The sequence below is a fragment of the Pseudomonas sp. FW305-E2 genome (genome assembly GCF_058782925.1).
This window is the reverse complement of sequence record NZ_JBYSYE010000002.1, coordinates 1-56,130: the sequence shown is the minus strand read 5'-3', so window position 1 is coordinate 56,130 and position 56,130 is coordinate 1. Positions and strand designations below refer to the sequence as shown.

Annotated in this window: 54 protein-coding genes and 2 pseudogenes; 30 read left to right on the top strand and 26 right to left on the bottom strand. The window is 62.2% G+C overall.

What is annotated here, in order from left to right; genetic code table 11:
• Window positions 1-25: 25 nt before the first annotated feature.
• Window positions 26-565 carry a type 1 glutamine amidotransferase domain-containing protein gene (locus AC3WLP_RS02870; protein WP_012052730.1) on the top strand — a complete coding sequence of 180 codons (540 nt, stop codon included), beginning with the start codon at window positions 26-28 and terminating at the stop codon, window positions 563-565.
• Between the two features lie 56 nt (window positions 566-621).
• Here the strand turns inward: AC3WLP_RS02870 and AC3WLP_RS02865 are convergent, their stop codons facing one another.
• Window positions 622-1,146, bottom strand: a complete 525-nt coding sequence (locus AC3WLP_RS02865) for a hypothetical protein (protein ID WP_010953640.1) — start codon at window positions 1,144-1,146, stop codon at window positions 622-624.
• Between the two features lie 194 nt (window positions 1,147-1,340).
• On the opposite strand from AC3WLP_RS02865, the gene AC3WLP_RS02860 reads away from it, so the two are divergent.
• Both AC3WLP_RS02860 and AC3WLP_RS02855 read left to right on the top strand, forming a co-directional pair.
• On the top strand, window positions 1,341-2,198 hold the full coding sequence (locus AC3WLP_RS02860; RefSeq protein WP_017147687.1) for a glucose 1-dehydrogenase: 858 nt from the start codon (window positions 1,341-1,343) through the stop codon (window positions 2,196-2,198).
• 169 nt (window positions 2,199-2,367) lie between these two features.
• A complete protein-coding gene (locus tag AC3WLP_RS02855) occupies window positions 2,368-2,832 on the top strand; it encodes a PA2171 family ribosome-binding persister protein (protein WP_014756344.1) in 465 nt (154 codons plus the stop codon).
• Window positions 2,833-2,927: 95 nt separating this feature from the next.
• Here AC3WLP_RS02855 and AC3WLP_RS02850 read toward each other — a convergent pair whose 3' ends face one another.
• Entirely contained in the window at window positions 2,928-3,101 is a 174-nt protein-coding gene (locus AC3WLP_RS02850; RefSeq protein ID WP_017147688.1) for a hypothetical protein, read from the bottom strand.
• A gap of 212 nt (window positions 3,102-3,313) precedes the next feature.
• On the opposite strand from AC3WLP_RS02850, the gene AC3WLP_RS02845 reads away from it, so the two are divergent.
• The 4 genes from AC3WLP_RS02845 to arsH are packed head-to-tail and all read left to right on the top strand — an operon-like array spanning window position 3,314 to window position 6,180.
• Window positions 3,314-3,661, top strand: a complete 348-nt coding sequence (locus AC3WLP_RS02845; RefSeq protein ID WP_014756342.1) for a metalloregulator ArsR/SmtB family transcription factor — start codon at window positions 3,314-3,316, stop codon at window positions 3,659-3,661.
• 21 nt (window positions 3,662-3,682) lie between these two features.
• On the top strand, window positions 3,683-4,966 hold the full coding sequence (locus AC3WLP_RS02840; RefSeq protein ID WP_019751182.1) for an arsenic transporter: 1,284 nt from the start codon (window positions 3,683-3,685) through the stop codon (window positions 4,964-4,966).
• Window positions 4,967-4,994: 28 nt separating this feature from the next.
• The gene (locus tag AC3WLP_RS02835) at window positions 4,995-5,465 is read left to right on the top strand and encodes an arsenate reductase ArsC (RefSeq protein ID WP_088512290.1); all 471 of its coding nucleotides are present in this window, start codon (window positions 4,995-4,997) and stop codon (window positions 5,463-5,465) included.
• Between the two features lie 13 nt (window positions 5,466-5,478).
• Window positions 5,479-6,180, top strand: a complete 702-nt coding sequence (arsH, locus tag AC3WLP_RS02830) for an arsenical resistance protein ArsH (RefSeq protein WP_012052738.1) — start codon at window positions 5,479-5,481, stop codon at window positions 6,178-6,180.
• A 12-nt stretch (window positions 6,181-6,192) separates the two neighbouring features.
• Here the strand turns inward: arsH and AC3WLP_RS02825 are convergent, their stop codons facing one another.
• The 12 genes from AC3WLP_RS02825 to AC3WLP_RS02770 form a co-directional block, all read right to left on the bottom strand.
• Window positions 6,193-7,557: a sensor histidine kinase gene (locus AC3WLP_RS02825; RefSeq protein WP_012052739.1), complete on the bottom strand. Its 1,365-nt coding sequence runs from the start codon at window positions 7,555-7,557 to the stop codon at window positions 6,193-6,195.
• Window positions 7,554-8,216: a response regulator gene (locus tag AC3WLP_RS02820; RefSeq protein WP_012052740.1), complete on the bottom strand. Its 663-nt coding sequence runs from the start codon at window positions 8,214-8,216 to the stop codon at window positions 7,554-7,556. The genes AC3WLP_RS02825 and AC3WLP_RS02820 overlap by 4 nt, the downstream gene beginning before the upstream one ends.
• Before the next feature lie 2 nt (window positions 8,217-8,218).
• Window positions 8,219-8,860: a hypothetical protein gene (locus AC3WLP_RS02815; protein ID WP_088512291.1), complete on the bottom strand. Its 642-nt coding sequence runs from the start codon at window positions 8,858-8,860 to the stop codon at window positions 8,219-8,221.
• Window positions 8,857-9,663: an SDR family oxidoreductase gene (locus AC3WLP_RS02810; protein WP_012052742.1), complete on the bottom strand. Its 807-nt coding sequence runs from the start codon at window positions 9,661-9,663 to the stop codon at window positions 8,857-8,859. Before AC3WLP_RS02810 ends, AC3WLP_RS02815 begins: the two co-directional genes overlap by 4 nt.
• The gene (locus tag AC3WLP_RS02805; RefSeq protein WP_003254035.1) at window positions 9,650-10,330 is read right to left on the bottom strand and encodes an iron-containing redox enzyme family protein; all 681 of its coding nucleotides are present in this window, start codon (window positions 10,328-10,330) and stop codon (window positions 9,650-9,652) included. The genes AC3WLP_RS02810 and AC3WLP_RS02805 overlap by 14 nt, the downstream gene beginning before the upstream one ends.
• A gap of 8 nt (window positions 10,331-10,338) precedes the next feature.
• Complete coding sequence (locus tag AC3WLP_RS02800; protein WP_088512292.1) at window positions 10,339-11,808, bottom strand: AMP-binding protein; 1,470 nt, start codon at window positions 11,806-11,808, stop codon at window positions 10,339-10,341.
• Entirely contained in the window at window positions 11,798-12,478 is a 681-nt protein-coding gene (locus AC3WLP_RS02795) for a thermostable hemolysin (RefSeq protein ID WP_088512293.1), read from the bottom strand. Before AC3WLP_RS02795 ends, AC3WLP_RS02800 begins: the two co-directional genes overlap by 11 nt.
• Window positions 12,479-12,594: 116 nt before the next feature.
• Window positions 12,595-13,392 (bottom strand): exodeoxyribonuclease III, encoded by a 798-nt coding sequence (gene xth / locus AC3WLP_RS02790; RefSeq protein WP_012052745.1) that lies wholly within the window; start codon window positions 13,390-13,392, stop codon window positions 12,595-12,597.
• Complete coding sequence (locus AC3WLP_RS02785) at window positions 13,389-13,631, bottom strand: hypothetical protein (protein ID WP_012052746.1); 243 nt, start codon at window positions 13,629-13,631, stop codon at window positions 13,389-13,391. The genes xth and AC3WLP_RS02785 overlap by 4 nt, the downstream gene beginning before the upstream one ends.
• Before the next feature lie 65 nt (window positions 13,632-13,696).
• On the bottom strand, window positions 13,697-13,954 hold the full coding sequence (locus AC3WLP_RS02780) for a hypothetical protein (RefSeq protein WP_014756338.1): 258 nt from the start codon (window positions 13,952-13,954) through the stop codon (window positions 13,697-13,699).
• A gap of 268 nt (window positions 13,955-14,222) precedes the next feature.
• Window positions 14,223-15,407 carry a M20 aminoacylase family protein gene (locus AC3WLP_RS02775; RefSeq protein WP_088512294.1) on the bottom strand — a complete coding sequence of 395 codons (1,185 nt, stop codon included), beginning with the start codon at window positions 15,405-15,407 and terminating at the stop codon, window positions 14,223-14,225.
• Between the two features lies 1 nt (window position 15,408).
• Complete coding sequence (locus AC3WLP_RS02770; protein WP_070095512.1) at window positions 15,409-16,710, bottom strand: MFS transporter; 1,302 nt, start codon at window positions 16,708-16,710, stop codon at window positions 15,409-15,411.
• Between the two features lie 373 nt (window positions 16,711-17,083).
• Between AC3WLP_RS02770 and AC3WLP_RS02765 the strand changes: the two genes are divergently transcribed.
• On the top strand, window positions 17,084-18,214 hold the full coding sequence (locus AC3WLP_RS02765) for a porin (RefSeq protein ID WP_088512295.1): 1,131 nt from the start codon (window positions 17,084-17,086) through the stop codon (window positions 18,212-18,214).
• Here the strand turns inward: AC3WLP_RS02765 and AC3WLP_RS02760 are convergent.
• Window positions 18,191-19,129, bottom strand: coding sequence for a LysR family transcriptional regulator (locus AC3WLP_RS02760; protein WP_003254048.1), 939 nt, complete (start codon window positions 19,127-19,129; stop codon window positions 18,191-18,193). The two genes, AC3WLP_RS02765 and AC3WLP_RS02760, sit on opposite strands and share 24 nt — an antisense overlap.
• Window positions 19,130-19,215: 86 nt before the next feature.
• On the bottom strand, window positions 19,216-19,716 hold the full coding sequence (locus AC3WLP_RS02755; protein WP_012052751.1) for a peroxiredoxin: 501 nt from the start codon (window positions 19,714-19,716) through the stop codon (window positions 19,216-19,218).
• 231 nt (window positions 19,717-19,947) lie between these two features.
• On the opposite strand from AC3WLP_RS02755, the gene AC3WLP_RS02750 reads away from it, so the two are divergent.
• The 4 genes from AC3WLP_RS02750 (at window position 19,948) to AC3WLP_RS02735 (ending at window position 23,555) form a co-directional block, all read left to right on the top strand.
• Window positions 19,948-20,931 carry a DUF1852 domain-containing protein gene (locus tag AC3WLP_RS02750; protein ID WP_012052752.1) on the top strand — a complete coding sequence of 328 codons (984 nt, stop codon included), beginning with the start codon at window positions 19,948-19,950 and terminating at the stop codon, window positions 20,929-20,931.
• A 26-nt stretch (window positions 20,932-20,957) separates the two neighbouring features.
• Window positions 20,958-21,992 (top strand): methionine synthase, encoded by a 1,035-nt coding sequence (locus tag AC3WLP_RS02745; protein WP_088512296.1) that lies wholly within the window; start codon window positions 20,958-20,960, stop codon window positions 21,990-21,992.
• A gap of 25 nt (window positions 21,993-22,017) precedes the next feature.
• Complete coding sequence (locus AC3WLP_RS02740) at window positions 22,018-22,527, top strand: flavin reductase family protein (protein ID WP_088512297.1); 510 nt, start codon at window positions 22,018-22,020, stop codon at window positions 22,525-22,527.
• Window positions 22,528-22,625: 98 nt separating this feature from the next.
• Window positions 22,626-23,555 carry a LysR family transcriptional regulator gene (locus AC3WLP_RS02735; RefSeq protein ID WP_088512298.1) on the top strand — a complete coding sequence of 310 codons (930 nt, stop codon included), beginning with the start codon at window positions 22,626-22,628 and terminating at the stop codon, window positions 23,553-23,555.
• Window positions 23,556-23,621: 66 nt separating this feature from the next.
• Here the strand turns inward: AC3WLP_RS02735 and AC3WLP_RS02730 are convergent, their stop codons facing one another.
• A complete protein-coding gene (locus AC3WLP_RS02730) occupies window positions 23,622-24,509 on the bottom strand; it encodes a LysR substrate-binding domain-containing protein (RefSeq protein WP_014860458.1) in 888 nt (295 codons plus the stop codon).
• Between the two features lie 95 nt (window positions 24,510-24,604).
• Here AC3WLP_RS02730 and AC3WLP_RS02725 point away from each other — a divergent pair, with 95 nt between their 5' ends.
• The 13 genes from AC3WLP_RS02725 to dsdC all read left to right on the top strand — a co-directional run bounded on the left by AC3WLP_RS02725 (window position 24,605) and on the right by dsdC (window position 39,958).
• On the top strand, window positions 24,605-26,047 hold the full coding sequence (locus tag AC3WLP_RS02725; protein ID WP_088512299.1) for an aldehyde dehydrogenase family protein: 1,443 nt from the start codon (window positions 24,605-24,607) through the stop codon (window positions 26,045-26,047).
• A 13-nt stretch (window positions 26,048-26,060) separates the two neighbouring features.
• A complete protein-coding gene (locus tag AC3WLP_RS02720) occupies window positions 26,061-27,047 on the top strand; it encodes a dipeptidase (protein ID WP_014756329.1) in 987 nt (328 codons plus the stop codon).
• A gap of 55 nt (window positions 27,048-27,102) precedes the next feature.
• Window positions 27,103-28,653, top strand: coding sequence for a BCCT family transporter (locus AC3WLP_RS02715; protein WP_012052758.1), 1,551 nt, complete (start codon window positions 27,103-27,105; stop codon window positions 28,651-28,653).
• Window positions 28,654-28,679: 26 nt separating this feature from the next.
• Entirely contained in the window at window positions 28,680-30,374 is a 1,695-nt protein-coding gene (locus AC3WLP_RS02710; RefSeq protein ID WP_088512300.1) for a hypothetical protein, read from the top strand.
• Window positions 30,375-30,376: 2 nt separating this feature from the next.
• On the top strand, window positions 30,377-31,072 hold the full coding sequence (locus tag AC3WLP_RS02705; protein ID WP_088512301.1) for a DUF3726 domain-containing protein: 696 nt from the start codon (window positions 30,377-30,379) through the stop codon (window positions 31,070-31,072).
• A gap of 27 nt (window positions 31,073-31,099) precedes the next feature.
• The gene (locus AC3WLP_RS02700; protein WP_012052761.1) at window positions 31,100-31,471 is read left to right on the top strand and encodes a RidA family protein; all 372 of its coding nucleotides are present in this window, start codon (window positions 31,100-31,102) and stop codon (window positions 31,469-31,471) included.
• A 434-nt stretch (window positions 31,472-31,905) separates the two neighbouring features.
• On the top strand, window positions 31,906-33,315 hold the full coding sequence (locus tag AC3WLP_RS02695) for a circularly permuted type 2 ATP-grasp protein (RefSeq protein WP_004576482.1): 1,410 nt from the start codon (window positions 31,906-31,908) through the stop codon (window positions 33,313-33,315).
• 3 nt (window positions 33,316-33,318) lie between these two features.
• Window positions 33,319-34,269, top strand: a complete 951-nt coding sequence (locus tag AC3WLP_RS02690; protein WP_012052764.1) for an alpha-E domain-containing protein — start codon at window positions 33,319-33,321, stop codon at window positions 34,267-34,269.
• Complete coding sequence (locus AC3WLP_RS02685) at window positions 34,266-35,045, top strand: transglutaminase family protein (RefSeq protein WP_088512302.1); 780 nt, start codon at window positions 34,266-34,268, stop codon at window positions 35,043-35,045. Before AC3WLP_RS02690 ends, AC3WLP_RS02685 begins: the two co-directional genes overlap by 4 nt.
• A gap of 73 nt (window positions 35,046-35,118) precedes the next feature.
• Window positions 35,119-35,841: a proteasome-type protease gene (locus tag AC3WLP_RS02680; RefSeq protein ID WP_014756324.1), complete on the top strand. Its 723-nt coding sequence runs from the start codon at window positions 35,119-35,121 to the stop codon at window positions 35,839-35,841.
• Window positions 35,842-36,256: 415 nt separating this feature from the next.
• Window positions 36,257-37,600 carry a GntT/GntP/DsdX family permease gene (locus AC3WLP_RS02675; RefSeq protein WP_029611752.1) on the top strand — a complete coding sequence of 448 codons (1,344 nt, stop codon included), beginning with the start codon at window positions 36,257-36,259 and terminating at the stop codon, window positions 37,598-37,600.
• A 34-nt stretch (window positions 37,601-37,634) separates the two neighbouring features.
• Entirely contained in the window at window positions 37,635-38,984 is a 1,350-nt protein-coding gene (dsdA, locus tag AC3WLP_RS02670) for a D-serine ammonia-lyase (protein WP_088512303.1), read from the top strand.
• 35 nt (window positions 38,985-39,019) lie between these two features.
• Window positions 39,020-39,958, top strand: a complete 939-nt coding sequence (gene dsdC / locus AC3WLP_RS02665) for a DNA-binding transcriptional regulator DsdC (RefSeq protein WP_012052769.1) — start codon at window positions 39,020-39,022, stop codon at window positions 39,956-39,958.
• A gap of 29 nt (window positions 39,959-39,987) precedes the next feature.
• Here the strand turns inward: dsdC and AC3WLP_RS02660 are convergent, their stop codons facing one another.
• Window positions 39,988-41,355, bottom strand: a complete 1,368-nt coding sequence (locus AC3WLP_RS02660; protein ID WP_012052770.1) for an aminotransferase-like domain-containing protein — start codon at window positions 41,353-41,355, stop codon at window positions 39,988-39,990.
• Between the two features lie 141 nt (window positions 41,356-41,496).
• Between AC3WLP_RS02660 and AC3WLP_RS02655 the strand changes: the two are divergent.
• The 5 genes and pseudogenes from AC3WLP_RS02655 to AC3WLP_RS02635 form a co-directional block, all read left to right on the top strand.
• Window positions 41,497-42,792: pseudogene (locus AC3WLP_RS02655) on the top strand (hydroxymethylglutaryl-CoA reductase, degradative); the annotation flags it as partial.
• Window positions 42,793-42,794: 2 nt separating this feature from the next.
• A complete protein-coding gene (locus AC3WLP_RS02650) occupies window positions 42,795-43,709 on the top strand; it encodes a hydroxymethylglutaryl-CoA lyase (RefSeq protein WP_195743560.1) in 915 nt (304 codons plus the stop codon).
• Window positions 43,710-43,811: 102 nt separating this feature from the next.
• Window positions 43,812-44,264, top strand: coding sequence for a hypothetical protein (locus tag AC3WLP_RS02645; protein WP_047603002.1), 453 nt, complete (start codon window positions 43,812-43,814; stop codon window positions 44,262-44,264).
• Entirely contained in the window at window positions 44,264-45,646 is a 1,383-nt protein-coding gene (locus AC3WLP_RS02640; RefSeq protein ID WP_177342682.1) for a tripartite tricarboxylate transporter permease, read from the top strand. The genes AC3WLP_RS02645 and AC3WLP_RS02640 overlap by 1 nt, the downstream gene beginning before the upstream one ends.
• A gap of 104 nt (window positions 45,647-45,750) precedes the next feature.
• Window positions 45,751-46,974, top strand: coding sequence for an OprD family porin (locus tag AC3WLP_RS02635; protein WP_088512304.1), 1,224 nt, complete (start codon window positions 45,751-45,753; stop codon window positions 46,972-46,974).
• A 139-nt stretch (window positions 46,975-47,113) separates the two neighbouring features.
• Here the strand turns inward: AC3WLP_RS02635 and AC3WLP_RS02630 are convergent, their stop codons facing one another.
• The 8 genes and pseudogenes from AC3WLP_RS02630 to AC3WLP_RS02595 form a co-directional block, all read right to left on the bottom strand.
• Window positions 47,114-47,728, bottom strand: a complete 615-nt coding sequence (locus AC3WLP_RS02630) for a hypothetical protein (protein ID WP_017147696.1) — start codon at window positions 47,726-47,728, stop codon at window positions 47,114-47,116.
• Window positions 47,729-48,365: 637 nt separating this feature from the next.
• The gene (locus tag AC3WLP_RS02625) at window positions 48,366-50,036 is read right to left on the bottom strand and encodes a PAS domain-containing hybrid sensor histidine kinase/response regulator (protein WP_088512305.1); all 1,671 of its coding nucleotides are present in this window, start codon (window positions 50,034-50,036) and stop codon (window positions 48,366-48,368) included.
• Window positions 50,020-51,183 carry an alcohol dehydrogenase-like regulatory protein ErcA gene (gene ercA, locus AC3WLP_RS02620; protein WP_088512306.1) on the bottom strand — a complete coding sequence of 388 codons (1,164 nt, stop codon included), beginning with the start codon at window positions 51,181-51,183 and terminating at the stop codon, window positions 50,020-50,022. Before ercA ends, AC3WLP_RS02625 begins: the two co-directional genes overlap by 17 nt.
• Window positions 51,184-51,272: 89 nt before the next feature.
• Window positions 51,273-51,545, bottom strand: coding sequence for a pyrroloquinoline quinone biosynthesis peptide chaperone PqqD (pqqD, locus tag AC3WLP_RS02615; protein WP_003254087.1), 273 nt, complete (start codon window positions 51,543-51,545; stop codon window positions 51,273-51,275).
• Between the two features lie 51 nt (window positions 51,546-51,596).
• Window positions 51,597-51,668 carry a pyrroloquinoline quinone precursor peptide PqqA gene (gene pqqA / locus AC3WLP_RS02610; RefSeq protein ID WP_003243383.1) on the bottom strand — a complete coding sequence of 24 codons (72 nt, stop codon included), beginning with the start codon at window positions 51,666-51,668 and terminating at the stop codon, window positions 51,597-51,599.
• Between the two features lie 230 nt (window positions 51,669-51,898).
• The gene (gene exaC, locus AC3WLP_RS02605) at window positions 51,899-53,419 is read right to left on the bottom strand and encodes an acetaldehyde dehydrogenase ExaC (protein WP_003254088.1); all 1,521 of its coding nucleotides are present in this window, start codon (window positions 53,417-53,419) and stop codon (window positions 51,899-51,901) included.
• 317 nt (window positions 53,420-53,736) lie between these two features.
• Entirely contained in the window at window positions 53,737-55,524 is a 1,788-nt protein-coding gene (gene pedH, locus AC3WLP_RS02600; RefSeq protein ID WP_004576475.1) for a PQQ-dependent alcohol dehydrogenase PedH, read from the bottom strand.
• 195 nt (window positions 55,525-55,719) lie between these two features.
• Window positions 55,720-56,130, bottom strand: a pseudogene (locus tag AC3WLP_RS02595) (quinoprotein relay system zinc metallohydrolase 1); the annotation flags it as partial.

The window sequence follows — 56,130 nt, the reverse complement described above, 5'->3', positions numbered from 1 at the left end:
GGCCTATCAGCACGAGGAGAAAATGATGAGTGCACAATTGAACGGCAAGCGCGTGGCCTTTCTGGTCACCGATGGCTTTGAACAGGTGGAACTGACCGGCCCGCGTGAAGCCTTGGAAAACAGCGGCGCGGTGGTCGATATCCTGAGCGAGAAAGAAGGCACGGTACGTGGCTGGAACCATGACAAACCCGCCGATGCGTTCAGCGTGGATGCGACTTTCGACAGTGCGCAGCTTGACCTCTACGACGCCTTGGTGCTGCCCGGCGGTGTGCAGAACTCCGACACGATTCGCTTGATCCCCGGTGCGCAGAAACTGCTAAAAAGCCATGATGCGGCTGGCAGGCCACTGGCGGTTATCTGCCACGGCGCGTGGCTGCTGATATCGAGCGGGTTGGCCAAAGGCAAGCGAATGACCAGCTACAAGACCTTGCAAGATGATATTCGCAATGCGGGCGGTACGTGGGTGGATGAACAAGTGGTGGTCGATGGCAACCTCATCACCAGCCGCCAGCCGGACGATATCCCCGCCTTCAATGAGCAGTTGATCAAGGCACTGGCAGACTGACCCTGCTACTGCTCAGCGCGTGCTGGTCGCCCATGATGCCGACCAGCACGCACTGATCACGCCAGCTGGATGAAAACCGAATAGCTGCCCAGCAACACCCAGAAGCACAGGAAAATCCAGGGCGTGCGCAAGGAAAACAGCAGCGATTTGCGGTGCCCCGCCTGAGAGGTTTCGGCCTCGCAGAACAGCGGCGACTCGTCATAGGCCAGCCCCATCAGCGGTTCGCTGCGCAGCAAGTGGCTCTGCTTCATCTGCCAGTGCTCGATAATCCGGAAGGCCGCGCGGATGCCAGGCCAGGCATTCAGTGTACTGAGCACGCCGAGCAGTGCGAGAAAAGCCGGGACCATCAGGGTGAACATTTCGCCCCAGCTTTGGTTCAGGTTACCCATCGATGACACGTAGGCGATCACCAGGAACGACTGGGCCGCAAGATAAGCGTCGGTACGGTTGGCCAGAATGGTGGTCTCATACTGAATTTCGCGTCGATAGAAATCCAGCCTCTCCTTGGGCGTACCGAACATCCTCTCGTTCGTCTGATCGATCTCATGTTCCGGCGTGGAAGGCGTGATGATTCGAGGCACCGCAGACTCCTTGATAACGTGGGCCTCACCCATGCCAGCAAGCCCCGTCAGCGGTAGAGCCATGCGGTGGGTAAAAATTCACTGGGAATGGGTGCATCAACCGCTCGTCGCTCAGCACGAAGATCCACTTCAACACCGGCCTGGCGCGCCTTTCGAATGGGAATGAGCGTTCCAAACCTGCAGGAGCTTCCAGCATGAGCGACTACCCTACCCCGCCATTCCCTTCCCAACCGCAAAGCGTTCCCGGTTCCCAGCGCGAGATGGATCCTTATCCGGACTGCGGTGAGCAGAGCTACACCGGCAACAATCGCCTCGCAGGCAAGATCGCCTTGATAACCGGTGCTGACAGCGGCATCGGGCGTGCGGTGGCCATTGCCTATGCCCGAGAAGGCGCTGACGTTGCCATTGCCTATCTGAATGAACACGACGATGCGCAGGAAACCGCGCGCTGGGTCAAAGCGGCTGGCCGCCAGTGCCTGCTGCTACCCGGCGACCTGGCACAGAAACAGCACTGCCATGACATCGTCGACAAGACCGTGGCGCAGTTTGGTCGCATCGATATCCTGGTCAACAACGCCGCGTTCCAGATGGCCCATGAAAGCCTGGACGACATTGACGACGATGAATGGGTGAAGACCTTCGATACCAACATCACCGCCATTTTCCGCATTTGCCAGCGCGCTTTGCCCTCGATGCCAAAAGGCGGTTCGATCATCAACACCAGCTCGGTCAACTCGGACGACCCGTCACCCAGCCTGTTGGCCTATGCCGCGACCAAAGGTGCCATTGCCAATTTCACTGCAGGCCTTGCGCAATTGCTGGGCAAGCAGGGCATTCGCGTCAACAGCGTCGCACCCGGCCCGATCTGGACCCCGCTGATCCCGGCCACCATGCCTGATGAGGCGGTGAGGAACTTCGGTTCCGGTTACCCGATGGGGCGGCCGGGACAACCTGTGGAGGTGGCGCCAATCTATGTCTTGCTGGGGTCCGATGAAGCCAGCTACATCTCGGGTTCGCGGTACGCCGTGACGGGGGGCAAACCTATCCTTTGAATGTGCGGCCGAGGCCTGCATACGCGGGCCTTGGGGCTTCTGGCAGCGCGTAATCGCACCGTGACCTCGAAGCGCGCTTTGCCAGCCATCATCGACGTTGAACCCTGCCGCCCACTGTCACTCAATTCCATGCAAGCCATTGTTCATTCGCCCGCGACGAGGTGACACCATGAATGCTATCGATTTGCTGATTCAAGACCATAAGTTGGTCAAGAAACTGCTGGAAGAGCTCTGCGCGACCACAGAACGTGCCGTGAAGAAGCGCGCCGAACTGCTGCAGCGCATTGGGCAGGAACTGCAGATCCACACTGCTCTGGAGGAGGACATCCTCTACCCGGCGATCAAGCAAGCCGGTGGTAAAGAGGAAGCCAAGATGTATTACGAAGCCAAGGAAGAACACCGGACTGTCGACGCCCTGGTGCTCCCTGATCTGCTGCATACGCAAACAGGCACCCTTGAGTTCGCCGGTCGGGTCAAGGTGATGAAGGAGCTGCTTGAGCATCACATCGAGGAAGAGGAGGAAGCGCTCTTCCCTACCGCGAAAAAGCTGCTGGGGAAAGACCAACTGGACGAGCTGGGGCTCGCCATGCAAGCGCAGAAAAAACTGCTTAAGGGTGAGCAACGGGCCGCTTGAATCAAAAGCGCCAGGCCGGTTCGGGTGCGACCGGCCTGGCGCCATGGGTCAATGTTTGGGACGCCGAGCACCACAAAGGCGCACTGCCGACATCCTCAAGGCTTTGCAGTGCGCCCTTTTTTCCACTGCGCCCTGGAAACACCTTCAGCGTAGCCGGTGACACCGATCGCTACCTGCTGAATGCGGCCGCCATGCTGAAGGAAGGCCTCGACCTGCTCGCAGATGCGCACATGGGCTTTTTGGGCCGCGCTGGGGTACGTCTGGGACATGTTGGCCTCTCGGTTATGAGCCACTGAACGACAGTCACCCGAGCAAGCACTATACACCCTGCAGTGCCATCAGCGTCTGAAGCCTGCCAAAACCCTGCTTTTGTCGACCGAAGGGCGTGGCCATGGTGAGCTGCAAGCGCACAAGCCCAGGAATGCTTGCTCGAACATATGGAAATACGTATATTCGGCTTTCCGTATGTACAGGCACCCCCATGATCACACCGCCCGATGTCTTCAAGAGCCTCTCTGACGAAACCCGCGCTCGCGCCACGCTGCTTATCGCCAGCCTGGGCGAACTGTGCGTCTGCGAACTGATGTGCGCGCTGGACGACAGCCAACCCAAGATCAGTCGCCATCTGGCACAACTGCGCAGCAATGGCATGCTGCTGGACCGCCGTCAGGGCCAATGGGTGTATTACCGCCTGAATCCGGAGCTGCCTTCCTGGGTTCACGAAATGCTTCAGGTCACCTTGCACGCCAATTCGCAATGGCTGGCTGACAATGCCCTTCGGCTGAAGAACATGGACGGTCGCCCCGTGCGTGATTCCGTCTGCTGCTGATCATCACCAAGCGAGATTTTCATGCTGCCCGCCATTGCTGTCTTCGTCTTCACCCTCATACTGGTCATCTGGCAGCCCAAAGGGCTCGGTGTTGGCTGGAGCGCCGCGCTAGGCGCCATCATCGCCCTGGCTACAGGCGCCGTTTCGCTGCATGACATCCCTGCCGTATGGGCCATTGTCTGGAACGCCACCGCCACGTTCATCGCGGTCATCATCATCAGCTTGCTGCTGGATGAGGCAGGTTTCTTCGAATGGGCCGCATTGCATGTGGCGCGCTGGGCAAACGGCAGCGGCTACCGCCTGTTCGCCTTCTGCGTACTGCTCGGCGCCGCTGTATCGGCGCTGTTCGCCAACGACGGTGCGGCGCTGATCCTCACCCCCATCGTCATGTCGATGCTGCTCGCGCTGCGCTTCTCACCTGCAGCGACACTGGCCTTTGTCATGGCCGCAGGCTTCATTGCCGACACGGCCAGCCTGCCGCTGGTGGTCTCCAACCTGGTCAATATCGTCTCGGCCGACTACTTCGGCCTGGGCTTCGCCGAATACGCATCGGTGATGGTGCCGGTGAATATCGCCAGCGTGGCGGCCACCCTGCTGGTGCTGTTTCTGTACTTCCGTCGTGATATCCCCAGGCAGTACGCGCTCGATGCGCTGAAGGCGCCGAGCGAGGCAATTCATGACCACGCTACCTTCAAAGTCGGTTGGTGGGTGCTGCTGGTGTTGCTTGCAGGCCTGTTCGTACTGGAACCTCTGGGCATCCCGATCAGTGCGGTGGCCGCCGTCTGTGCCGCAATCCTCTTTGCCGTGGCCGCTCGCGGTCACCGCATCTCAACCCGTCGCGTGCTGCGGGAAGCGCCGTGGCAGGTGGTGATTTTTTCTCTGGGCATGTATCTGGTGGTGTACGGCCTGAAGAACGCCGGCCTCACGGACATGCTCACCCACCTGCTGGACAGGCTTGCCGAGCAGGGCCTGTGGAGCGCGGCCATTGGCACCGGGTTGATCTCCGCGCTGCTGTCCTCAGTCATGAACAACATGCCCAGCGTGCTGATCGGCGCCTTGTCGATCCAGGCCAGCGGCGCAGAGGGCGTGGTACGTGAGGCGATGATCTACGCCAACGTCATTGGCTGCGACCTCGGCCCGAAGATCACCCCGATTGGCAGCCTCGCCACACTGCTTTGGCTGCATGTGCTGGCGCGTAAAGGCATGCGCATCACCTGGGGCTACTACTTCAAGGTCGGCCTGCTGCTCACCGTACCGGTTTTGCTGATCACCCTTTCTGCTCTGGCACTGCGCCTGAGCCTCTGACGTTCGCCCCCCAGCGGAGGAGCCCTCCATGCGAGTCCTGTTCATGTGCACGGCCAACAGCTGCCGCAGCATCCTTTCCGAAGCAATGTTCAACCACCTGGCACCGCCCGGTTTCGAGGCAGTCAGCGCTGGCAGTTTCCCCAAGGGCCAGGTGCTGCCACGCACCCTGAGCACGTTGCAGCAGGCCAATATCTCGACCCAGGGCTTGAGCAGCAAAGGCAACGATGCGTTCGAGGGCAACCCACCTGACATCGTCATCACCGTCTGCGACAAGGCTGCGGGCGAAGCCTGCCCGGTGTATTTCGGCCCTGCGCTGAAGTCGCATTGGGGGCTGGAAGACCCCTCCGATGTCGTGGGTGACGAAGCATCGGTCGATGCGGCGTTCCGCGCCACACTGGCCCGCATCGAGTCTCGCTGCCAGGCCTTCTTCGCGCTGCCGTTCGATCACCTCGACCGCGAGCAGCTCAAGCACGCGCTGGATCGCATCGGCTCGCTTTGAACAGGAAGAAAACATGTCCGAGCAACTGCCTAACCTCGACCTCACGCTGTTCGACCTGCCGCCTTCGGCAACCCCGACCTGCGAACACAAACCACGCATCCTGCTGCTGTATGGGTCTACCCGAGAACGCGCCTTCAGTCGCTTGCTGGTAGAAGAAGCCGCACGCCTACTGGAGCACTTCGGTGCCGAAACCCGCACCTTCGACCCGTCGGGCCTGCCGCTGCCTGACGATGTACCCGTGGAGCATCCCAAGGTGCAGGAGCTGCGTGAACTGGTGCAGTGGTCAGAAGGCCAGGTGTGGTGCTCGCCGGAGCGCCATGGGGCGATGTCGGCGGTGTTCAAGGCTCAGATCGACTGGATTCCCTTGGCGCTGGGGGCATTGCGTCCCACCCAAGGCAAGACCCTGGCCGTGATGCAGGTGTGCGGCGGATCGCAGTCGTTCAACGTGGTCAACCAGTTGCGCGTGCTGGGCCGCTGGATGCGGATGTTCACCATCCCGAACCAGTCTTCGGTACCCAAGGCTTATCTGGAGTTCGACGACACCGGGCGGATGAAGCCATCGCCGTACTACGATCGCCTGGTTGATGTCATGGAGGAGCTGGTGAAGTTTACCGTGCTGCTGCGCGACCGCCAGGCATTCCTGGTCGATCGCTATTCAGAGCGCAAGGAAAGCGCCGAGCAGCTGTCTGAGCGGGTCAATCAGCGATCCATCTGAAGCAAAGGTGATTCAAGACAGTGGAAACGACAAGGTAGCGGCCAGCCCGCTGCCCGCTCTGTTTTCAAGGCGTACCTGCCCCCCCATACGGTCGATGATGGTCGCGACGATTGACAGCCCGAGGCCAGCACCATTTGGGCTGTTTCGGCTGTAAAAGCGCTCGAATACACGGGACAGGCTCTCCTCATCGATACCCGTCCCTTCATCCTCGACGACCAGTTCTATGCTGCTGTCCAGACGCCGCAGTGACACGGCGATGCGCCCCCCAGGCGGTGAGTGTTCTACCGCGTTGGACACCAGGTTCTGTAGCGCAATGCCCAGCGCGCCGGCGTCGATCTGCAGGTGGTGGTCCCCTTCGTCAATGTCCAGCGAGGGTTCCAGGCCACGGTCCAGTATCCATGGGGTCAATTCAGCCAGGGTTTCGGTGACGACCTCGGCCAGGTCGATCCGGGTGCTGGCTCGCTGCCCCAGTCTTGGCTCGACGCGGGCCAATGTCAGCAATTGGTTGACCACCCGTGTCAGCCGATCGACCCCGCCCACAAGAAAGCCCAGGGCTTTCTGGCGCTCGGCATCATTGCTGGCGGCCAGCGCGTTCTGCGCGTGCAGCCGCAGTACGGCAAGAGGCGTACGCATTTCGTGGGCAGCATCGGCAATGAAGCGATGCTCACGCCGCAGCAGATCGTCGATCTGCGCCAGCAAGCGATTGATGGCCGCCTGCATGGGCTCCAGTTCAGTGGGAAGCGGTACCAGTTGCAGCGGCTCCAGCGAATCGGCATGGCGCCTGCGGATGACATTGGCCATGTTCTGCAGTGGCCGCAGCCCCCAGCCGATCGCAGCCCACACCAGCAGTGCCAACGCCAGGCTGCCAAGCAGGAACGGGAACAGCGTGTGGCGAACGATGCGGTCGATCAGGTCGTAGCGCACATCATCACGCTCACCCACCCAGATAAGCCAGTGCTTTTCCGGCACCGGCAAAACGAACCCGCGCCATTGTTCACCGCCACTGGAAAAGTCGTAGAACCCTGGAGCAGTGGGTGGTGGGTCAATGGGCGGCGCACTGGGTGTATGCACCAGCAACGCCATGCCTTCACCCCAGACCTGGAATGCCAGCTTGCTTTCGTAAGGGTGCCCCACCTGGTGCCGCCCCGCTTTGCCCAAGGCATCGTTGAAGGCCTGATACAGCGCCTCACGCGAGCCCTCTTGTACCGGCATGCTCATGACGCCTTGCAGCAAACGCGCATTCTGGGCCAGGTGCGCGTCATACACCTCGTTAATTTCGTGGCTGCTGTCATGGTAGTTATAGAGCGCGAGCAGGCCGGTGCCCAGTAGCAGCAAGAGCATCACGCGCCACAGCGTACGCTGGCGTAGCGAGCTCATGCCTTGACCTCGACCAGATAGCCAATGCCGCGCACCGTGCGAATCAGGCCGTTGAACAGCTTCTTGCGCAGATGGTAGATGTTCACCTCCAGCGTGTTGCTCTCCGGCTCTTCATCCCAGCCATACAGCAGTTGAGTGAGGCGCTCACGCGTGAATACCTTGCCGGGATGTGCCAGCAACTCATGCAACAGCACGTACTCCTTGGGGGTGAGCACAACGTCGACGCCGTTGTAATGCACTTGCTGGGTGGTCGGGTCCAGGCTGACCCCGGCATGCTCGATCAGTACCTTGGCGCGCCCGACGCTGCGCCGCAGCAAGGCACGCAAGCGTGCCTTGAGCTCGTTGAGGTCGAAAGGCTTGACCAGGTAGTCATCGGCACCGGCATCCAGGCCGGCAATGCGATCATCGAGGGCATCCCGCGCGGTGAGGATCAGCACCGGCAAGCTGTCGCCGCCGGCGCGTAATCGCCTGAGTAGCTCAATGCCATCCATACGGGGTAATCCAAGGTCCAGGATCAGCAGGTCGAAGGTCTCGTGCTGCAGCGCATGCAAGCCACTGACACCGTCACGCAACCAGTCGAGGGTGTACCCCTCCTGGCGCAGGCCATCGCAGATCCCTTCCCCCAGTGCAATGTCATCCTCAACCAGCAACAGCCGCATGTTCAGTCCTGTTTGTCCTTGATGGCCTTGAGTAAAGCATCGATATCGGCACGCCGGCCCTGGTCAGCCAACTCACGCCCCGGCCGGGGCGGTGCCTGCAAGGCTTTCTGCAGGGCTGCGGTAGCTTCAGGGTAGCGCTTTTGCCGATACAGATGATCAGCCCAGAAATAGTTGCTGTCGATACCGTTGGGGTTGATCTGCAGGGCTTTGCGCAGCATCTTGTCGGCCATTTCGGCATCACCGAAACCGATAGGCCAGCCGGGCACCTGATCATACAGCGTGCCCAGGCTGGTGTAGGCCGAACCTTGCAGAGCGTTGGGGTCCAGCTTCATGGCCTGCTCCAGGCTGGCTTTCGCCGCCTTGACCTTGCCCAGTGCACCGAGGCCACCCGTCGCCCCCGCCCAACTGCTGTTGATGATGCCCTCCCAGATCAGGGGTTCAGGTGTGCCGGGATACTGATGAACAAACGTTGTTGCTTCGCCTGCCAATTTTTCAAAGGCGTCGGCACGCTTGTCCTTGGGCATTTGGTACTGAATCTGCGCCCAGCGCTGCTGCAGATCGCTCAGGCGCTGGCTGCCTGCCTGGTCCAGTGCCCAGGTGAAGGGTGCAAATGCCAGCAAGCTGGCAATGAACAGACGCTTCATTTGTTCGACTCCTTGGAGTGGCTACCGATATAGCGGCGAATGACTGGCAATTGCTTGCGCAGTGCGCGATCGACCATGCCCGGCAACATGCCGTTGATACGCACGAAGAGCTTTTCCGGCCACCCCAGATAAAGCTCGGTGCGCTCGGATTGCACCGCCTGGAGCACAGCACGGGCGACGTCCGCCGGGTCGTCCATGCCAACTTTCAGCGCTTGATTGAGCGCAGTCGCAGCGCTGCTGTTCATCGTTGTGCGGGTCGCCCGGGGGGCGGCATACAGCACGTTCACTGTGGTGTCGGCCAACTCGCGGCGCAGCGCCTCCGAAAAACCACGCAGCGCAAACTTGCTGGCGCAGTAGGTGGCGTAGCCGGGGTAGCCGATCGAGCCATAGGTCGACCCGACATTGACCACCAACGCCTTGGGCTGAGCGCGCAGCAACGGCAGGCAGGCGCGTGTCAGTTGCAGGGGGGCCTTCAGGTTGATGTCCAATAGCTCATCCAGCGCATACTCATCCAGCTGGTCGAGCAAAGCGAAGCGATTCACGCCAGCCGCGTTGATCAGCACATTGACAGCCCCCATCTCGCGTGCCCGCTCGATGACATGTTCGCGCCCTGACGGGCTGCGCAGGTCGGCCTCCTGCCAGCGCAGACGATCAGGGTACCGGTTCATCAGGCCAGCCAGCTTGCCCATATGCCGACTGACGGCCAACACCTGGGCACCGGCAGCGCAGAGCTGTTCAGCCAGCTCCAGGCCTATGCCCCCACTGGCGCCGGTGAGGATCACCGCGGACTCAGCCAAACGCATGGTGCACCTCTTGCTGCCCGGCACGCGGCAAGCCCTGGAACATTTCGGTGTACAAGCGGTAGACGACCTTGGCCGCGTGGAGAACGGCCTGCTGGTCTCCGGCATCGTCGAGGCGATCCATCAACTGTTTGTAGGTCACCATGTGCTCCTGGTCGAGCGCTCCGTGCGAGCTGAGGTAACTGAACGCCTGGTCTGGCAGCGCCAATGTGTTCTGGATAACGCCCGCCGCCTGGGTGGCCAGGGCGATGCTGGTGCCTTCGAGCACGTTGACCATGCCGAACAACCCGACCGGGTTGCCACGGGCGATCAGGTCGTACAGGTAGGCGACCATCAGCTCGATGGATTGCACCGGCTGGCCATCGCGCACGGCCTCCCAGTCACCGCCGCACGCTTTGATGTCGTTGAGGATCCACTGCTCGTGGCCGTACTCCTCTTCAATGTATTCGCAGACCGCGCCGCGCAGCCACTCCAGCCGCAGCGGCAATCGAGCCCCACAGGCCATCATCAGCGGCACGGTATGGCGCACGTGGTAATAGGCCTGGGTCAGGAAGGCGACGTAGCTGTCCAGGCTGACCTGGCCGGCCAGCGCTTCGCGGATCACCGGTACGGCGAACAGCGCCTGACGCTCTTGGGCGGTTTGTACTTGCAGGGTGTCGAAAAAGGACATTGTGAACCTCACAACGAGATGTCGGACAATAGGGTGTGGTAACGCTGCAAGATCGCCTCACGTCGCGGGCGGCCATTGGCAGTCAGGGTTTCGTCAAGCGTGCTCAGAGGCACTGGCAAGCGGCGCCAGGCGTGCACCCTGGCGTAATCGGGCAATCGCGCGTTGCATTGCTGTACGGCCTGTTCGATGGCCTCGTCGCTGATGCCGGGATCCAGCGGCCAGAGCAAGGCAAGGTTGCGTGGCAAGGCCTCGCCATGCACGAAAGCCTGGGCGATCACGCCACTTTGGCTCAGCTCGGCTTCTACCCACTCCGGGTTGACATTGCGCCCGAAGCTGGTGATGAACTGATGCTTCTTGCGGCCATCCAGGTAGAGGTAGCCCTCCTCATCGAGGTGCCCTACATCGCCTGTTGCCCACCACTGCCCGGTTACCGGCGGCTCTCCCAGGTAGCCCAGCAATATCGAGCCGGCCACCAAAACTTCGCCATCGTCGGCAATGCGCACCTGCACATGCGGCAATGGCTTGCCGACGCTCCCAGGGCGCACAGCCCCTGTGCGGTTGAGCGCCACTACCGAGGCGCACTCAGACAAGCCGTAACCTTCGAACACTGGCAAACCGACCGCCTCGGCCCGCGCGAGCAGGCTTGGCGATACCCGAGCGCCGCCTACCGCCACCAAACGCAGAGGGCCGACCCGCATCAACCCGCGTTCGATCGCTGTCACCAGCCCCATCAGCAGTTGCGGCACAAGGATCAGGCTCTGCGCACCACTGAGGGCGATTGCGCCCAGCAGGCGCTTGAAATCGACCTGGCTCGCGCCTCCCATCCCCAACTGCTGCTGCGGATAGAGCTGCACACAAGCGCCAGCCATGAGCGCGGCGTAGACGCCCAGGTTTTCCAGCAGAACACCCAGTGGCAGTACCGCCAGGTATCGCTGCGGCTCGGTTGGGCGGCTGGCGGCCTCCAGCTCATGCGCCACACGCAGCAGGGTTTCAGCGCTCAGGCACACGCCTTTGGGCGTGCCGGTGCTACCGGAGGTGTAAGTGATCTTGGCTGTGCCCTCAGGCAGCGCCGGGGCGACAAAACTGTCACGCTGCCACACGCCAGCTGGCGCCTGCCGGGCAAAGCCAAGCGCAACGAGCTGTTCGGCCCACTGCGCCTCGCACACGACCGCCGTGACCCCGCTTTGCTGCAAGCAGTGCTGGAACTGGGTCGCGCTGAAAAACGAAGGCACTGTCACGCTGGCGCGTTCGGCGAACAGCGCCGCCAAATCCCAGAATAGCGCCTCGGGCCCGTTATCCAGCACCACGGCGAAGGTTCCCGGTGGTTGGCTACGCAGGCAGCCCGCACGATATTCGACTTCGTCGAGCAGTTGCCGGTAGGTGTAACGCTGCGCATCGCCCTGGACGGCCACGGCGTCAGGATGTTCCAGCGCGTGCTGGCGCAACAGTGCCTGAAAGGCAGACAGGTCATGCCGCATGGCCGGTCTCCAGGGCTAACATGGGAAACCCAAGCCGCTCGAACATGCCCGCCTGCTTCAGGGCATCGAAGCCAAAGCCTATGTTGCCGGCGAATACCTGGGGTCGCTGGTCGTAGTAGGTCCCCCACTGGTCGAGTTGGCCCTGCAAGCGCGCAGGATCCGCTGAGGCCAGCACAGTGGGCACCAGCCCCAGTCGCCGGAAACTGTTGAACAGTGTCGCGGCGCCCGTGAATGCGACCCACTCCAAACCGCGCATCGCCAGCAACCACGTCACGGCGATGATCATTATTCGAGCGCTGCCGGCGCTGAGTGAGGCCAAGTTGCCTACTTCTACCATGCAGTTGCGATCCGGTGAGGCACCGGTTACCCGTGAAACAGCGGATTCCAGAGGCTCGTCCAGGTACCGCTCGAGAAAGAGCGGCCCCTCGCTGGCCGGTCGCATGCCCGCCGCCGCAATCAGGCGACCGTGGCTACCCTGCAAGGCAAGCAGCTCCGGCAGGTAATGCTGCACATCCGCCTGGTGCACACTGGCAAAGCGCTCGTGTATGAAGTGCTCCAGCTCGCCTCGCCCATGATCGCTGCTGAGGTGAAGAGAAAGATGCGCCTGATGATCGGCATGGCTACCGATGGGTAACGGAAGCAAACTGTGCCATTGATGAGTCTGAGTCATGTAATTTCCCCGCCTGGGTGCGACGGAGGAAATTATCGGGGTCGAATCTGAATGCAATCTGAAGTCGGTTACTCTCGCAACGCCTCAGCCCGGCGCTCGTTCATGTGCTGAATTGACTATGACCGGGCACGACGCGTGCCCAGCTCGATCCAGACGGGTGCATGGTCGCTGGCCTTGGCCTCGTTACGCACCCACGCATCGACACCCGCCCGCTTCAGATAAGGCGCAAGCTCGGGGTTGAGCAACAGGTGGTCGATCCGCAACCCGGCATTGCGGGCCCAGTGGTTACGGAAATAGTCCCAGAAGGTGTAGACACGCTCGTCCGGGTACAGATGGCGTATGGCATCGAGCCAGCCCTGATCAAGCAGTCGTTGGTAACACGCTCGCGACTCAGGCTGCAGCAGTGCGTCCTTCAGCCAGGAACGCGGGTTATAGATGTCCATGTCGGTGGGCACGACATTGAAATCCCCTGCCAGCAGCGTGGGGTGGCCACTTTCATAGAGGCTGCGCGCATGCTGGATCAGGCATTCGAACCAGTGCAGCTTGTAATCGAACTTGGGCCCGGGCTGCGGATTGCCGTTCGGCAGGTAGAGGCAAGCGACCAACACCCCGTGTGCTGCCGCTTCCAGATAGCGGCTCTGGCTGTCCTCTTCCAGGCCGGGCAAGCCGCGGCGAACCTCAAGCGGATCACTGCCCCGCACCAGAATGGCCACGCCGTTCCATGACGGTTGCCCATGATGAAGGCTGCCATAGCCTGCTGCCTCCAGCTCCGCGCGAGGGAACTGCTGATCGGCCGCCTTCAGCTCCTGCAGGCAGGCAATGTCGGGCTGCTCCCGCTCCAGCCAGGCCAGCAGCGCCGGCAAACGGCTGCGGATGCCATTGATGTTGAAGGTGGCAATCTTCAGCGCTTTCATGCGTCCGGGTCGCTCACATGGGCCTGCACGGCATCTTCCAGCGCGCGGATATGCGCTTCATCGGCCAGCGCCTTGAGCGCCAACCAGTCGTCCCAGTCGATGGCGCCATCGTCGCGCAGGGCCTCGGCTGTGCGAAGCAGTTCATGGTGGTAGGCATCCGGTGACGCGCGCCGGTAACTGATGTCGTCGTACTGGGCGTACCAGGCTTCAAGCTCGGGAATGCTGCGTTCGATGCTCATGAAAGCGTCCTCGCTGTACCCTTTGCTTGTCAGAACCCAGGCACAGCGCGACGTTCAATCAGGCATCACTGAAAGTAATGGGGATACCGTGCCATGTCGCTCTCCAGCTTGTCCGCATCCGCGGCCCTCTTGCGCACTTCGGCATAAAAAAGCTGGCACTGGTTCTGAAACCTGGTGAAATCGCGGTTGGCTGTTTCAATGGCACTGCTCAGGTCGCACCCTTCAAGGCCCTCAATAAGTCGCTGTGAGGAGGTATACGCCTGCCAGCAGGCTTCAACCTGCTGCAGCCCCTTTGCAAGGTTCTCGGTGTCGATAGTCGCCATTGCAGCACCCTCTTTGGACCGAGCCTGGTCCGTCGGTGTGAATCGCCAGAGCGACGATAACGGGATGAAGCCTGTCACGATGCGCTTCGGCTGGAAGCGTAGACTATTTCGACGCAGATGCCCCAGGGTCAAAAGGCAGTCCAGCCTGCAGCCGTGGGCTTGCCCGCGAACACCGGCGAAGCCGGTGCCCTGCACCGCAGGGCATTCTCCACGGCAAAGGCGGCACTTGCCGGAGCTGTGCAAGCCCCGGCAAGCCCCGACAAAGGGGTCAACGCAGATAGTCCTGAACCCACTTCACCCAACAATCAGCGCCAATTTTCACCAACGCATCATTGAAATCGTAGTGGGGGTTATGCACCGAGCACCCATGGAACTCGCCCGTGCCATTGCCCAGCATGAAGTAACAGCCAGGCCGCGCCTGTAACATGTAGGCAAAGTCTTCGGTGCCCATGACCTTCTTCGGCATCTTGTCCAGCAGCGCGCCGTCGGCGAACAACGGCCTCAGGCTGTCACGCAGCAACGCGCTTTCGTGATCGCTGTTGCACAAGGCGGGCGCCAGTTGGGTGAATTGCACCTCGATCTCCACGCCATAGCTTTCTGCGTGCCCCTTGGCCAGGGCGTCAATGCGGCTGTTGATCTTCTGCTGGGTCTGGGCCGTGTCGGTGCGCACGCTCAGCAACATGCAGGCCTCGTCAGGGATGATGTTGTAGACGGTGCCGGCCTGGATCATGCCGATGCTGATCACGGCGTAGTCCTCGACGCTCAGGTTGCGCGACTTGATGGTCTGGATGCCACTGATCAGGCTGTTCAACGCCATCACCGGGTCTACCGACAGCTCCGGCATCGCACCGTGCCCGCCTTTACCAGTAATCCGAATGCTGACGCGTTCGGAAGACGCCATGGTGGGCCCCGCCTGCACCACGCACGTGCCCACCGGCAGGCCGGGCATGTTATGCAGCGCATACACCGAGTCGCACGGAAAGCGCTCGAACAGGCCGTCGTCGATCATCGCCTTGGCCCCCGCCAGACCTTCCTCGTCGGGCTGGAATATCATGTTCAACGTCCCGTTGAACTGGCGTGTAGCCGCCAGTTGCGCAGCGGCTGCCAGCAGGATCGCGGTATGCCCGTCATGGCCACAGGCATGCATGCGGCCGGGGATCTTGCTGGCATGCGCAAACGCATTTTTTTCGCCCATGGGCAGTGCGTCCATGTCTGCACGCAAACCGATGCTGCGCGGGCTGTCCCCCACTTTCAGCACGCCGACCACACCATGCCCGCCCACATTGCGATGCACTTCATAGCCCAACGCTTGCAGCTTGTCGGCTACCAGGGCCGCGGTATCGGGGGTGTCGCCGCCAATTTCCGGCGCAGCGTGGATCTGCCGGCGCAGCATGACGAACTCATCCAGCTCGGCAGCTGAGCTCGGTGTTTGATTGCTCTGCAAAATACCCATATCACTCGCATCCTTTGTTTTCGGGGAAGTACCTGAGGCAGGCCAGGCTGACGATGCCGCCGGCCAGCAGGAAGTAAGCTGGCGCCAACGGCGTGCCCAGCGCTGCAATCAGCCAGGTGGCCACCAATGGCGAGAAACCACCGAACAGGGTCACCCCCAGGCTGTAACTGACCGAGGTACCGAACGAGCGCCTGGCCTTCGGAAAGCCCTCCATGATCAGCGCGAAGAACGCACCGGCACCGATACAGGTCGGCAAGATCAGGATCGCCACGCCCATCATGGCCAGGCCCATGTGCTGCACGTGCCCAAGCAGATAGAACACGGGCAGGGTCAACACCACCGGCGCGGCGACCGTCCACACCAGCAGGCGTTTTCTGAGCTGATACTTGTCGGCGAATTTGCCGGCCAACGGGCAGATGACGGCCATGCAACCGCTACTGATGCAGGCAATCGCCATCGCGCTGCCGGGTGGATAATGCAAGGCGGTGGTCAGGTAGGTCGGCATGTAGAACACGAACAGGTACATGCCAATGGTCGAGCTGGCCATCAGGCCGATGCCTTGGGCGATGCGTTTGAGCAGTTCGGCATCCAGCCCCTGCTCTGCCTTCTGCGCCGGTGCGGCCTCATGGGTCTCCGGCAACCGCGTGCGTATGTACCAACCGACCGGCCCGATCAGCAGGCCGAAGATGAACGGTATGCGCCATCCCCAGCTTTCCAGCGCCGTGGGGTCGAGCAACTGGCTGAGGGCCAGGCCAAAGCCGGCCCCTACCAAGGCGGCATAGCCTTGGCTGGCGGCCTGCCAGCTGACGCTCTGGCAGCGATTGCCGACTGCACTGGATTCCATCAGGAACACCGACGCGGTACCGACCTCCCCGCCTGCCGACATGCCCTGGATGAGCCGGCCGGTCACCAGCAGCAAGGTGGCGAAAATCCCGATCTGTGAATACGTGGGCGCAAAGGCAATCATTGCGGTGCCCAGGGTCATCAGCCCGATGGTCAGGCTCAAAGCGGCCTTGCGTCCATGCCGGTCAGCATAGCGGCCGATGACCATCGCCCCGACCGGGCGCATCAGGAAACCGACGCCAAAGGTGGCCAGCGACATCAACAACGACGCCATGGCCGAGTCAGAGGGGAAGAAGTGCTTGCCGATCAGTACAGCGAAGAAGCTGTAGATCGTGAAGTCGTACATTTCCAGCGCATTGCCCAACGAGCAGGCGACCAAGGTTTTACGGGAGGACGATACCTGCGCGGCTGAATGCGCACCTTTTTGCAGGCTCGGCGATGTGGGTAGCGGTCTGATCATTGTTGTCTCCGTTGGCAAATCGCGGCGTGCAGCGAATATCAGCCAATCGGGCACCCAATACACTTGCAGTTTCGGCATAGGGATAACCAATGATTAATTAGCCGGCGCGATCGTTGGCCAAATTGCCCTGCGCTGGCGCACAGTCCGCCCTCGCTCCGCGCGCGGCCCCAATAACGCCCACAGATCAGCAGCCGTAGCGCAGCGTTGACGCGGGTACCAAGCCTGTCTAACGCGGATGCGCTCGCCAATCCACACGCCGCGCCAGCCCCTGATTAACCAAACGGCATGACCTGACCGAATAAGCAATCACGCTGCAACGTTCTGTTCACCGACGCTAAAGCCACCCCATCACCGTGCTGGCCTGGAGTCGTGAATGAACACTCGCATTACATCGTTGCTGTTGATGATCCAAGGGGCTTGCCTTGCTGCGCAGGCACAGGCAGAGGGTTTTCCGACGCTCGCGCGGATTGCGCCGGGTTTTGGTTATTACGGGCTGGATTACGGCTTCGATGACACGCTCAAGGTGTACGGCACCGTGGATGCATTCGCCAGCTATCACGACTCACAGCACCACTCGGGTTTCAGGCTGGCCGGTGGCGGCGCCTGGACCAACAAGCTCGGGCTGTACGCACGCAAGGCGCTTGACCCCGATACCGTCGTGGAGCTTGACGTCGAGGAGGGTTTCAACCTCAATGGCGAGGCCCTGGAGGGCACCTGGGACACCGTCGGTACCCTGCGCCTGGCGACAGTCGCCCTGCGCTCGCGCACCCTGGGCAAGCTCGAGTTCGGCAAGACCTACGGCATGGCCACGCCCACCTACGCCGACCCGTTCCTGGCCACCTATGGCTCGCCCTACACCTACCTGGCCCTGCCTGCCGCCGGCAAGGGCGCCTTTTACCTTGACCTGCGCCCCAAGCACACCCTGGCCTACACCAGCCCGACCTTCAGCGGCTTCAGCCTCGGTACCGCGCTGAGCTTCGGCTTCGACGATGCCGCCAGCGCTGGGCGCACCGTGCGTGGCGGTGGCGCCCGGCTGCAGTACCGCAACAGCCGGGTGATATTGCTGACCTCCTACAACCGTTACTACAGCGACCCATGGGACGACGGCGGCGTTTCACGCCAGACCGCCAACGATTTCAAGAGCCTGTCGGCGTTCTACGATTTCGGCCCGCTGGCCACCAGCCTCACCTGGCAGCGTCAGGATGTGGACCAGGCCGGCACGCCCAGCACCACGCTGTACACTTTCGGCATGATGGCGCCAGTGGGCGAGCTGGACGTGCTGCGCCTGGCGGTGATGCAACGCCAGGTCAGCGCCCGTGACAAGGACGCGTGGGGTGTGATGATCGGCTATGACCATTTCATCAACCCCCGCTGGGCCCTCTATGGACGCCTCGGCATGATCGCCAACCAGCGCGCCTCGTCGGTCACCTACGCCGGGACCCCGGTGGACCAGGCGGGCGATAACCCAAGCAACGTCTCGCTAGGCATGTACTACCACTTCTGACCCCACGGGGCGGGTCTGCTTGAGCACCTGCCCGCGCAAGCTGTGGAACAGCTCCTGGGCAGGCGCCGTGAGGCTGTGGCGGTCAATGCAGACCAGGTTGATGGGGTAATCCGGAATCAACTCCTGCACCGCCATGGCGACGAACTCGCAATCGATACCGTAGGTAGACCCTTGGTCCACCGCCAGCTCGCTGATGGTCATCAACGATTCCGTGTTCTTCAACAGCTTTAGCGCCATCATCACTGAAGTGCATTCAACGGTGTTCTGTGGCACCCGAAGGCCATTGGCTTCGAACAGTTGGTGAAACTGCGAAGCCTGGTCCGACAACTCGTCCAGGCTGATCCAGGGGGCGTATTGCAAGGTGCGCAGTGACTGGCTGAACTTCTGCCGATTCGAGGCGTGGCAAATCACCCTGCCCTTGATACTGCCCAGCGCCTCCCAGTCCAGGCTCAGCCGACTCAGCGGTTGCTGCGAAGTAATGGCAAAGTCCAGGCTGCCATCGCGCAAGCGCTGCAGGATCTGGCTGGGACGCAGGTCGGTGATGGTGATCTTCACCCGCGGGTACTTGCGCCGAAAGGCCAGGATACTGTCATCGACGCCATCGAGCATCGCCGTCAACGACGTAACCCCGATCGACACGGCGCCCAGCGCCGCATCCTGAATGCTCGCCGCTTCGATCTGCAGGCGGCGTATGCTCTCTACCACGAGGTTGGCATGGCGGATGACACGCTTGCCTTCCTCGGTAAGGGCCATGCCTTTGTGCGACCGCTGCAACAGGGTAAACCCCACCTCCCGCTCCAGCTCCTTGATCGAACGGCTCAGCGCGGGCTGAGTAATGTGCATGAGCTTGGAGGCTTCGAGGATGCTGCCTGCGTTATGAATGGCGACCAGCGCCCTGAGTTGGTGAAGTTTCAACCGTTTATACCTTGTTGTTAGCGGCCGGTTCGAAAAGTGTTCTGGCAGCCCTGACAGCCGTTGTCGGCAAGGCCTGAAAGGTATGGCTAGCGCAACACAGCCAGCAGGCTGGCCGCATCACTGACCTCGAACTTGCCGGGGCTTTCAACCGCGATGTACTGGACTACCTGGTCATCGACCAACATTGCATACCGCTGCGAGCGCCGCCCCAAACCGCGTGCCGAAAGGTCCTGGGTCAGGCCCAGCGCCTCGCTGAATTCGCCATTGCCATCGCCGATCATCTTGACCGCATCCCCGACCTGCATGCTGTTGCCCCAGGCGTTCATGACAAAGGCATCGTTCACCGAGACGCACAGGATTTCGTCAATGCCAGCCGCGAATAACGCAGGGGCCGCCGCGACATAACCGGGAACATGACGTTCAGAGCACGTCGGCGTGAACGCGCCCGGCAACGCGAATATCAGCACCTTCTTGTGCTTGCAACGCTCGCGAATGGAAAAGGCCATTGGGCCGATCGCGCAGGCGCCTGCGTCGCTGTTGTATTGATAAAGGGTAACGTCGGGCAGTTGATCGCCGGTTTTGATCATCGCTGTCTCCTGGGTGGGGTGAAGGCCAGGCAGCCATGATGCCGCAGTCGTCCAGGCAACGCATCATGAACAGGGCTAAAAAACCTGTGAAATAACTTCAATATCATTCATGCAGCGCCCCGCCTAGGATACGCCTCAATCAAACACATCAAGATTACGGTGTGAACGACTCAGCCTACGCAACTGACAAGCACTGAGTTGCTCACACTCAGGCACCTGGAAGCCATAACCATGGAAAAAGCGCCAACATTCACCGTCAAGCGCATTGCATTCGACGAACATTATCTCCCTGCCGAAAACACCCGCATCACGACCAACTTCGCCAATTTGGCACGGGGTGCAAACCGCCAGCAAAACCTGCGCAATACCTTGACGATGATCAATAACCGTTTCAACGCGCTGGCGCACTGGGACAACCCCGAACATGATCGCTACCGCGTAGAGCTGGACATCATATCGGTGGAAATGAATATTGAAAATGCGCAGCACGGCCATGCACTGCCGCTGATCGAGATATTGAAAACCCATATTGTCGACCGCCAAAACAATACGCGCCTCGAAGGCATGGTAGGCAACAACTTCTCTTCGTACGTGCGCGATTACGACTTCAGCGTGCTGTTACTGGAGCATAACAAGCATCGGTCGACCTTCAGCACACCCGATCATTTCGGCGAGCTGCATGGCAACCTGTTCAAATGCTTCGTCAACTCGCAAACCTACCAGGAGCATTTCAGCAAACCACCGGTTATCTGCCTGAGCGTATCGAGCAGCAGGACTTACCTGCGCACCGAAAATCAGCACCCTGTGCTAGGGGTTGAGTACCTGCAGGATGAGTACTCGCTGACGGATGAATACTTCAAGAAAATGGGCTTGAAGGTGCGCTATTTCATGCCGCCGAACAGCGTCGCCCCGTTGGCGTTTTATTTTGCCGGCGACTTGCTGGCTGACTACACCGACCTTGAACTGATCAGCACCATCAGCACCATGGACACCTTCCAGAAAATCTACCGACCCGAGATCTACAACGCCAATTCTCCTGCAGGCAAGGCCTACCAGCCCAGCCTGAAGAACCAGGACTACTCGCTCACGCGCATTGTCTACGACCGGGAAGAGCGCAGCCGCCTGGCGATCGAGCAAGGCAAATTTGCCGAGGAGCAATTTGTCAAACCCTACCAGGCCACGCTGGCGCGATGGTCCGCTCAATACGCACGTTGAACATTCAAAGCACAAGGTCACTGTTCATGAACACATTGCTACCCACCTCCACGGCCGGCAGCCTGCCTAAACCCGCCTGGCTTGCTCAACCCGAAACACTCTGGTCCCCGTGGAAGTTGCAAGACGAGCAACTGATCGAAGGCAAACAGGATGCCTTGCGCCTGGCCTTGCAAGAACAACAACACGCCGGTATCGACATCGTCAGTGACGGTGAACAAACCCGCCAGCACTTTGTCACCACATTTATCGAGCACCTCAGCGGCGTTGATTTCGAGCAACGGAAAACCGTCAGAATCCGTGATCGCTACGAGGCAAGCGTACCAACGGTTATGGGTGCTGTCGCTCGACAAAAGCCGGTGTTTGTCGAAGATGCCAAGTTCTTGCGCCAGCACACCACAAAGCCAATAAAGTGGGCGCTGCCCGGCCCCATGACCATGATCGACACACTGTATGACAACCACTACAAAAGCCGCGAGAAACTGGCTTGGGAGTTCGCCAAGATTCTCAACCAGGAAGCCAGAGAACTGGAAGCCGCGGGCGTGGACATCATTCAGTTCGACGAACCGGCATTCAATGTTTTCTTTGACGACGTGAATGACTGGGGCGTGGCTACCCTGGAAAGGGCCATCGAGGGCCTCAAGTGCGAAACGGCCGTCCATATTTGCTATGGCTATGGCATCAAAGCGAACACCGACTGGAAAAAGACCCTCGGTTCAGAATGGCGGCAATATGAACAGGCCTTCCCCAAACTGCAGCAGTCCAGCATCGATATCATTTCGCTGGAATGCCATAACTCGCATGTTCCGATGGACCTGCTCGAGCTGATTCGCGGCAAGAAAGTCATGGTCGGCGCCATCGATGTGGCCACTCATGTCATTGAAACACCCGAACAGGTCGCCGCCACCCTGCGCAAGGCACTGCAATTCGTCGATGCCGACAAGCTCTACCCTTGCACCAACTGCGGCATGGCGCCCCTGCCCCGCCAGGTAGCCAGCGGCAAGCTCAAGGCCTTGAGTGCAGGCGCAGCCATTGTCCGTCAGGAACTCGCTAACGCACGCTGAAATGAATGCAGCCACAGGACCTACCATGTTGCTTTCCGGTACGGCGATCGAGCCGTCGACTTTTCGCCAGGCACTCGGGCACTACGCCTCCGGCATCACGGTGATTACATCGCACCACGAAGGTGAGCCGATCGGCTTCACCTGCCAGTCGTTCTACAGCGTATCGATGAGCCCGCCGCTGGTGTCATTCAGTGTGATGTCCCGTTCGGCCAGCTACCCGAAGATTCGCCAGGCTGGCCGCTTCACGGTCAACATCCTGTCAGGTGAACAGGTCGGCGTTTCCAACCAGTTTGCCCGGCGCGGCGCCAACAAGTGGCACGGCGTCGAATGGCAAGCATCGCCGTTGGGCAACCCGATCATTGCCGGCAGCCTGCATTGGCTTGATTGCGAAATTCACGCCGAACATGCCGCCGGGGACCACCTGATCGTGATTGGCGAAGTCAAAGCGTTGAACCTGCAGGCCACTGCTGCCACGCAGCCGCTGCTGTATTTCAAGGGGCAGTACTGCAACCTCGCCGCGCCTCACGCGGCTTGAGCCTCACCCCACTCACGGAAAACCCAGCAAAGGAATTGTCAGGATCACGCAGCAGTGAAGAAAACCCGCCATTACTGCGTTGATCCGCCATTTTACTCATGATCGATTTACGCCACCTGCGAACCCTCCACGCGCTGCGTGAAACCGACAGCCTGCACGAGGCCGCCGAGCGCCTGCACCTGACACAATCAGCCCTGTCGCACCAGTTCCGCGATATGGAAGAGCGCATCGGCATGCCACTGTTCGTGCGCAAATCCAGGCCGGTGCGCTTCACCAGCGCCGGGCTGAAGCTGCTGCAGCTGGCCGATCAGGTGCTGCCTCAGATCCGCAATACCGAACGGGACCTGGGCAAGCTGGCCGGGGGCTGCGCCGGACGGTTGCACATCGCCATCGAGTGCCACAGCTGCTACCAGTGGCTGATGCCTTCAGTGGATGAGTTCCGCGGCGCCTGGCCTGAGGTGGAAATGGACCTCGCCTCCGGTTTTTCCTTCGCGCCACTGCCAGCCCTGGAGCGCGGCGACCTGGACCTGGTGGTCACCTCCGACCCGGTGACATTGCCGGGTATCAGCTACGTGCCTCTGTTCAGCTACGAGGCGCTGCTGGCCATCGACAACCACCACGCCCTGCGCCACAAGCCGTACCTGGAGCCCGCCGATATCGCCACCCAGACACTGATCACCTACCCGATCGAACGCACCCGCCTGGACATCTTCACCCGCTTCCTCGACCCCGCCGACGTCGAGCCCGCACAGGTCCGCACCTCAGAACTTACCGTGATGATGATGCAACTGGTTGCGTCCGGGCGCGGCGTCTGTTGCCTGCCCAACTGGGCCGTGCACGAGTACAGTTCGCGCGGCTATGTAACTGCCAAGCGCCTTGGCGAACACGGCCTCCAGGCAAACCTCTATGCGGCACTGCGCAGTGACATGCTGGAGGTGCCGTACGTGCGTGATTTTCTGCTGACGGCCAAGGATATTTCGTTCACCACGCTGGCAGGTGTCAGCGTGCCTTCAGGCCCGGTTCTCTGAAAGCCGGGCGTGCGTTTGCGAACCTCAGTGCCGGCCATGGCGCGCCATGCCCCTACCGCCAACGAATCAGCCAGCCTTCGCCAACTGCACTTGCAGAAACGCCATCAGTGCCCCCGCCACAGGTGACAAGCTGCGCCCTTTGCGGGTGAGCATGCCGATGTGCCGTTCTACCTTGGGCTCCACAAGGGGTACGAACGCCAGTTTTTCGTTCTCCTGCGGAAAAGCGAGGTACGGCAAGGTACTGATCCCTACCCCCTCCTCCAGCATGGCGATCAACGAAATCATGTTGGAAATGAACAGCCGGCTATCGGCCAGCAAACCCTCGGCCTCGGTACCCGCCAGTAATTGCGAGGTACCGTTGCGGATCATCGGCACGCCCAGCAACTGCGCCCAATGCAGCTGCCCCCCCGCCTGCGCCAGCGGGTGGTCGCTGCGGCACACCACGCCAACCTGATCATTCACGATGGGGGCGAATTCGAGCTGGTCATCGTCCACCCACAGGCTGCTGATGCCGAAATCCACTTGCCCTTGAGCGAGCAACTGCTGCACACGTTCGGCCGTGCCGTCCTGAATGCTGACCTGAACATTGGGGTGCGCGGCCACAAAGCGGGCCAGCGGCCCTGGCAGCATTCGGCTGGCCACAGAAGGCACGGTGGCGATGCTGACCTGGCCGATTTCATGCCGGGCAAACAGCATGGCTTCACGCGCAATACGGTCATGGTGCTCGATCAAGCCACGAAACAACGGGAGGCAATGCTCGCCATATGGCGTCAGCTCTACCCGGCCACCGCCCTTTTCGACCAGTGCCTGCCCCAGCTTCTGCTCCAGTTCACGCAGGGCCAGGGATATCGCAGGCTGGGTGCGAAAGGCTTGGCGGGCGGCCGCGTGGAAACTCTTGTGTTCGGCGACCAGTACGAAGTAACGCAACTGCGCGATTTTCAGCTCGGGCAACATGGTAAGCATTCCTTATCAAAGCATTTTTTTTATTAATTTTTATTTGCTGCATATTGCTCGCATGATGAATGCCATGCAAACGGAGGCGTTCATCCATGTCACACAAGACCTACAACAACTACATTGATGGCCAGTGGTGTGAAGGCCACGCCACTTTGGGCAACTACAGCCCCTCGGACACTGGCGACCTGATCGGCCAGTACCATCAGGCCAGCGCCGAACAGGCCCGCCAGGCCATCCAGGCCGCCCGCGCCGCTCAACCCCTGTGGGCCGCCAGTGGCCTGGAAAGCCGCCAACAAGTGCTGATGGCCATCGGCGACGAGCTGATCGCCCGCAAGGAAGAACTTGGCGAACTGCTGTCGCGAGAAGAAGGCAAACCCTTGGCCGAAGGCATCGGCGAGGTCAACCGCAGTGGCCAGTTCTTCCATTACTACGCCGCCGAAGTGCTGCGTCAGATGGGCGAGACTGCCGCCTCGGTGCGCCCAGGGGTCGACATCGAAGTGCATCGCGAACCGGTGGGTGTGGTGGGCATCATTACCCCATGGAACTTCCCCATGGCCACCGCCGCCTGGAAAATCGCCCCGGCCTTGGCCTTCGGCAACGCCGTGGTGTTCAAGCCGGCCAACCTGGTGCCGGCCAGTGCCTGGGCGCTCACCGAGATCATCAGCCGTCAGGACCTGCCCAGCGGTACCTTCAACCTGGTGATGGGCAGCGGTGCCGACGTCGGCGAGGCCCTGATCCAGTCCGCCGAGATCGATGCCCTGACGTTCACCGGTTCTCTGCAGACGGGCCGACGCGTAGCGGTGGCCACCGCCGGTAACCTGGTGCGCTGCCAGCTGGAAATGGGTAGCAAAAATGCCTTGGTGGTCATGGACGACGCCGACCTCGAACTGGCCGTGGAATGCGCGCTCAACGGGGCCTTCTTTGGCACTGGGCAGAAATGCACTGCGTCATCACGGCTGATCGTCTGCGACGGCATCCACGACCGCTTCGTCGAGGCGCTGCGCCTGCGCATGCGCCAGCTCAAGGTCGGCCATGCACTGGAGGCTGGCGTCCAGATCGGCCCGGTCGCTGACGCGCGCCAGCTGGAACAGAACCTGGCCTACCTGCAATTGGCCCAGGCCGAAGGCGCCACCCTGATAGAAGGCGGCGAGCGCCTGCAATTGGCCTCCGATGGCTACTACATGCGCCCAGCCTTGTTCATCAACAGCCGCAACGACATGCGCATCAACCGCGAGGAAGTGTTCGGCCCCATCGCCTGCGTGATCCGCGTGCGCGATTTTGAAGAGGCGCTGGCCACGCTCAACGATACCGAGTACGGCCTCACAGCCGGGATCATCACCCAGTCGCTGCGCCACGCCAGCCACTTCAAGCGCCGCGCCCAGACCGGCTGCGTGATGGTCAATCTGCCCACCGCCGGGACCGACTACCACGTGCCATTCGGGGGCCGCAAAGCCTCGAGTTTCGGCCCCCGGGAACAGGGGCAATACGCTCGCGACTTCTACACCGTGGTCAAGACCACCTACCTGCGGCCCTGAAGGAATACATGCCATGCACGACCTTTTGATGATCGACGGCCTGCAGTACTCCAACTGGAGCCAGGAAATATTCCAGCAGATGCAGGCCGGTGGCCTGAGCGCGGTGCACGCCACCATCGCCTACCACGAAAACGCCCGCGAAACCCTGTCACGCCTGGGCGAGTGGAACCGCCGCTTCGAGACATGGCCCGAGCTGATCCGCCCGGTGCGCACGGCCAGCGACATCCGCCTGGCCCACGAGGAGGGCCGGGTGGGTATCTTCTTCGGCTTCCAGAACTGCTCGCCGATCGAGGACGACATTGCCCTGGTGGAGGTTTTCCGCCAGCTCGGGGTGTTCGTCATGCAGCTGACCTACAACAACCAAAGCCTGCTGGCCAGCGGTTGCTATGAGCGCGAGGACAACGGCATCAGCCGCTTCGGCCGCCAGGTGATCGCCGAAATGAACCGCGTCGGCATGCTCATCGACATGTCTCACAGCGCCGAGCGAAGCACGCTTGAGGCCATCGAACTGTCGAGCCGACCGGTGATCATCTCCCACGCCAACCCTGCCAGCTTCCACGCCGCCAAGCGCAACAAATCCGATGCGGTGCTACGCGGGATTGCAGAGTCCGGCGGGCTACTGGGGTTCAGCACCTACCCGTTCCACCTCAAGGGTGCCTCGGACTGTAGCCTGGAAAGTTTCTGCGACATGGTCGCGCGCACCGCCGACCTGATGGGTGTGCAGCACATCGGCATCGGCACCGACCTGTGCCAGGCGCAACCCTTGTCGGTGCTGGAATGGATGCGCAACGGCCGCTGGAGCAAGGACAAGGACTACGGCGAAGGCTCCAGGGACAACGCCAACTGGCCGGCGCCCTTGCAGTGGTTCCGCGACAGCCGCGACTTCCGCAACATTGCCCAGGGCCTGCGCGCCCGCGGCTTTGCCGAGCACGACGTGGGCAACATCATGGGGCTGAACTGGTTGCGCTTGCTGGAGACCGCCACCACGGCACAGGCCTGAACCCCTTGCACGGACAGCATCAACAATAAAAAGAATCGCAGGTTCCGGAGGTTTCATGAAAAACCCAACCACCTTGCAGGCCGACGGCCAGGCCATGGGCCTGCCTATGGCACGCGATATCGACTGGCCGTTGTTCCTGATCAGCGGCGGATTCCTCGGCGCCTTCCTGCTGGCGGCGCTGATCGACATCGACACCGTGTCGGCGCTGGTCAATACCCTGTTCGCCTGGTCGACAAAGGCCTTTGGCCTCTATTGGCAAGTGCTGATGCTGGCAACCTTCGCCGTCAGCCTGTTCATCGGGTTTTCCAGATGCGGGCGTGTACGCCTGGGCGGGGTCACCCAGCGCCCGGACGTCAGCACCTTCAACTGGATCGCCGTGATCATGTGCGCCCTGCTGGCAGGTGGTGGCGCCTTCTGGGCCGCTGCCGAACCCTTGATGCACTTTGCCAGCCCGCCGCCCTTCTTCGCCGGCCTGCAACCGCACAGCGAAGCGGCGGCCACCGCGGCACTGGCGCAATCGTTCGTGCACTGGGGCTTCCTGGCCTGGGCCGTGCTGGGCAGCCTGCTGGCGATCGTGCTGATGCACCTGCATTACGATAAAGGCCTTCCGCTGGCGCCGCGCACCCTGCTTTACCCCCTGTTCGGCCAGCGAGCGCTCAAGGGCCCGATCGGCACCTTGGCCGACGCTGCCTCGATCATCGCGGTAGTGGCCGGCACCATCGGTCCGATCGGTTTCCTTGGCCTGCAGATCAGCAGCGCCATGCACGCCGTGTGGGGGCTGCCCAACACTATCGTCACCCAGTCGCTGACCATTGTCCTGGTGACCGCGATGTACACCGTCTCGTGCCTGGTGGGCCTCAAAGGCATCCGCTTTGTCAGCGAGATCAACGTCTGGTTGATGATCGGCCTGGCACTGTTCATGGTGGTATTCGGACCGACGCTGTTCATCCTCGGCGGTTTCCCGGCGGCCTTTGCCCTGCACGTGGAGCACTTCATCCCCCTGACGATGTTCCGCGCCGACCCCAAATGGCTGGACTGGTGGACGGTGTTCTACTGGGGCTGGTTCATCGGCTACGCGCCCATGGTGGCCCTGTATGTCGCGCGGATCTCGCGGGGCCGCACCATCCGCGAGATCATCATGACGCTGTCGATCATCGCACCGCTGGTGACCATGTTCTGGTTCACTGTGGTGGGCGGTACCGGGATCGGCCTGGAGCTGCAAACGCCAGGCATCGTCACCGCCCATGGCGCCAAGCCTGAAGACCTGTTGCTGGGAGTGACGCAGAACCTGCCACTGGGTGGCCTTGTCAGCGCGCTGTTCCTGTTCTTGAGTTTCATCTCGGTGGCCACCAATGGCGACGCCATGGCCTTCACCGTGGCGCTGGCGATGTCCAGCAACGATAAACCGAAGAAGTGGTTGCGCGGTTTCTGGGCAATCGGCATGGGCTTGGCGGCGGTTGTACTGATCACCATTGGCGCAGGCGGTGTGACGGCCCTGCAATCCTTCATTGTCATCACCGCGGTGCCGGTGTCGCTGGTGATCCTGCCAGCGCTGTGGGATGCCGTGCGCATCGCTCGACACATGGCCCGTGAACAAGGCGTCTGAACATGATCCATCCAGGTACAACAACAATGCCCAACAGCGTGCCTGCAATACCCGCGTTGCGCCCTGCCAGCCAAGTCATGGACCTGGCCCGGCTGGGTAGCCACTTCCAGAGCCCGCTAAGCTTCGTGCGCAGCAGCATGCGGCGGATGATGCAGCAGCGCTGGCAAATCCGGCGCAGCTGTTTCGACCTCGATGGCCAAGGCTTCGGCACTGCGATCTACCGCATCGAAACGCCAAACGGCCATTACCACTGCGTGATCTTCTCGGCCTACCTGCCGCCCGAAAAGCGCAGCGATCGGGTCATCGCCGACCAGTGGGACGTCAGCTTCGTGCTGGTGGCCGGCGATGTCGACTCGGCACAACTGGCCGACCTGCAACGCAACGTGCCGCTGCAGGAAGCCGGCCGCTTCGATGCACGCGTGCTGGTGTTGTCGCGGGCCAACCGCAGCTTGCGCAATTTCGACCGGTTTCTGGCGGCGCTGGCAGAAGGACGCCAGCCCGATCCACAACAACTGGCTGAAGTCGGCTACCTGTATCGCACCACAGCGGTTTACGGTAACGGCAAGTTCGGCATCGCCGATTTTGGTTGCCTGCAAGATAACCCGGACTTCAACCAGCCGTTCAGCGCGCAGATGTTCACCGTCTACCTGCTGCGACACTTCAGCATCGAGCAGATCAACCACATGGCCCGGGCACTCGCCCCGCAGCGGGCAGTGCAACTGGCCCCAGCGCTACAACGCTACCTGGGGGTCGGCAACGCGACCGGGCTGGGAATGGCCCCTTTTCTGATCAACCACCCTCAACTGGTGGAGCACTGGATCAGTACGCGGGAAACGGCCCTGGCCCTGGTGCTGGCGCAGTCGGCGGAGCCCGACCAATTGGCACGCCTGCAGCAATTGCTGGTGCGCGCCCAGTTGCACCTGAGCCAGTCCCGGACCGAAGACCAGCGCCAGCATGAGCAGAACCTGCAAACCTTGGCCGAGCTTGCTTTACTGGCCACCTGGCTTGGCACGCAAGCCGACGGCGCGGGCCTTTGGCCGCGCCTGCTGGCCTGGGCGCAATTACACACGGGGGTGGGCTGCCAGGAGCTTCTGGTCAGCCTGCTGCTGGAGCTGTACCCCGAGCAGGTCACGCCCCTGGCCGAGCACATGGGGGTCAACGAAAGCTGGCAGCTGGACGCCCAGATGCCCCTTGGGCAACTGCGCCAGCTCATCGAGCAGCAGTATGGCTGGGCGTTGCGCTACGACTTCAGTGCTGCCGATGCGGAGCACTTCTTCTGGTACCGCTCAGCTGAAAAAGAAGAGCCGCGCCTGGGCATTCGCGCAGAGGAGCCAGGGGCCGAAAAAGAAATGCAGCTGGGTATTGCCCGCAGTATCCAACAGTGCCATGGCGCGCTGCTGGAGCACCTGCAACGGCAGCCTCAGGCGCTGACCGCTCACTTCCTGATCGCCCAACCGAGGTTCAAGGGCGCGGTACGCCGCCTGCAGGGCATGGCAAAAACAAACTTCGGTGAAATCCGTGCCAATCTGCTGGCCCGGGACATGCTGCCGATTCACCTGCTGCGCTGCAAACTGGCATTTTTCGGCGCGGGGAAATTCGACCCCAAGTCAAGCCGCTGGGTGCGTATCACGCTGTTCCAGGGCGCGCCGCTGGTCAGCGACATCGGTCAGCCGTTCGCAGACGACTGGAATTTCGCAGTCATGCCGCAAAGGGAGCTTTGACCATGCGCGTATCGCTTAACGAATTACAGGTGATGTGCCGCAAGGCATTCGAAGGCATGGGCTTCGCCCCGGGCGACTGCGAGGATGCCGCCGAACTCGTGGGCTGGTTGCAACTGCAGGGGCTTGATGGCGTCGGAGCACTGGAAAAGGCGTTGCTTTATCTGCAAGCCGAAGCTGCACGGCCTTACGCCTTGTGCCATGAGGATAACGCCCTGCTGGTGATCGACGCCAAGGGCCAGAGCGTATTGCGCTGCGCCGCGACGGTGGTGGAACTGGCGGCAGCCAAGGCCATGCGCTGTGGTCAGGCCGAACTGCGCATCCGCCACTGCCACAACCGTTTGCTGTTGCTGGGCTACCTGAGCCGGGCAGCTGTGCAGGGGCTGCACGTGCAAGCCCGCTGGGAGGACGACCGCCAATACCACCTGGCCGATTTTACCGCCGGCATGCCGCGCCCGGAACTGAGCAGTGAAGCCCGGCCCCGGGGCATTGAAGCGGCCGCGCAAGACGTAACGGTGCTGTTCACCCGAGCAGGCCAGACCGCCCAGGCGATAACCGACCCGCAACGCACACTGCAGCAAGGTTTTACCGTCAACGAACATACCTGGCAAAGGCTCAGGCAGCTGGCCGAACACATCCTTGTCGAGAGCACCGATGCCTCACGCCGCCACGGTGCAGGCGGCGGCAGCGACGCCGACTGAACACCCTTGCCACTGAGGAAACAACCCATGAAGCATGCAATAAAGACCGAGCTGTTCGCCTCCAGGGCGCCACTGGAATGGGCGGTCGTCGGCAACGGTACGTTGTACACGGCCCAGATCCCAATCGATACGCAGGGCCAGGTGGTTGCCGGCGGCATCGAGGCACAGGCCCGCCAGACACTGGACAACCTGCGCCACACCCTGGAAGCCGCTGACAGCTCGCTGGATGCCGTGACCCAGGTACTGATCTACGTGACTGACCGCCGCTATCTGGCAACTGTAAATGCCGTGTACGCCGAGTATTTCCAGGCACCCTACCCCAACCGCGCTGCCGTCGTGGTGGCGGGCCTCGCCCGGGAAGAAATGCTGGTGGAGCTGGTGGTCTACGCCTGCCTCTGAGGGCCTGAAGGCGCTCGCCTGGCGATATTCAGCGTGTGTTCAATCGGGTGCCGCCCGCGCGGCACTCGATGCATGCCCCCTTCCCCCCAAGTCATGCACCCGGACTATTCCCTTTTTCTGCCGCCGGGCACCGGCTTGCGCCCCATTTCGGTTCAAAACCCGCGCCCGGATCAAAAGCGCCCTTTTTTGATGCGCCGGCCCTTGCGGCCAGGCAGCACACATCGGGTGCGCCCCTCACATTTCCTGCATCGCCAGAACCCGCCAGGCGTATTCGGCACTTTTATTGCACAGACTGGTTGTACTCAACGCACAGGCAATCTACCGAAACCGAGGTTAACGCGAGACACAGCTCCCACTTACCCCAGCAAGGCAGCACCCTGAAAGACGCAGATGAACCGCAATGAAGCTGCCGGCAACGGCGGCAAGGAGTGGGTATGTCCCGGGCTTTTTTCAATGAAATGTACGAAGCGAACGGCACTTGCCGCCCGCATTACCAGGAGTTCGCCCGCTGGCTGGCCAACACCCCGCTGGAGTTGCTGGAACAGCGCCGACGCGAGGCCGACCTGCTGTTTCACCGCGCTGGCATCACCTTCACCTTGTACGGCGACAAGCAGGATACCGAGCGCCTGATCCCCTTCGATATCATCCCGCGCAGCATCCGCGCCAGCGAATGGCGCACGGTCGAGCGTGGCTGCATTCAACGGGTACAGGCGCTGAACCTGTTCCTGCAGGATATCTACCACGACCAGCGCATTCTCAAGGCCGGCATCATCCCGCCAGAGCAAGTGCTGGCCAACGAGGGCTACCAGATCGCCATGCAGGGCCTGGACCTTCACCGTGGGCTGTATGCGCATATTGCCGGTGTCGACCTGGTACGTGACGGCGATGGCAGCTACTTCGTGCTGGAAGACAACCTGCGCACCCCCAGCGGCGTCAGCTACATGCTCGAAGACCGCAAGATGATGATGCGCCTGTTCCCCGAACTGTTTGCCGCCCAGCGCATCGCGCCCATCGATCACTACCCCAACCTGCTGCTGGACACGCTCAAGAGCGCCAGTCCACTGGACAACCCTACCGCGGTGCTGCTCACGCCCGGCCGTTTCAACAGCGCCTATTTCGAGCATGCTTTCCTGGCCCGGGAAATGGGCATCGAGCTGGTCGAAGGCGCCGACCTGTTCGTACGTGATGAGCATGTGTACATGCGCACCACGGCCGGCCCCCACCAGGTGGACGTGATCTATCGTCGCCTGGACGACGACTACCTCGACCCGCTGTCCTTCAACCCTGACTCGATGCTGGGCGTGCCGGGGCTGATCTCGGTTTACCGCGCCGGCAATGTGGTACTGGCCAACGCGGTCGGCACTGGCGTGGCCGATGACAAATCCATCTACCCCTTTGTCGACGACATGATCCGCTTTTACCTGAGCGAAGAACCGATCCTGAACAACGTGCCGACCTGGCAGTGCCGCAAGCCGGCGGACCTGTCCCATGTACTGGCCCACCTGCCCGAACTGGTGGTCAAGGAAACCCAAGGTTCCGGCGGCTATGGCATGTTGGTCGGGCCCGCCTCGACCAAAGCCCAGATCGAGGACTTCCGCGCGCGCATCAAAGCCCGCCCGCACGCCTATATCGCTCAACCGACGCTGTGCCTGTCAACCTGCCCGACCTTCGTCGACAGCGGCATCGCACCGCGTCACATCGACCTGCGCCCGTTCGTGTTGTCGGGCAGTGAAACCCGCCTGGTGCCCGGTGGCCTGACGCGCGTGGCGCTCAAGGAAGGCTCGCTGGTGGTCAACTCGTCGCAAGGCGGCGGTACCAAGGACACCTGGGTGGTGGAGGACTGAGCCATGCTTTCGCGAACCGCTTCCGACCTGTACTGGATGTCCCGCTACCTGGAGCGTGCAGAAAACCTCGCGCGCATGCTCGAGGTCAGCTACTCGCTGTCGCTGATGCCCCAGGCCGGGCGCAGCGACGGCCATGCCGAACTGGCAATGTCGCTGATGGCCTCGGGCATGCTGGACGACTACCTGCGTCGGCACAATGAACTCGACACCGAGCGCATGCTGCACTTCTTCGCCCTCGACGCCACCAACCCCAGCAGCATCTATTGCTGCCTGCAGGCCGCCAGAACCAATGCCCATGCAGTGCGCGGCCGTATCACCGCCGACATGTGGGAGAACATCAACGCCACCTGGATCGAAATGCGCAACATTGCCAGCAACGGCCTGGGTCGCTATGGCATCAGCCAGTTCTGCGACTGGGTCAAGGAACGGTCGCACCTGTTCCGCGGTGCGACCTCTGGCACCATCATGCGCAACGATGCCTACAGCTTCATTCGCCTGGGGACCTTCCTGGAGCGGGCGGACAACACCTTGCGCCTGCTCGATTCGCGCTATGAAATGTTCGGCGAGGCCTCCGAAGAGGTCAGCGACGACTCCGCCCGCGGTTATTACCAATGGAGCGCCCTGCTGCGCGCGCTGACCTCGTATGAGGCCTTCAACGAGCTCTATCGCGCCGCGCCCAGTGCCCGGCCGGTGTCCGAGCTGCTGCTGTTGCGGGTGGACGTGCCGCGCTCGCTGCATGCCTGCATCGAGGAACTGGACCTGATCCTGGCGGGCCTGCCGGGCAGTACCGGGCGTGCCGCCCAGCGCATGGCCGCCGAACTGAACGCGCGCCTGCGCTACACCGCCATCGACGAAATCCTTGATGCAGGGTTGCACCCCTGGCTAAGCGACTTCATCGGCCGCATCAACCAACTGGGCCAGGCCGTCCATCACTCCTACCTGGAGGTTGTATGAAACTGTCCATCCGCCACGACACAACCTATAGCTACGCCAGCGACGTGTGCAACAGTATCCAGTTCCTGCGCCTGACGCCGCGCAGCAGCGAACGCCAGCGTATCAATCAATGGCAACTGGACCTGCCCTGCAAGGTCAAGGGCCAGATCGACCCTTACGGCAACATCCTGCATGTGCTGACGCTGGACAAACCCCATGGTCATCTGGCGCTTACCGCACACGGCCAGGTCGAGATCGACCCGGATTGCGAACACGAAACCGAGAGCCAGTCTCCCCTGCCGTTCCTGCGCGGTAGCCACCTGACGCTGGCCGACAACACCCTGATTGCTTTCGCCGCCCGGCATTGTGGCAGTCACCGCGACCGGGCAGCACTGATCGGGCTGATGCAAGGCCTGGCCGAGCACATGCCCTACAGCCCTGGGGCCACGTCGGTGGGCACCACGGCCATCGAAGCCTTCAGCGGTGGCGCAGGCGTGTGTCAGGACCACACCCACGCTTTCCTGGCCTGCGCACGCAGCCTGGGGGTGCCGGCACGCTATGTGTCCGGCTACCTGTGCACCGAGGACGAACAGCACCTGGCCAGCCACGCCTGGGCCGAAGCCTGGGTCGACGAAGCCTGGTACAGCTTCGACATTACCAACCGCCTGACCCGGCCAGAGCGTCACCTGAAGCTGGCGGTGGGCCTGGACTACCTCGATGCCTGTCCGGTCAGGGGCGTACGCCGCGGCGGCGGCGCCGAATCGATGCAGGCCAGCGTCCACGTGCATCGCCAGTGACAGGCTGGCGTCAGACCGGTCTTGCCGCGCGAGTGCGGCAAGACCCTTCCACACGCAACACAAGGGAAACCGCATGACTTACTGTGTCGCCATGCACCTGGAGGACGGGCTTGTCTTCATCAGCGACTCACGCACCAACGCCGGCATCGACCAGATCTCCACGTTCACCAAGTTGTTCGTCTTCAGCGTCCCGGGCGAGCGGCTGATCGTGCTGCAGACCGCTGGCAATCTGGCGACCTCACAGTCGGTGGTAAACCTGCTGCAGCAACGCACCCAGGGCAACGGCCCCCACCTGCTGAACGTTGCCACGCTCTACGATGCAACGGTGCTGGTCGCCGACACCCTGCGCGAGGTGGTCAAAAGAGACCGCAGCAAGCTCACGGCCGATATCGACCTTAGCAGTTCATTCATCGTCGGCGGCCAGATAGCCGGCGGTCCCATGGCCATCTACAACGTGTATGCACAAGGCAATTTCTTCCAGGCCACACCGGACACCCCGTTTCTGCAACTGGGTGAAAGCAAGTACGGCAGACCAATACTCGACCGCAACCTGGATTACCGCACGCCGCTCGATGAAGCGCTGCGCTGCGGCCTGATTTCGTTTGACTCCACCATCCGCAGCAACCTGTCGGTGGGCATGCCGCTGGACTTGCTGGTGTACCGCAACAACAGCCTGGAAAGCATGACGCGCAAGCGCATTACCAGCGACGATGCCTATTACCAGCAGATTCGCAGGCAGTGGAGCGACGGCTTGAAAACCCTGCTGGCCGAACTGCCAGCGCCGCCTTATGGCTGAGTAAGCGAACTGTCCAGATCCTCTGGTGCCTGGACAGGCACTTTCGCGGTCTGGCCCGTGCCCACAGGTACTGTGCAAGCCTTGAAGGCGGTGATGGCCTGTGGGAGCGGGCGAGCCCGCGAACAGGCCGGTACAGGCAACACCTCAGTAAAACCAATGTGTAATGTTCGAAACTCCGTGGGTTATCCTGCGCCTTCCCCCCCTGTCACGAGCCTGTCATGTCGTGCGCTGCCACACCGGTGCCAATCCACCGCGCCGACCAGACTCCCGCAATGCCGCCCCATGCCATGCATGACATGGGCTCACCTATGGGGTGAGGAGTGATCGTTTGAGTCGATCAAATCGCTGAAATCTAATGGGTGCAAACCAACAAGAAGCTCGCACGGAAGCGATCAGCGATAGAGAAAACCACACGATGACTCCAACGTTCTCATTACTCGTCCTGGGCACCGCGATACTCCTGATCGTCGTCATGATCAGCAAACTCAAAGTACACCCGTTTCTGGCCTTGATGGCCGCAAGCCTGGTGGTCGGTGTCGGCACCGGCATGGCGCCTACGGCAATCGTGGCGGCATTCGAGAAAGGCATGGGCAGCACGCTGGGCTTTCTTGCCGGCATCATCGGCCTGGGCAGTATCCTCGGCAAACTGCTGGAGGAATCCGGAGGCGCCAGGCGCATCGCCACCACACTGCTGAACAGGCTGGGGGAACGCAATACCTCGTGGGCAATGATGCTCGTCGGCTTCATCGCCGGCATCCCGGTATTCTTCGAAGTCGGCTTCGTCCTGCTGATTCCGTTGATCTACGTGGTTGCACGGCAAACCCGCATCAGCATGCTGTACCTCGGCGTGCCGCTGGCCACCTCGCTGATGGTGGTGCACTGCATTCTCCCGCCACACCCGGCCGCCACAGCCATTACCGGCATGCTCAATGCGGATATCGGTACGGTCATCCTGTACGGCCTGATCGTTGGCCTGCCGACCGCTATCATCGCGGGCCCGGTGTGGGTTCGCTTCACCTGTAACCGTGAAGCCGGCGAATCCCAGCAGGCCTTCCTGTCTGCGCGCACGGTGGCTCAAGCAGAAGAGCAGGCAATGCCCGCGTTCGGCATCACACTCACCACCGTACTGCTGCCACTGGTGTTGATGGTCGGCAAAACGTTGGCCGTCACGGCCCTGGACAAGGGCTCTGCGCTGTACGAGTGGGTGGCGTTCCTGGGCAGCCCACTGATTGCCCTGACGCTGTCGGTGGTGTTCGCCTACTGGGCACTGGGCTTGCGCCGCGGCCTGGATATGGCAGACCTGCTGAGCCTGACCCAGCGCTGTTTCCCTCCCCTGGCCGGCATTCTGCTGATCATCGGTGCCGGCGGTGCCTTCAATGACATGCTCGTGGGCAGCGGCATCGGCAAGGCACTGGCCGATGTGCTGAACCAGACGCAGCTCAACCCGATCCTCCTCGCCTGGTTGATTGCCGGGATCATGCACTTTGCCGTCGGCTCGGCCACCGTCGCGATGATCAGCGCGGCCGGCATGGTAATGCCAATCCTTGGCCAGCACCCGGAATACAACCGGGAAATCCTGGTGATCGCCATCGGCGCCGGCGCCATCGGCTGGACCCACATCACCGACTCGGCGTTCTGGGTGGTGAAGGAGTACCTGGGCCTTTCCCTGAGTGATGCACTGAAGAAGTTCACTGCCGCTACAGTGCTGGCCTCGGTAGTCGCCTTGTGCCTGACCCTGCTCCTTTCGAAGATTGTCTGATCTACTCTGCACATACCGCACTACAGGTGAAATCATGATTCACGGAAAAACCCTGGAAGCCTGGCAACAAAGCCACCCGATCATCGCCGAGCTGGTGGCCCTGAAGCCAACCAGCTGGTTCAACCCTGGCATCGCCAAGGCTGCAGAAGCCCTGCACGACGTGGGCCTGACGGCGGCCGACGTGCAAGTCACCAGCGCGCGGCTGCAGCGGTTCGCGCCTTACCTGGCCACCGTGTTCCCCGAGACGGCAGCGGCCGGAGGGGTCATCGAGTCGCACATCACCCCGCTGCCACAGCTGCGCCAGCTGCTTGTCGAGGAGGGATCGCTGCAGAACGCAGGCAGCCTGTGGCTCAAGGCGGACAGCGACTTGCCTATCTCCGGCTCGATCAAAGCCCGGGGCGGCATCCATGAGGTGCTCAAGCACGCCGAGGACCTGGCCCTGGCTGCCGGCTTGATCACGCCAACGGATGACTACACCAAACTGGCGAGCGACCAGGCCCGCGCATTCTTCAGCCAGTACACGATCGCCGTGGGCTCGACCGGCAACCTGGGGCTGTCGATTGGCATCATGAGCGCCAAGCTGGGCTTCCAGGTGAGCGTGCACATGTCGTCTGACGCCAGGCAATGGAAGAAGGACAAGCTGCGGGCCAATGGCGTCACGGTGGTCGAACACGCCTCCGACTACAGCGTGGCGGTCGAGCAAGGCCGCCAGCAGGCGGCATCCGACCCCCGCTGTTACTTTGTCGACGACGAGAACTCCCCGCAGCTGTTTCTCGGTTATGCCGTGGCCGCCGAACGGTTGGCGCGGCAATTCGACCAGGCGGGCATCCAGGTTAACGCAGATCATCCATTGTTCGTGTACCTGCCGTGCGGCGTAGGGGGCGGCCCAGGCGGAGTTGCGTTCGGGCTGAAGCTGGTGTTCGGCGATGCGGTGCACTGCATCTTCGCCGAGCCCACCCATTCCCCCTGCATGCTGCTGGGTGTCTATACCGGCCTGCACGATGAAACCAGCGTCCAAGACTTCGGCATCGACAACATCACCGCCGCCGACGGCCTGGCGGTCGGGCGCCCATCAGGGTTTGTCGGCAAAGCCATGCAGCGCCTGATCGATGGTTACTACACCGTGGCCGACGAAGAACTGTACCGCTTGATGGTCATCGCCCATGAGCAGGACAAGGTCAAACTGGAACCCTCTGCCCTGGCCGGCGTACCCGGTATGCTGCGGGTGCTGCAAGCAGGCGAGTACCTGGCTCGCCAGGGCTTCACCCCAACCCAGCTGCAGCAGGCTACACACCTCGTCTGGGGGACGGGAGGCAGCATGGTGCCGGACGATGAATTCAACACCTATCTGGCGAAAGGGCGCAGCCTGCAGGCAAATGTGTAACCGTAATCAGCTAACGGCGCAGGAAGGATTGATCAATGAAAAAGCCCGGCGGCGGCGCCGTGAAACTCAATGGCTCGCACCTGGGCAGCCTGCATGTCTTTCTGGTGGCGGCACGCCACTTGAGCTTCTCGCGCGCCGCCGATGAGCTGTGCCTGACGGCCAGTGCCGTGAGTCACCGCATCAATCGCCTGGAAGATGAGCTGGCGCTCAAGCTGTTCCACCGCATGCCGCGCAAGGTCAGCCTCACCGAAGACGGCGAGCGCCTGTTCGCGGTCATGCAACGGACCATGGATGAGTTAAGCGAGGCCGTGCAGGAACGTGCTCACGCCGAAATCGCCGGCCAGTTGACGTTGTATGTGCGCCCGTCAGTCGCACAATGCTGGCTGGTGCCGCGGCTGGCGCAGTTCACCGCCCGCTACCCTGATATCCAGCTGGATATCAGGGTGGGCAACGAGGGCATCGATTACCGCACCCGCAAGATCGACCTGGTCCTGTGTTATTCGGATGGCCATCACCCGGGGTTGCAGAGCATCCACTTGATGGACGAGCGGATCGCCCCGGTGTGCTCCCCCCGTTACGCAGAAACCCATGCATTGACCGGTGACCTGCACCCGCTGGATCATTGCACCGCCTTGCATGACGTAGCGGCCTGGGACAACGCTGCATTCGATGCAGAATGGCAGCTCTGGGCCAACACCACAGGTGCGGGTATCAGCCTCCCGCGCCGATTCCTCACATTCGATCGCTCCGACCTGTGCACGCTCGCCGCGCTGAATCACGTAGGCATCGCCATTGGCCGCGAACAGCTGGTCAAGGATCGCATTGCACGAGGTGAGCTGGTTTTGCCGTTCGGTGGTTTCGTCGACACCCCCAACCATGGCTATTACCTGGTCTACCCGCACCATGACCCGATGCCCAAACGCCTGCAGGTGTTGATCGACTGGCTCGTGAAAGAAGCCTGCACTGACCTGTAGGAGCGGCCAGTGCAGGCCCAAGGACTGGGTCAGGCGCGGATGCACTGGGCAAACACCGGCTCTTGCAGATAGGCCACGTTCAGCCGGGTCCAGGGTGTCACGGCCTTCTGGTTGGTCTGGAAGATCGCCCCCGGCGCCAGCATTACCCCCCTGCCCTGCACTTCACGGGTGAGCACGGCAGTATCTTCGATCCCGGGGAAACGCGCCCACAGGTACAGGCTCTGTTCCGGCCGGCAGAACACTTCGGCCCCTAGTTCGTCCAGCACCCGCAACCCACCGGCAGTGGCTTCCCGCACCCGGTCCTGCAGGCGCATCAGGTGCCGCAGGAAGTGCCCTTCGCTGAGGATCACATCAGCCGTGCGCTCGCACAGTTCCGAACAGCTGGTGTGCAGCATCATCTGCAGGTCGGCCAACTCGTCGATGGCCTCCTTGCTGCCCGCGATGTAACCCACCCGCAAGGCCGCCGACACCGATTTGGAAAAACTGCCGATGTACAGCGACCGGCGCAACTGGTCGAGCGCCGCCACCTTGAGCGCAGAGCTGGGCTTGAAGTCGGCCAGGGCATCGTCTTCGACCAGCAGCAAGTCGTGCCGCTCGGCCAGTTGCAGCAGGCGGTGAGCCTTGGCCGGGGAGATATCCGAGCCGGTAGGGTTGTGGCACACCGACTGGATGAAGAACAAGCGGGGCCGTTCGACACGCAGCATGGACTCCAGCGCGTCCATGTCCGGCCCATCCGCCAGACGCGGAACGCTCAGCAGCCGCGCGCCGTGGAGTTGCAGCTTGCCGAACAGCGGGTAGTACCCCGGGTTTTCCACCAGCACCGCGTCGCCCGGTACCACGAAGCGGCGGATGATCAGGTCCAGCGCATGGTTGGCGCCGTGGGTGGTCACGATCTGCCGGGGCGTGGCACTGATGGCGTAGCTGGCCAGCTTGCGCACCAGGCTCTGGCGCAGGCCCGGGTTGCCCAGGCGGTTGCCATAGCGGAACAGGTTGCCAGCGCCACTGCGCATTGCCTGCCGGGTGAATTTGTCGAGGCGCATGTCCTGCAGCCAGGCCACCGGCGCAAAACCTTCACCCAGCGGCGCCAGCCCGGGTTCGCGAACGAACTGCTGACGCATCATCCAGATAGTGTCCATTGCCCGGGTGTAAGGCGGCGTCTCATCCACTTCGGCGGCCTGCACCTGCGCGCCCACGAAAAAGCCCTGGCCGTGGCGCGCCTCCACCAGCCCCTTGGAGGCGAGGATCTCGTAAGCGGTTATCACCGTATTCTTCGAATGCCCGTGCAAGCGCATGTATTCGCGCAGCGATGGCAGGCGATCGCCGACCTTCAGCACCCCAGTACGGATCTGCTGCTCAACCGCATCGGCGACCTGCTGGGCAAGGGTGACACGGGGCATCGGCGGGCTCCTGGGCTGCCAGGGGTACAGTCTGGGTACTGTTGGGCAAAACTGTACCTTTAATCAAGGGCACAGTGGCTGCACATTTAGCACCAAGCCGGCGACGCGCTCAAGCGGCCGCCCAACAACAATGACTCCAACGGAGCCTTCATGAGCCTCGACTCCCGCCTGCCCGCTTTCCGCAACCTATCCCCTGCCGCGCGCCTGGATCATATCGGCCAGCTACTTGGCCTGAGCCACGGCGATGTCAGCCTGCTGGCCAACGCCGGCGCCCTGCCGATGGACATCGCCAACGGCATGATCGAAAACGTCATCGGCACCTTCGAGCTGCCCTTTGCCGTGGCCAGCAACTTCCAGGTCAACGGCCGTGATGTGCTGGTGCCGCTGGTGGTGGAAGAACCCTCCATCGTCGCCGCGGCTTCGTACATGGCCAAGTTGGCCCGCGCCAATGGCGGCTTCATCACCTCCAGCAGCGCCCCGCTGATGCGCGCCCAGGTACAGATCGTCGGCATCCAGGACCCGCTCAATGCACGCCTGAGCCTGCTGCGGCGCAAGGACGAAATCATTGAGCTGGCCAACCGCAAGGACCAGTTGCTCAACAGCCTCGGCGGTGGCTGCCGCGATATCGAAGTACACACCTTCGCCAATACCCCGCGCGGCCCGATGCTGGTGGCGCACCTGATCGTCGATGTGCGCGATGCCATGGGTGCCAACACCGTCAACACCATGGCCGAGGCCGTGGCGCCGCTGATGGAAGCGATCACCGGGGGCCAGGTACGCCTGCGCATTCTGTCCAACCTGGCCGACCTGCGCCTGGCCCGGGCCCAAGTGCGCATCACCCCGGAACAATTGAAAACGGCTGAGTTCAGCGGCGAGGCGGTGATCGAAGGCATCCTCGACGCCTACGCCTTAGCGGCGGTCGACCCCTACCGCGCGGCCACCCACAACAAGGGCATCATGAACGGCATCGACCCGCTGATCGTCGCCACTGGCAACGACTGGCGTGCCGTTGAGGCCGGCGCCCATGCGTTTGCCTGCCGCAGTGGCCACTATGGTTCGCTGACCACCTGGGAAAAGGACGGTAACGGCCACCTAGTCGGCACCCTGGAAATGCCGATGCCCGTGGGCCTGGTCGGCGGCGCCACCAAGACGCACCCGCTGGCGCAACTGTCGCTGCGCATCCTGCAGGTGAAAACCGCCCAGGACCTGGCGGAGATTGCCGTGGCCGTGGGCCTGGCGCAAAACCTCGGGGCCATGCGCGCCCTTGCCACCGAAGGCATCCAGCGCGGCCACATGGCCCTGCATGCGCGCAATATCGCCGTGGTCGCGGGTGCCCGGGGCGACGAGGTGGACTGGGTTGCCCGGCAACTGGTAGAAAACCACGATGTGCGTGCCGACCGCGCCGTCGCGCTACTGAAACAGAAGCGCGGCGAATGACCATGGCCCCGGCGCAAGCGGTAAAGGTGTTTGAAGTCGGCCCGCGTGACGGCCTGCAGAACGAGCGCCAGCCATTGTCGGTGGCCGCCCGCGTAAGTTTGATCGGCGCGCTGGCGTCCACCGGCCTGCGGCATATCGAAGCCGGTGCCTTCGTGTCGCCGCGCTGGGTGCCGCAAATGGCCGGCAGCGAGGAAGTGTTGCGCCAGTTGCCCAACGACGACGGGGTTCGCTACGCAGGCCTGGTGCCCAACCTGCAAGGCTTCCAGGCCGCGCAACGGGCCGGATGCCGCGAGGTGGCGGTGTTCGCCGCCGCCTCCGAGGCGTTCTCGCGCAACAACATCAATTGCTCCATCGATGACAGCTTCGAACGCTTCATCCCCGTGCTGCAAGCAGCCAGGCAAGCCTCTGTCCGTGTGCGCGGTTATGTATCCTGCGTACTCGGCTGCCCATTCAGTGGTGCGGTGACGCCAGAGGCCGTGGCCAAGGTCGCACGGCGCCTGCACGAACTGGGCTGCTACGAGATCAGCCTGGGCGACACCATCGGTGCCGGCCGGCCGGACGCAACCGCGCAGCTGTTCGAGCACTGCGCGCAGCACGTGCCGGTGGCAGCGTTGGCCGGCCATTTCCACGATACCTGGGGCATGGCCATCGCCAATGTTCATGCCGCGCTGGCGCAAGGTGTACGCACCTTCGACAGTTCGGTCGCAGGCCTTGGCGGCTGCCCCTACTCGCCTGGCGCCAGCGGCAACGTGGCCACGGAAGATTTGTTGTACCTGTTGCACGGCCTGGGCTACAGCACCGGTGTCGACCTGGAGGCCGTGGCACGGGTTGGCGTGCACATCAGCGCCCAGCTGGGCACCGCCAACCGCTCCCGCGCCGGCCTCGCCCTGGCGGCAAGGAGCGTCAGCCAGCACTGATTGCGCCCGTAGCTCCCGCACAATAACAACAAGCCCGCAAGGGCAGGAGAAAACCAATGACCCTTGAATGCCGCCTGCAGCCCCTCCACCCGGAGGTGGACCATGGCTGACGACAACCTGTATGAAGTCTGGGGCGACACCGTGGACAGCCGCCACCTGCTCGCCGCCATCGCCATCGGCGCCGCCTGCAGCCTGGGCACGTTTTTTCTGGCTGCGCACTTGCTGACCGGCTGGGTCGAGTCCAGCCAGATGGCCCGCGCCTACGCCATGTTGCTCGGCATTCTCGGCTCACTGCTGGGCGGCGGGGTCAGCGCATGCCTGTTCAAACCCAAGCGCCATGTGGTCGAGCACGTCGCCGACCCTGCCTGGCGCCAGCAGGTGATCGAAGCGCTGCGCAGCGAGTACGGCGGCATCGGCCAGCTCAGCGACCTGCCGCAAGCGGTACGCAACGAGTTGCGTGAACTGGGCCTGGAGCGCCTGTTCGATGAAGCCGAGCCCGCCAACGCAGCCGTCGCCTGCACAAGCACCGCCACCCTGAAGCGAGGTGCCGCCTGATGGACGCCCTGTTCGACCAGGTTCTGATAGCCGTGCTGATGGGCGTGATCGGTGCCGTGGTGTTTGCTGCCATCGGCCTGATCTCCGGCAGCGACGAAACCACCACCCTGGCGCCCCTGACCTTGCTGGTGGTACTGCTGGGCGTGCCCGCGGCCGGGGTGTTCACCTTCTTCCTTGCCGGCGCGGTGGCCAAGCACATGACCCACGCGGTACCCACGGCGTTGCTCGGCATCCCCGGAGACACCATGGCTACCCCACTGATGCGCGAAGCGAACTTCCTGCGCAACCTTGGCGTGCCACATATCGCCCTGCGCAAGATGATCTCCGGCGCGGTGATCGCCGCCCTGGTGGCAGTCCCGTTGGCGGTGCTGTTCGCCGTGCTGCTGGCGCCCTTCGGCGATGCGATCAAACAGGCGGCGCCCTGGGTGTTCCTCGCTGCCGCCACCACCATTGCCTACTTCTCGGCCGGCCGCTGGGCCTCGGTGCTGGCGCTGCTGCCCTTCGTGCTGGTGATCATTGCCTTGCAGACCCTCACCGGCCAGCACGGCGTCAAACTCAGCGTCAGCTACTTTCTGGGTATCGCCATCGGCCCGCTGATCGCCGCCCTTTTTGCCATGCTCGCCCCGGCAGAGCGGGCGCGGATGAAGCGCAGCGAGCAACGCACCTTTGCCCTGTCGCCGGACGTCAAGGGCTGGGGTGGATGGTTCCCCAACCCGTTGAAGGTACTGGACCGCCGCCAGGCCGGCTGGACCTTGGCCACCGCCACGGTGTCCAGTGCCACCTTCGTGTTCAGCCCGGTGGCAATGACGGTAATCCTCGGTGAAGTGGTGGGCTCGCGCATCAAGCACGCCTATCACCGGCTGACCACCGTCATCAGCGTGCGCAATGGTGTTACCGAGTCCACCTACATTGCCGAGGCGCTGATCCCGCTGATCGCCTTTGGCCTGCCGCTCAGCCCGGTAGCCGCCGGGCCGGCCGCACCGCTGTTCAACGCCCCACCACGCTTCACCGTGGACAGCGCCAGCGGGCAGGTGAACAACCTGCACAACCTGCTCAGCGCAAGCGAGTTCCTCGCCTACGGCATGCTGGCGGTCGTGATCGCCATCCTGATTGCCTACCCCTTCTCGATGAACTTCGCCCACCGCGCCGCCTCGTTCGTGTCCCGACGCATCAGCCACGAGGCGGTGATCGCTACGTTCGTCGGCCTGATCCTGGTGATCGGCCTGTGGGAAGGCGGCTTGCTGGGCCTGCTGGTGATCCTCACGGTCGGCCTGCTGGGTGGCTTCCTGTACCGTTTCATCGGCTTCAACATCGGCGTGCAATTCATGGGCTACTACACCGCCGTGCTCAGCGTGCCGGCCATCGTCGCCCTGTTCGGCTGAACTGACCCTCCCCTGCTCTGCCACGCAGCCACTGCGGCTGCGTGGTTTCACTCGCCTGCAAGAAAGGAACAACAACAATGAATATCCTTTGCCCCCCTTGCCGCATGACGGTGGCTTGCGCTTGCCTGCTGCTTGGCGCCGGCAGCGCCCTGGCCCAAGGCTTCAGCGAAGACGCCAAGGTCGGCCTGACCCTGCGCAACTTCTACATCAACCGCAATTTCGTCGACCCGGCCTACCCCCAGGGCAAGGCCGAAGAATGGACGCAAAGCTTCATCCTCGACGCCCGCTCCGGCTTTACCCAGGGCGTGGTCGGCTTTGGTGTGGATGTGCTGGGGCTGTACTCGGTCAAGCTCGACGGCGGCCGCGGCACTGCCGGTACCCAGTTGCTGCCGGTGCACGACGATGGCCGCCCGGCGGATGATTTCGGCCGCCTGGGTGTGGCACTCAAGGCACGCGTTTCAGCCACAGAGCTGAAGGTTGGCGAATGGTCGCCGATGCTGCCGGTGCTGCGTTCGGACGACGGTCGCTCGCTGCCGCAGACCTTCCAAGGCGCCCAGCTCACCTCCCGCGAAATCGACAACCTGACCCTTTACGGCGCACGTTTGCGTGGCAACAGCCCGCGCAACGACGCCAGCATGGAGGACCTGTTCATGGCCGGCAGGCCCACCGCCACCTCGGACCGCCTGGACATCCTTGGTGCCGAATACCTGTTCAACGAAAAGGCCACCCAACTCGCCGTCTGGCATTCGGACCTGCAAGACATCTACCGCCAACAGTACTACAACCTGATCCACAGCCAGGCCGTGGGCAACTGGACCCTTGGGGCCAACCTCGGCTACTTCGTCGGCAACGACAGCGGCCGCTCGCTGGCGGGTGCGATGGACAACCGCACTACCTCGCTGCTGCTCTGCGCACGTACCGGCGGCCATACCTTGTATCTGGGGCTGCAGCGGGTCAGCGGCGACACCGGCTGGATGCGGGTCAATGGCACTGCCGGCACCAGCCTGGCCAACGACAGCTACAACTCCAGCTACGACAACGCCCACGAGCGCTCCTGGCAGCTGCGCTACGACCACAACTTCGCGGTCGACGGCCTGCCCGGCCTGCAATTCATGACGCGTTACATCAGCGGCGACAGCGTGCGCGTCGGCAGCGTGCGCGATGGCAAGGAATGGGGCCGCGAAACCGAGCTGGCCTACACCCTTCAAAGCGGCACATTGCGTGACCTGACCGTGAGATGGCGCAGTTCAACCTTGCGCCGGGACTTCAGCAGCAATGAGTTCGATGAGCACCGGGTGATCGTGAGTTATCCGTTTTCGATCTTGTAAATGCGCCGGATACTCAGCGACGCAGCAAGGCGACGTTCTCCGGCCAGTTAAGCCTGTGTCATGTCCAAAGCCTCAACAACGCCGCGAACCCGCGTTACAGGTTCGCAGCGTACTGCGTTCAGCGCCGTGGCTCAGGCTATCAGCAAGGAATGCCCGCCAGCGGCCAGACAGGTGCTTGCGTCGCTTTGGCCATGGTGCGTTTGCGCGCCCACTGGGTCAGTGCGGCCATCAGGGCAAAGCCGAGCAGGATCATGACTGGATAGGCCAGCAGCAACTCGGTCAGCGAGTACTTCCAGGCCAGCGGCCGACCGACACCCAACATTGCCGCATATAACCAGGACACACCGGACAACGCGCCGGAGAACAGTGCAAACATGCGCACGCCGATATTCAGGTCAAGCAAAGAGCCCGCCTTGAGTAACGCCGGCAGGACATAACGGTGCAACAACATGCCATTGAATGTCAGCAACAGGACAATAATAACTTTGGCGTGAAGTTTCGGATTGGCAAAGTAACCCATGCCTTTTTCAAGGTAGTCGATACCGATGACGGCAGCTCCCGTGAGCCACAAGAACATCAAGGCGTTCGTTACAGACTTCTGCAAACGTGCCATATGCCTGCCGTCATGCCCGGCCTGTTGATGCCCCTTCAACAAGTCCCTGACCATCTCGGCATCGCTGGCAAACACCAGCCCGATGGCAACGCAGCAGGCCAGCAAATGAACATAAATAACCGACAACCGCACCAGCTCCATGGATTCTTTCTGCCCGAACAGGCTAATAATTGTATTAAACTCCACGTCGAATTCTCCACGTAATGCATTAGCGCTAGCGGGCCGTGCTACAGGCGTGCGAACGGCGTGATCGCAACGGCAAGACCCCATTCATATCGTTAATTGAAACAGCGGATTGAAACATGAATACACAGCGACTCAACCGTTGAGCCTCGGTTGGGCATAGGCGTTACTCCATGATCAGAGGCAATAAAAATCCCCATGTGAGTCCCTGCGACTCACATGAGTTTTAAGGTTGATAACTTCCTGAGAGATGCCAGGTGCAGTTCATGCGAATACACCTGCTGGCCAATATGAGCCATCAACAGGGTAATCGTTCATTTCTTGAGCAAAAGCACCGACCAGCGGTATTTAAAACCGCATTAGTTAGCTTGCTAATTTCTTGCAAGCTGACCGAATGGTAAAGTTTTTTGATCACTGGATCCAAACGTCGCAACGGGCCTTCACGGCTCTACTTCGTTGTTCGCAGGGCAACTCCAAATCAGGGGGTTATACAGCGCCAGCCCATTTCATCTTTTCGCGGGCAAGCCCGCTCCCACAGGTACAGCGCAGGCTTCAGGCAAATGCAGTTCCCGCGCCCCTAATGAGCCCTGCGCAATCAATGCACCAAGAGCAACTGGCTCAACACCGCCCGCAGTTTCCCGGGTTTCACAGGTTTGTTCAGTAGCGGCGCCCCCAATTTCTGCAAGCCCCGCCGGCATTGATCGCTGCGGTCGGCGGTGATGATCACCGCCGGTATGGCAACCGCAAAATGCTCACGCAAATACCTGACCACCTCGCAACCCACCACGCCATGGTCCAGGTGGTAGTCGGCCAGGATCAGTTCCGGGGCCTGCCCCTGCAAGGCCAGCAAGGCACCTGCCTGGTCGGTCGCGGTCACCACTTCGCAGCCCCACTGCCCAAGCAGCGCGCCCATGCTCTCGAGGATGCTCACTTCGTTGTCCAGTACCAATAGGCGGCGGCCCGGTAGCGGGTTGCCGACGCTTGGCAGCGGCACAACCTGGTGAGCGGCCAGCGGCACCTCTTTACCCAGCGGGACCTCGATGCTGAACACCGAACCACGCCCCGGCCACGAACGTACCTCAATCCGGTAACCGAGAATCTTGGCGATCCGCTCGACGATGGCCAGCCCCAGGCCAACGCCCTTGCGATCCGCTGCGCGGCCAACGTCCAGCTGGTTGAACTCGAGAAATATGGCCTGCAGCCGATCCTGCGCTATGCCCCGCCCGGTATCCCACACCTCCAGCCGCAAATGACCACCGCGGCGCCTCGCCCCCAGCAAGATCCGGCCTTCGTCGGTGTAGCGGCAGGCGTTGCTGAGGAAGTTGCGCAGGATACGCGTCATCAGTCGCAGGTCAGTGCTGATGGCACAGTCCGGGATGCACGCATGCAGCTTCAGGCCCGCCGCATCGGCCACTGAGCTGAACTCCGAGACCAGCGGCGCGAAGAGCTCGTCCAGGCGGTACACGGCCACATCCGGCTTTACCGCCGCCTGGTCGAGCCGGGAAATGTCCAGCAGGTCGGTCAGCAGGTCTTCCGCGCCCTCCAGGGCCTGGTGGGTCCGCTCCACCAGCACATGCTCGGCCTCTGGCAATGGCCGCTCGCGCAAGGTCGAGATCAGCAAGCGGGCGGCGTTCAGCGGTTGCAGCAGGTCATGGCTGGCGGCGGCGAGGTATTTGTCCTTGCTGCGGTTGGCAGCTTCAGCAGCATCGCGCGCCTCCAGCAATTCATCGGTACGCGCAGCGACCCGTTGCTCCAGTTCATCATTGAGCTGTTGCAGGCGTTGCTGGGCGAGCTTGCGCTCGGTGATGTCGGCAACGAACCCCTCCACCAGCCCTTCATGGCCGGGTTTGAGCAGCAGGTTCATGAGCACATCGAGATGGCTGCCGTCCTTGCGCCGCAAACGGGTTTCGTAGCCGTGCAGGCTGTGCTCACGGGCGAGCACTGCGGTAATGGCCTGTAACTCCTCGGCACCGCCGTCAAACAGGTTGGCGGCCAGGTCCGTCAGGGAAAACAGCACCGCTTGCGGGTCGTCGTAGCCGAGCATGCGCGCCAACGCCGGGTTGGCGGCACGCATGCCGTCCTGAAGGCTGGCCTGGAAAATACCGTGCACGGCGTTTTCGAACAGCCATTTGTAACGGTTGCGTTCGGCTTCCAGTTCGTCCAGGCGGGCGGACAGCTCCGGGTAATGGCTTTTGCGCGCCGAGTGGTCACCCAGCCCCAGCAGCCCGGCCAACGCCCGCTGCTGCTCGTCAGAGGGCCTCGCCATAAACGACCTCGACATCACGCTGGCTGGACGCACGGGGGTTGGTGAGGATGCACGGGTCATCCATCGCGTGTTGCGACAGGAACGGGATATCGGACGTGCGCACCCCGTGCAGGCCCAGGGTTTCATGGAAACCGATGGCACGCTTCAGGGCAATCAGGTGCTCTACCAACCGATCGCAGATCTGCCGGTGATTGAGACCGCGGCAGTCGATACCAAACACTTCGGCGATCACCTTGAAACGCTCCGGCGCCGAGCTGTAGTTGAACGCCACCACGTGCTCCACCAGCACCGCGTTGCACAAGCCATGGGGCAAGTCGAGGAAGCCGCCCAGGCTGTGCGACATGGCGTGCACTGCGCCCAGGATCGCATTGGAGAACGCCAGCCCCGCCTGCATGCTGCCGAGCATGATCTTTTCACGCAGTGCAATATCGGTGGGGTTGGCGATCATCTCCACCAGGTTGCCATTGATCAGGCGCATGGCTTCCAGCGCATGGGGATCGGTCAGCGGCCCGTGGCCGGTAGACACGAAGGCCTCGATGGCATGCACCAACGCATCGATGCCGGTACAGGCCGACAGGAACGGGTCCATGCTCAGGGTGGTCTGCGGGTCGATCAGCGACACGTCCGGCACCACCGCCTTGCTGACGATGGAGAACTTCATGCGTTCCTGCTGGTTGGAAATGATCACGAACTGCGACACGTCCGCCGAGGTGCCGGCGGTGGTCGGAATCAGGATCAGCGGCGGGCTGGGCACGCGGATCATGTCCACGCCCTCGAATTCGAGGATGCTGCGCCCATGGGCCACCACGATGCCGATGGCCTTGCCGCAATCCATCGGGCTGCCGCCACCGACGGCGACGATCACGTCACAGTGGTTCTGCCGATAGATTTCGGCGCCGAGCATCACCTCTTCGACCCGCGGGTTGGGTGACACCGCTGTGTACAGGCAGTAGTCGATACCCTGGGCCTGCAGGCTGGCCTCCACATCCGCCACCCAGCCGGCCGCGATCACGCCAGGGTCGCTGACCACCAGTACCTTGCGTGCGCCGAAGGTTTTGGCGTAATTGGCCACATTGTGCCGGCAGCCGGCACCAAAGATGATTTCAGGCGATACAAACTTGCGAAGGGGGCTGAAACTCTGGCTCATTGGTAAGCCTGTTCTTATTGTTCTGGAAGATAAACGCCAGCGTAAAGCATCCCACCACGAAAGCAACCAGACCAAAGCGGGGCTACCGGTCATTCTATCCAGGATTTGGCGCGGGCCACCTCCAGAAACGCCAGTACGTCCTCTTCGAGCCCCGGTACATCGGGGAAGCGTTGTGCCAGGCGGTCGATGACCGTTGCCACCGTACTGTGGCCGTCCAGCAGCGCCAGGACCCAGCCGGCACTGGCATTGAGCTCGATGATGCCCCCGGCGTACAACAGCACGTGGCAAGCCTTCTGTGGCTCCCAGTCCAGGCGCAAGCCTCGCCCCAAGGCAAGGGCTTGCTGGCGATCAATCAGGTTCACAGGCACATGCTCCAGGAGGATCCGGCCACCGTGGCGATGGCCGGGCCGTCATCAACGGTTGGCGAAATACATCGTCACTTCGAAGCCAATGCGCAGGTCGGTATAGGCGGGTTTAGTCCACATAGGGCAAGTCCTCTTCTTGTGCCGGAGGATTCCGGTAGAAGCATTAATGCACGGGGGCGGACCGGACCGAATGCTACTTTGGAACGAGCTGGCGGGGTGCGTTGGTACGGGTAGCCCATGCATGTGCCGGCCCTTTTGCGGGCTCGCCCGCGCCCACAGGTTCTGCACCGGTTCTGGAACCAGCGGTGAACCTGTGGGGGCGGGCGAGCCCGCGAAGGCCGCAACGCGGTTTAGAAGAAGCCCAGCGGATTGATGTCGTAGCTCACCAGCAAGTTCTTGGTCTGCTGATAATGGTCAAGCATCATCTTGTGGGTCTCACGGCCAACACCGGACTTCTTGTACCCCCCGAACGCCGCATGCGCCGGGTACAGGTGGTAGCAGTTGGTCCACACTCGCCCGGCCTTGATCCCGCGGCCCATGCGGTAAGCGCGGTTGATGTCGCGGGTCCACAGGCCGGCGCCCAGGCCGAATTCACTGTCGTTGGCGATCGCCAGCGCTTCGGCTTCGTCCTTGAAGGTGGTCACGCCCACCACTGGCCCGAAGATTTCTTCCTGGAACACGCGCATCTTGTTGTTGCCCTTGAGCAGGGTTGGCTGAATGTAGTAACCGCTGGCCAGGTCACCCTGCAGCCGCTCGGCACCACCGCCGGTGAGCAGCTGCGCGCCCTCCTCCCGGGCAATCTCCAGGTACGAAAGGATCTTGTCGTACTGTTGCTCGGACGCCTGGGCACCCACCATGGTTTCGGTATCCAGCGGGTTGCCGCGGGTGATCTTGGCGATCTTCTTCATCACCTCGGCCATGAACGGTTCGTAGATCGACTCCTGGATCAGCGCCCGTGACGGGCAGGTGCACACCTCGCCCTGGTTGAAGAACGCCAGCACCAGGCCTTCGGCAGCCTTCTCGATGAACGCCGGCTCGGCCTGCATGATGTCTTCGAAGAAAATGTTCGGCGACTTGCCACCCAGTTCGACGGTGGACGGGATGATGTTCTCGGCCGCGCACTTCATGATGTGCGAGCCCACCGGGGTGGACCCGGTGAACGCGATCTTGGCAATGCGCTTGCTGGTGGCCAGCGCCTCGCCGGCCTCACGGCCAAAGCCCTGGACGATGTTCAGTACGCCTGCCGGCAACAGGTCGGCGATCAGTTCGGCAAAGACGGTAATCGACAGCGGCGTCTGCTCCGCGGGCTTGAGCACCACGCAGTTGCCAGCGGCCAAGGCCGGGGCGAGCTTCCAGGCGGCCATCAGCAGCGGGAAGTTCCACGGGATGATCTGCCCCACCACACCCAGCGGCTCGTGGATGTGATAAGCCACGGTGCCTTCGTTGATCTCGCCTACGCCACCCTCCTGGGCGCGGATGCAACCGGCAAAATAGCGGAAGTGGTCCGCTGCCAGCGGCACGTCGGCATTCAAGGTTTCGCGTATGGCCTTGCCGTTGTCCCAGCTTTCGGTAACCGCCAGCACTTCCAGGTTCTGTTCGATGCGGTCGGCAATTTTGAGCAGTACCCGCGCACGGTCTTGCACCGAGGTCTTGCCCCAGGCTTCGGCGGCGGCATGCGCGGCGTCCAGGGCGCGCTCGACGTCCTGGGCCGTGGAGCGCGGGAATTCGGCAATCGGCTGGCCATTGACCGGCGAGCTGTTGGTGAAGTACTGGCCAGCCAACGGCTGCACGAACTCGCCACCGATGAAGTTGCCATAACGGGGTTTGAAGGATACGACGGCGCCTGGAGTTCCGGGTTGTGCGTAGATCATGCTGAGCCTCTGCGGGTCGGTGCCTGTCCCACGACAGGCGATGCACCGATGGTAAGAAGCCCCGCGTGCCGGGCGAATGCATCGTTGGCAGCGGGGCTCTCGTCATTTGGTAGTAGGCTCTGTACGAAAAGTCTTGAGACGCAGGTCAGGCAAGGCGGAAACAGCCGAGGAACGGCCGGGGTCGCGCCCGACTGTACGGGAGTACATGAGCATTCCGAGGCGGTTTTCAACGCAGCATGAACAAGTATCAAGGCTTTTCGTCAGAGCCTGGGGCCGCTTGCCACCGATCAGCGGCAGCAAGCGGCAGTAGGCAGGCGTTATGGCTTGGCGCTTGCCGTTTGCTGCAACTGCTTGGGCAACTTGAAGGTCCAGAGCATGCCGCCCTGGTTGAAGTCCTTGACCCGTTTGGCCACTTCGCCGCCCCACAGCGGCACCGCGCCGCCCCAGCCGGAGACCACCGAGACGTATTGCTCGCCGTCCATTTCCCAGGTGACGGGCGAGCCAAGCACGCCTGAGCCGGTCTGGAATTCCCAGACCTTGTCGCCGGTCTTGGCGTTGAATGCCTGCAGGAAGCCCTCTGGCGTGCCCGTGAACACCAGGTTGCCCTTGGTGGTCAGCACACCGCCCCACAGCGGCGCGTAGTTCTTGTGGCGCCACACTTCCTTGCCGCTGATCGGGTCGATGGCGCGCAGCACGCCGATGTAGTCTTCGTTGAGCGGCTTGATGGTGAAACCGGCGCCGAGGAACGCCGCACCTTTCTTGTAGGCGATGCCTTCGTTCCAGATGTCCATGCCCCACTCGTTGGACGGCACGTAGAACAGCCCTGTGTCCTTGTTGTAGGCCATCGGCATCCAGTTCTTGGCGCCGAGGAAGGCCGGCGCGACAAACACCGAGCTGCCCTTGGCCTCGCTGCCGGGGGCACCCGGGCGGCTGGCGTCGTTGTAGATCGGCCGGCCGTCCTTGTCCAGGCCCGTGGCCCAGGTGATCTTGTCAACGAAGGGGAAGCCACGGATGAACTTGCCGTTGGTGCGATCGAGCACGTAGAAGAAACCGTTGCGGTCGGCCGTAGCGGCAGCCTTGATCTCCTTGCCGCCGTCCTTGTAGTTGAACGAGATCAGCTCGTTCACGCCGTCGAAGTCCCAGCCGTCATGCGGCGTGCTCTGGAAGTGCCACTTGATGGTGCCGTCGTCCGGGTTCAGTGCCAGGCGTGAGGAGGAGTACAGGTTGTCACCGGGGCGCAGGTGCGAGTTCCACGGGGCCGGGTTACCGGTACCAAACAGGATCAGGTTGGTTTCCGGGTCGTAGTAACCGCCCAGCCACGGCGCGGCGCCGCCGGTCTTCCACAGGTCGCCAGGCCAGGTCTTGCCCGCCTCACCGCCGGAAATACCGTTCTCGATCGCCTTGCCGTCCTTGTACACATAGCCCATGTGCCCTTCCACGGTGGGGCGCATCCACAGCAGCTCGCCGTTCTCCGGGTTGTACGCCTGGATCTTGCCCACCACGCCGAACTCGCCGCCGGCAACGCCGGTAATCAGCTTGCCATTGACGATCATCGGCGCGGCACTGATGGAGTAGCCTTCTTTGTGGTCGGCGACCTTCTTGCTCCAGACCACCTTGCCGGTGTCCTTGTTCAGGGCCACCAGCTTGGCGTCCAGCGTGCCGAAGAACACCAGGTTGCCGTACAGCGCGACGCCGCGGTTGATCACGTCGCAGCAAGGGCGGATGTCATCCGGCAGACGTGCATCGTATTGCCACAGTTTCTTGCCGGTGCGGGCGTCCACGGCGAACACCCGCGAGTAGGAGCCGGTCAGGTACATCACCCCGTCCTTGATCAGCGGCTGGGCCTGCTGGCCGCGCTGCTTCTCCCCACCAAAGGAGAACGCCCAGACCGGGCGCAGCTCCTTGACGTTATTGACGTTGAGCAGATCCAGCGGGCTGTAGCGCTGGCCCTGGACGCCCAGGCCATTGGTCACGATCTGCTGCGGGTTCTTCGGGTCCTGGAGGATTTCTTCATTGCTGACAGCGGCGTGCGCCGCGCCGGCAAGCAGCATGGCGCTGAGCACCAGGCTCACGGCGAACAAGGGGCGACGTGGGGATCGGGTCATGACGGCTACCTTTGGTTTTTTTGTTGTGCCCGGGAAAATTTCCCGGTGTGCCGGGAATTCTTGGTCCCGACCCGATTGCCAACAATTGCCCGCAGTGCGGAGTTTTCTAGTTCCTTGGTAGGGGACTGAGCGATGGACGGGGGCAGCCATAGAGCGCGGCACGGACGGCGCGGGGGCTCACAGGCACCGTAAATGTCATGGCAAGCGCTGCAACTGCTGGCGCTCGTAACGCGGGTACAGGTGGCTGACACTGCGGATCAGCTCATAACGCGTCAGGCTGATCCCGGCAAACCGTTCGGGAATGGGGCTGCGGATCATCTCGGCCATGTCGTCACCGCGCGCCGCGCCATCACGCATCAGGCCATCGAGCCAGCCCAGGTAGTCACGCATCTGCACGAACGGCTGCGCATCACTGGCCAAGGGGCCATGCCCGGGTACAAGCTGTTTCCAGGGCAGTGCCTGCAGGGTATCCAGGTCCTTGAGCCACACGTCCAGCCCCGGGCTGTTGGGCGTGGTCAGGGCGCGTTCGTAGAACACCAGATCGCCGGCAAACAGCACGCCGGTCTTTTCATCGAAAATCGCCAGGTCGGCCCCCGTATGCCCGCC

What these genes read in the sequence shown, in the direction of transcription:
- AC3WLP_RS02870 (WP_012052730.1), top strand. Translation starts at nt 26, where the DNA reads ATGAGTGCACAATTGAACGGCAAGCGCGTGGCCTTTCTGGTCACCGAT.
- AC3WLP_RS02860 (WP_017147687.1), top strand. Translation starts at nt 1,341, where the DNA reads ATGAGCGACTACCCTACCCCGCCATTCCCTTCCCAACCGCAAAGCGTT.
- AC3WLP_RS02855 (WP_014756344.1), top strand. Translation starts at nt 2,368, where the DNA reads ATGAATGCTATCGATTTGCTGATTCAAGACCATAAGTTGGTCAAGAAA.
- AC3WLP_RS02850 (WP_017147688.1), bottom strand. Translation starts at nt 3,101, where the DNA reads ATGTCCCAGACGTACCCCAGCGCGGCCCAAAAAGCCCATGTGCGCATC.
- AC3WLP_RS02845 (WP_014756342.1), top strand. Translation starts at nt 3,314, where the DNA reads ATGATCACACCGCCCGATGTCTTCAAGAGCCTCTCTGACGAAACCCGC.
- AC3WLP_RS02840 (WP_019751182.1), top strand. Translation starts at nt 3,683, where the DNA reads ATGCTGCCCGCCATTGCTGTCTTCGTCTTCACCCTCATACTGGTCATC.
- AC3WLP_RS02835 (WP_088512290.1), top strand. Translation starts at nt 4,995, where the DNA reads ATGCGAGTCCTGTTCATGTGCACGGCCAACAGCTGCCGCAGCATCCTT.
- arsH (WP_012052738.1), top strand. Translation starts at nt 5,479, where the DNA reads ATGTCCGAGCAACTGCCTAACCTCGACCTCACGCTGTTCGACCTGCCG.
- AC3WLP_RS02825 (WP_012052739.1), bottom strand. Translation starts at nt 7,557, where the DNA reads ATGAGCTCGCTACGCCAGCGTACGCTGTGGCGCGTGATGCTCTTGCTG.
- AC3WLP_RS02820 (WP_012052740.1), bottom strand. Translation starts at nt 8,216, where the DNA reads ATGCGGCTGTTGCTGGTTGAGGATGACATTGCACTGGGGGAAGGGATC.
- AC3WLP_RS02815 (WP_088512291.1), bottom strand. Translation starts at nt 8,860, where the DNA reads ATGAAGCGTCTGTTCATTGCCAGCTTGCTGGCATTTGCACCCTTCACC.
- AC3WLP_RS02810 (WP_012052742.1), bottom strand. Translation starts at nt 9,663, where the DNA reads ATGCGTTTGGCTGAGTCCGCGGTGATCCTCACCGGCGCCAGTGGGGGC.
- AC3WLP_RS02805 (WP_003254035.1), bottom strand. Translation starts at nt 10,330, where the DNA reads ATGTCCTTTTTCGACACCCTGCAAGTACAAACCGCCCAAGAGCGTCAG.
- AC3WLP_RS02800 (WP_088512292.1), bottom strand. Translation starts at nt 11,808, where the DNA reads ATGCGGCATGACCTGTCTGCCTTTCAGGCACTGTTGCGCCAGCACGCG.
- AC3WLP_RS02795 (WP_088512293.1), bottom strand. Translation starts at nt 12,478, where the DNA reads ATGACTCAGACTCATCAATGGCACAGTTTGCTTCCGTTACCCATCGGT.
- xth (WP_012052745.1), bottom strand. Translation starts at nt 13,392, where the DNA reads ATGAAAGCGCTGAAGATTGCCACCTTCAACATCAATGGCATCCGCAGC.
- AC3WLP_RS02785 (WP_012052746.1), bottom strand. Translation starts at nt 13,631, where the DNA reads ATGAGCATCGAACGCAGCATTCCCGAGCTTGAAGCCTGGTACGCCCAG.
- AC3WLP_RS02780 (WP_014756338.1), bottom strand. Translation starts at nt 13,954, where the DNA reads ATGGCGACTATCGACACCGAGAACCTTGCAAAGGGGCTGCAGCAGGTT.
- AC3WLP_RS02775 (WP_088512294.1), bottom strand. Translation starts at nt 15,407, where the DNA reads ATGGGTATTTTGCAGAGCAATCAAACACCGAGCTCAGCTGCCGAGCTG.
- AC3WLP_RS02770 (WP_070095512.1), bottom strand. Translation starts at nt 16,710, where the DNA reads ATGATCAGACCGCTACCCACATCGCCGAGCCTGCAAAAAGGTGCGCAT.
- AC3WLP_RS02765 (WP_088512295.1), top strand. Translation starts at nt 17,084, where the DNA reads ATGAACACTCGCATTACATCGTTGCTGTTGATGATCCAAGGGGCTTGC.
- AC3WLP_RS02755 (WP_012052751.1), bottom strand. Translation starts at nt 19,716, where the DNA reads ATGATCAAAACCGGCGATCAACTGCCCGACGTTACCCTTTATCAATAC.
- AC3WLP_RS02750 (WP_012052752.1), top strand. Translation starts at nt 19,948, where the DNA reads ATGGAAAAAGCGCCAACATTCACCGTCAAGCGCATTGCATTCGACGAA.
- AC3WLP_RS02745 (WP_088512296.1), top strand. Translation starts at nt 20,958, where the DNA reads ATGAACACATTGCTACCCACCTCCACGGCCGGCAGCCTGCCTAAACCC.
- AC3WLP_RS02740 (WP_088512297.1), top strand. Translation starts at nt 22,018, where the DNA reads ATGTTGCTTTCCGGTACGGCGATCGAGCCGTCGACTTTTCGCCAGGCA.
- AC3WLP_RS02735 (WP_088512298.1), top strand. Translation starts at nt 22,626, where the DNA reads ATGATCGATTTACGCCACCTGCGAACCCTCCACGCGCTGCGTGAAACC.
- AC3WLP_RS02730 (WP_014860458.1), bottom strand. Translation starts at nt 24,509, where the DNA reads ATGTTGCCCGAGCTGAAAATCGCGCAGTTGCGTTACTTCGTACTGGTC.
- AC3WLP_RS02725 (WP_088512299.1), top strand. Translation starts at nt 24,605, where the DNA reads ATGTCACACAAGACCTACAACAACTACATTGATGGCCAGTGGTGTGAA.
- AC3WLP_RS02720 (WP_014756329.1), top strand. Translation starts at nt 26,061, where the DNA reads ATGCACGACCTTTTGATGATCGACGGCCTGCAGTACTCCAACTGGAGC.
- AC3WLP_RS02715 (WP_012052758.1), top strand. Translation starts at nt 27,103, where the DNA reads ATGAAAAACCCAACCACCTTGCAGGCCGACGGCCAGGCCATGGGCCTG.
- AC3WLP_RS02710 (WP_088512300.1), top strand. Translation starts at nt 28,680, where the DNA reads ATGCCCAACAGCGTGCCTGCAATACCCGCGTTGCGCCCTGCCAGCCAA.
- AC3WLP_RS02705 (WP_088512301.1), top strand. Translation starts at nt 30,377, where the DNA reads ATGCGCGTATCGCTTAACGAATTACAGGTGATGTGCCGCAAGGCATTC.
- AC3WLP_RS02700 (WP_012052761.1), top strand. Translation starts at nt 31,100, where the DNA reads ATGAAGCATGCAATAAAGACCGAGCTGTTCGCCTCCAGGGCGCCACTG.
- AC3WLP_RS02695 (WP_004576482.1), top strand. Translation starts at nt 31,906, where the DNA reads ATGTCCCGGGCTTTTTTCAATGAAATGTACGAAGCGAACGGCACTTGC.
- AC3WLP_RS02690 (WP_012052764.1), top strand. Translation starts at nt 33,319, where the DNA reads ATGCTTTCGCGAACCGCTTCCGACCTGTACTGGATGTCCCGCTACCTG.
- AC3WLP_RS02685 (WP_088512302.1), top strand. Translation starts at nt 34,266, where the DNA reads ATGAAACTGTCCATCCGCCACGACACAACCTATAGCTACGCCAGCGAC.
- AC3WLP_RS02680 (WP_014756324.1), top strand. Translation starts at nt 35,119, where the DNA reads ATGACTTACTGTGTCGCCATGCACCTGGAGGACGGGCTTGTCTTCATC.
- AC3WLP_RS02675 (WP_029611752.1), top strand. Translation starts at nt 36,257, where the DNA reads ATGACTCCAACGTTCTCATTACTCGTCCTGGGCACCGCGATACTCCTG.
- dsdA (WP_088512303.1), top strand. Translation starts at nt 37,635, where the DNA reads ATGATTCACGGAAAAACCCTGGAAGCCTGGCAACAAAGCCACCCGATC.
- dsdC (WP_012052769.1), top strand. Translation starts at nt 39,020, where the DNA reads ATGAAAAAGCCCGGCGGCGGCGCCGTGAAACTCAATGGCTCGCACCTG.
- AC3WLP_RS02660 (WP_012052770.1), bottom strand. Translation starts at nt 41,355, where the DNA reads ATGCCCCGTGTCACCCTTGCCCAGCAGGTCGCCGATGCGGTTGAGCAG.
- AC3WLP_RS02650 (WP_195743560.1), top strand. Translation starts at nt 42,795, where the DNA reads ATGGCCCCGGCGCAAGCGGTAAAGGTGTTTGAAGTCGGCCCGCGTGAC.
- AC3WLP_RS02645 (WP_047603002.1), top strand. Translation starts at nt 43,812, where the DNA reads ATGGCTGACGACAACCTGTATGAAGTCTGGGGCGACACCGTGGACAGC.
- AC3WLP_RS02640 (WP_177342682.1), top strand. Translation starts at nt 44,264, where the DNA reads ATGGACGCCCTGTTCGACCAGGTTCTGATAGCCGTGCTGATGGGCGTG.
- AC3WLP_RS02635 (WP_088512304.1), top strand. Translation starts at nt 45,751, where the DNA reads ATGACGGTGGCTTGCGCTTGCCTGCTGCTTGGCGCCGGCAGCGCCCTG.
- AC3WLP_RS02630 (WP_017147696.1), bottom strand. Translation starts at nt 47,728, where the DNA reads ATGGAGCTGGTGCGGTTGTCGGTTATTTATGTTCATTTGCTGGCCTGC.
- AC3WLP_RS02625 (WP_088512305.1), bottom strand. Translation starts at nt 50,036, where the DNA reads ATGGCGAGGCCCTCTGACGAGCAGCAGCGGGCGTTGGCCGGGCTGCTG.
- ercA (WP_088512306.1), bottom strand. Translation starts at nt 51,183, where the DNA reads ATGAGCCAGAGTTTCAGCCCCCTTCGCAAGTTTGTATCGCCTGAAATC.
- exaC (WP_003254088.1), bottom strand. Translation starts at nt 53,419, where the DNA reads ATGATCTACGCACAACCCGGAACTCCAGGCGCCGTCGTATCCTTCAAA.
- pedH (WP_004576475.1), bottom strand. Translation starts at nt 55,524, where the DNA reads ATGACCCGATCCCCACGTCGCCCCTTGTTCGCCGTGAGCCTGGTGCTC.